The organism is Microbacterium sp. (assembly GCF_040394595.1).
GTDB lineage: Bacteria > Actinomycetota > Actinomycetes > Actinomycetales > Microbacteriaceae > Microbacterium.
Map to the genome: position 1 here is coordinate 225502 of NZ_JBEBSA010000002.1, position 56560 is coordinate 282061.

Sequence of the window (56560 nt, forward strand, 5' to 3'; positions counted from 1 at the left end):
GACCTTGGCCATGTTGCGCTCGTCCGCCGAGGCGAACACGTCGACGGACGCGCCCTCGTTGATCTGGGTCGCGAGCACAGACGATCCGTCGTACGAGACCGGCTTCACGTCGACCGACGGATGCTGCTTCTCGAACTCCTCGGAGAGCTTGTCGAACGCACCGGACAGCGAAGCCGCAGCGAAGACCGTGAGATCGCCGGTGAGCTCGGGGCCGGCGTCGGAGGGCGTCGAGGAGGCGCTCGGGTCGCGGTCGGGGCCGTTCGCGGCGGGGGAGGAGGCGCATCCGGCGAGCAGCACCAGCAGGGCGGCGCCGATCGCCGCGGCACGGAGGGGACGGATCATGGCTGGGGCTCCTTGTCGGTCTCGACGATCACCATCGTCGCTTTCACTACGGCGACACCCGTCGAGCCCACCTCGAGCTTCAGCTCCCGGGCGGCCTCGGACGACATCAGCGACACCACGCGGTGGGGCCCGCACTGCAGCTCCACCTGTGCCATCAGGCCCTCGATCTCGACCTTGGTGACGAGACCGACGAAGCGGTTCCGCGCGCTGCGCTGCACGTCGCCCACCTCGGCGGTCGATCCGCCGAGCGTCTTGGCGTGCGCGGCGAGCGCCGCACCGGGGACGATCTGCCGTCCGGCGTCGTCGTGGTCGAGGGGCAGGATGCCGTCGGCGACCCACCGGCGGATGGTGTCATCGCTGACACCCACCAGCCGGGCGGCTTCGCTGATCCGATAATGCGTCATCTCAGTGACGATAGTTCCGTATCTGCGGAGATACAAGAAGAAGTTTCATGATCCGGAAGTCGAATTCCGAAAATGCTGGATTTCGCGATGGTTCGCTGTTAGTGTCGGGGAGTCTTCCCCGCGACCCCACGAGGACGCGGGAGGGGAGGAAGAGAAACGCACAGCGGATCGATGAGGATCCCGCACCCGGTCAGACCTCGTCGACTCCGCATGGACAGCAAGGAAGCTCTCGACATGAACACCATCGCCTCCGCTGATGCCACGGCCTCTCAGCCCACGCCGGCCGAGTACCTCGCCCGCGCCGTCGCCCTCGCGACGGACAACGTCCGCAACGAAGGCGGACCCTTCGGCGCGATCGTCGTGTCGGCGGACGGACAGGTGTTCGAGGGCGTCAACCGCGTCACCGCCAACCTCGACCCGTCGGCGCACGCCGAGGTCACCGCCATCCGCAACGCCTGCCAGGGGCTGGGCACGTTCGATCTCACGGGCGCCGTGCTCTACACCAGCTGTGAGCCGTGCCCGATGTGTCTCGCCACGTCGCTGTGGGCGCGGATCGAGCGCGTGTACTTCGCCGCCGACCGCAACGACGCGCAGGACGCGGGCTTCGACGACGCGGTCTTCTACCGCTACTTCGAGGGCGATGCCTCCGACAGGGAGGTCATGCCGGTCGCGCAGGAACCGCTGCCCGCCGATGAGCGCGTCGCGCCCTTCACCGAGTGGAACCAGACCTCCACTCGCATCGACTACTGAGCGACGACGCTCAGTCCATCCGAGCAGGAGAGCACATCCCTATGTCTCAGACCGCCGAGCTCCGCGAAGAAGCGGATGCGCCGAAGCCCGAGCCCGCCCCCAAGAACGCGGTCGACCGCTTCTTCGAGATCACCAGACGCGGTTCCACCGTCGGACGCGAGATCCGCGGAGGAATCGTCACGTTCGTCACGATGGCGTACATCGTCATCCTCAACCCCCTCATCCTCGGCGGCACGGAGGACGTCGTCGGCCATGCGCTCCAGGGCGCGCAGATCGGCGCGGCCACCGGTCTCACCGCCGGTGTGATGACGATCCTGTTCGGCGTCTTCGCCCGGCTGCCGTTCGCGATCGCCGCCGGCCTCGGCATCAACTCCTTCCTCGCCGTGTCGGTCGTCGGATCGGTCACCTGGCAGGAGGCCATGGGGCTGGTGGTCATCAACGGCATCATCATCGTGCTGCTGGGAGCCACCGGCGCCCGCACCGCGATCTTCAAGGCGGTGCCGCAGGCGCTCAAGGCCGCGATCACGGTCGGCATCGGCCTGTTCATCGCCTTCATCGGGTTCGTCGACTCGGGCTTCGTCAACCGCACGCCGGCGGGCCCGCCCGTGCAGCTCGGCGACGGCGGGTCGATCGCCTCGGTCCCGACGCTGATCTTCATCATCGGGCTGGTCGTCATCGGCATCCTGGTCGCCCGGAGGGTGCCGGGGGGCATCCTCATCGGCATCGTCGCGACCACGATCGTCGCGATCATCGTGCAGTCGATCATGAAGCTGGGCCCGAGTGTGAAGGACCCGGGCGGTTGGCACATGACGATCCCGGAGCTGCCCTCCACGCTGGTGACGCTCCCCGACTTCGGGCTGGTCGGCCAGTTCGACCTGTTCGGCTCGTTCGGCCGGGTCGGTGCGCTGTCGGCGGTGATGCTGGTCTTCACCCTGGTGTTCTCCAACTTCTTCGACGCGATGGGCACCATGACCGGCCTCGCCAAGAACGCCGGCCTCGCGCACAAGGACGGCACGTTCCCGCGCCTCCGCTCGGCCTTCGTGATCGAGGGTCTCGGAGCGGTCGCCGGCGGTGCGACGTCCACGTCGTCGAACACCGTCTACGTCGACAGCGCCTCCGGCATCGGGGAGGGCGCCCGCACCGGGCTCGCCTCGCTGGTGGTCGGCGTGCTGTTCCTCCTGTCGATGTTCCTGACGCCGCTCACGCTCGTCGTCCCGATCGAGGTCGGATCCGCCGCCCTCGTCGTGGTCGGCGCGATGATGATGGGGCAGATCCGCGAGATCCGGTTCGACAAGTTCTCGGTCGCTCTGCCCGCCTTCCTCACCATCGTCACGATGCCCCTCACCTACTCGATCGCCAACGGCATCGGCGTCGGGTTCGTGTCGTGGGCCCTGATCAACGCCCTCTCCGGCCGCGCGCGCAAGGTGCACTGGCTGATGTGGGTGGTCGCCGTCGGATTCGCGCTGTACTTCGTGCGCGGCCCGATCGAGAGCCTGCTGGCCGGCTAGCAGGACTCAGCCGCACCGCGCCCCGGTCCGCGACGGATCGGGGCGCGGTGTGTCCCCGCCGCCCCCGTCTGCTTCTTCCCCGTCTGCCTCTTCCCCGTCTATTCGTCGCAAAGTGCCGGAATCCGGGGCGGGAAAACGCACTCTGTGACGAACAGGCGAGTGGTTGCGGCGGTGGGGTGGGGTGCGGAGAGGAGAATGTCGGGATGCCCGAGACCACGACGCGACCCGTCTGGCGTGAGCCGGGGATGCTCGCGCTGATCGCGATGATGGCCGCCGGGTTCGCGGGGTACGCCCTGCTGTTCCCGGTCGGTCCGCTCTGGGCCGCCCACGGCGGTGCGGACGCCATCGGCGTGGGCTGGGTGACCGGGGCGTTCATGTTCTGCACCGTTCTCGTGCAGCTGTTCGTGCCGGCCGCGCTACGCCGCTTCGGCTGGACCCCCGTGCTCGTCGCCGGACTCGTGCTGCTCGGCGTCCCCGCGCCGCTGAACATCCTGTCTGACGGGCTTCCCGCGGTGCTCGGGATCGCGGCGGTGCGCGGCGCCGGGTTCGCGGTGATCACGGTGGCCGGCAGCAGCGCCCTCGCCGAGCTGGTCGAGCCCGCACGGCGCGGCCGTGCCATCGGCGTCTTCGGTCTAGGGATCGCCCTGCCGCAGGTGGTGCTCGTGCCCCTCGCGCCCTGGATCGCCGAGCAGGTGGGATTCGCGGCCGTCTTCGCCGCGGCGGCCGTGCCCCTGCTGGGCATCCCGTCCACCGTCGGCCTGGGGCGCCGACTGGACACGCTGCCCGTCCACGCCGATGCGGGGCGGGCCGACCCGCATGGCGGGCTGCGGCGCATCCGCGGGCTCGTGCCCCCGGTGCTGCTGCTCCTGGGCGTGACGATCGCCGGCGGAGCGCTCATCACCTTCGTGCCGCAGGCGTCGTCGAACGCGGCGACCACGATCGTGGGGCTCCTCCTCCTCACGGGGCTCGCCGCCCTCACCCGGTGGCGCATCGGGCACCTCGCCGACCGGATCGGCGCCCGTCGACTGCTCTGGCCTTTCGTGCTGAGCACGGCGATCGGACTCGTGCTCGCGGCGGCCGGGGTGTCCGGCCCGGGGCGGGAATGGCTGCTGCTCGGCGGCATGGCGCTCGCGGGCATCGGATACGGCGCGCTGCAGAACCTCACGCTCGCGGTGTCGTTCGACGCGGTCGCCCGGCGCGATCAGGTGGTCGCGAGCGCGGTGTGGAACATCGGCTTCGACGCGGGGACGGGGATCGGCGCGGTGGTGGTCGGCGCGATCGCGACCGCGCTCGCGCTGCCTCCGGCGTTGCTCATCGCGGCTGCGCTCTCCCTCGTCACGCTGCCCTTCGCGTTCGCGCGCCGCTAGCGTGGGCCCCGGGTGCTCGGGTGCTCCGGCATTCGGTGTGGGAAAGCGTGCTCCGCGACGAAGAGACGGGACCGGGGGGACCCGGCCGCGGGGCGGCGTCAGCCGCGGCCGATGAAGGGCATGCCGGCGGCGGTGACGGTGAGCTGCGGCACGCTGACCTCGAGCGGGAGGCGGGCCAGCCGGACGACGAGCTCCGCGACGTGGGCGACATCCATCGTCGGCTCGATGCGCCGTGATCCGTCGGCCTGCAGCGCGCCGTCGCCCACGAGGGCGTCGACCAGGCCCGTGCGGGCGTTGCCGATGTCGAGCTGCGTGGCGGTGATGCGGTGGGCGCGCCCGTCGAGCTCGATCGACTTCGTGAGGCCCGCGATCGCGTGCTTGGTGGTGGTGTAGGCCACGGAGCGCGGGCGCGGAGTCTGAGCCGAGATCGACCCGTTGTCGATGATGCGGCCGCCCTGCGGGGTCTGAGCCCGCATCATCCGGAACGCGGCCCCTGCGCACAGCACGGCTCCGGTGATGTTCACCGCGGCGGTGGCGTCCCAGTCGGCGGGGTCCAGGTCCCCGACGTCCGCGGCGGGTCCGAAGGTCCCCGCGTTATTGAACAGCACGTCGAGCCGCCCGAACCGCGCCGCGTGCGCGGCGAAGAGCTCCTCCACGCGGATCGCATCGGTCACGTCGGCGGTGACGACCAGAGCATCCGGATGCCCCGCCGCAGCCTCCTCGAGCGGCTGGCGCCGCCGCCCCGCCAGCGTGACGCCGAATCCCGCATCCAGCAGCGCCCGCGCGACCGCGCGTCCGATCCCCGTGCCGGCCCCCGTGACGAGCGCGCGGCCCGCCGCCGCTCCCGCTTCGCGCGTCACGTCGCCCGTGCGCCGCTCGGCGCCGCCGCCGCTTCCGATTGCGTGGTCAGTTTCGGCAGGAATTCGCGCCAAAACCTGCCGAAACTGACCACCCTGCGGGCCGCCACCCTGCGGCTCGCCACCCTGCGGCTCGCCACCCTGCGGGATGCCACGCTGCGGCTCGCCACGCTGCGGCTCGCCACGCTGCGGGATGCCACCCCGCCCAACCGGGGCCTCCCCGGCCGCGGGTGGCGGTTCAGCCGACACGGGCGGCCTCGTCGAAGAGCTGCAGCAGCCGGGCGGCGACGCTCACGGCGATCGCCGCGGGCTGCTTGCCGGTCACCTCGGGGATGCCGATCGGCGTCGCCACCCGGGCCAGCGCCGCGTCGTCGTGCCCCAGCTCGCGCAGCTTCTTCGTGAACCGCGTCCATTTCGACGCCGAGCCGATGAGCCCGATCGAGCCGATGCCCCCGGTGCGCAGCGCCTGGTCCACGACCGCGAGGTCCTCGGCGTGGTCGTGGGTCATCACGAGCACGTGCGCCCCCTCCGGAAGGTCGGCGAGCGCGGCCTCGGGCACCGGCGCCGTCACCACGGACACCCGGGCGACCGCGTCGCCGAGCGGACCGGACCTCCCGGGCTCGCCGATGCGCGACGCGGCGAGCATCTCGGGCCGGGAGTCGACGAGCCGCAGATCGAGCTCGTGCCGGGCGAGCACCCGCGCGAGCTCGAGGCCGACATGGCCGATCCCGAACACGGCGACGGTCGGGACGACCCGCATGGGCTCCAGCAGCATGGTCACCTCTCCTCCGCAGCACTGCACACCGTACTCGGTGACCGCCTTGTCGCTGAGGTTCAGCGTGAGCAGCTCCGGCTCGGCGGCGCCGCGCTCCAGCATCCTCCTGGCCTGCTCGATCGCGGTCGCCTCGAGGTTGCCGCCCCCGATCGTGCCGTGCACCTCGGCGGCGGCGACCACCATCTTCGCGCCGCCGTTGCGCGGGGCATGGCCCCGCACCATCGCCAGGGTCACCACGACCGCCGGCACCCGTCGGATGCGCAGCTGCTGCAGTGCGTCCAGCCAGTCCATGGCCGCGGCTCAGCGCACCGCCGCCAGCTCGCGGTCGGCGCCCTCGGCGGCACCGGCGCCCTGCGCCGCGCGCACTGCCCAGAACACCGCCTCCGGGGTGGCCGGCGAGGCCAGCTCGACCATGTGCCCGGCGGGCCCGAACGCGGCCACGGCCTCGCGGATCGCCTCGCGGGCGCTGAAGGCGAGCATGAAGGGCGGCTCGCCGACGGCCTTCGACCCGTACACGGCACCGTCCTCGCGGGCGTCCTCGAACAGCCGCACGTTGAACGCCTCGGGCATCTCCGAGAAGCTCGGCAGCTTGTAGGTGGAGGCGGACTGGGTCTGCAGCCGCCCGCGGTGCGGCCCGTCGGTGGCGTCCCACCGCAACTCCTCGAGGGTCAGCCAGCCGACGCCCTGCACGTATGCGCCCTCGATCTGCCCGATGTCCAGCATCGGGGAGAGGGAGTCGCCCACGTCGTGCACGATGTCCACCCGGCGCACGCGGTAGGCGCCGGTGAACTCGTCGACCTCGACCTCGGTCGCCGCGCTCCCGTACGCGAAGTACTTGAAGGGCGAGCCCTGCATGATCTCCGGGTTCCAGTGCAGGCCCTCGGTGCGGTAGTAGCCCGCGGCGAAGAGCTGCACGCGCTGCATGTACGCCGCCTCGGCGACCTCCGCGAAGGAGAACCGTCCGGTGCGTCCCAGCGCGGTCACGTATCCGCCGGAGAAGCGCACGTCGAGGGCGTTCGCACCGAGCATCCCCGCGGCGACGGCGGCCAGGCGCTCGCGGATCTGCTCGCACGCGTTCTTGACCGCGCCGCCGTTGAGGTCGGCGCCGGACGACGCCGCGGTGGCGGAGGTGTTCGGCACCTTGTCGGTGCGGGTCGGGGCGAGCCGCACCTGGTGCAGTTCGAGGCCGAGAGCGGTCGCGGCGACCTGCATCATCTTCGTGTGCAGCCCCTGCCCCATCTCGGTGCCGCCGTGGTTGATGAGCACCGAGCCGTCCTTGTAGACGTGCACGAGGGCGCCCGCCTGGTTGAACGCGGCGAAGTTGAAGGAGATGCCGAACTTGATCGGCGTCACCGCCAGGGCCCTCTTCACGTGCGGGCTGCCGGCGTTGAAGGCGGCGATCTCCGCCCGGCGCGCGGCGACGTCGGCCTCCTCGCAGAGCTGTCCCCAGATGGTGGGCATCCGCTGCGCGTCCTTGACGAGCTGCCCGTATGGCGTGCTCTGCCCCGGCTGATAGAAGTTGCGTTCGCGCAGTGAGAGCGAGTCGATGCCGAGTGCGGGGGCGACCCGGCCGAGGATGTCCTCGATGAGGAACACGCCCTGCGGGCCGCCGAATCCGCGGAAGGCGGTGTTCGACGTCTTGTGGGTCTTCGCGATGCGGCCGACGGCGTGCACGTTCGGGATCCAGTAGGCGTTGTCCAGGTGGCAGAGCGCGCGGCCGAGGACGGCCTCGGAGAGGTCGAGGCTCCATCCGCCGTCGGCGGTGAGCACCGTGTCGATCGCCTGCAGCATCCCGTCGTCGTCGAACCCGACCCGCCAGGAGATGTGGAACGGATGCCGCTTGCCGGTCATCGTGATGTCCTGCGTGCGGTTCAGGCGCACCCGCACCGGACGCCCGGTGAGCTTGGCGCCGAGGGCCGCGATCGCGGCGAAGCCGTGCGACTGCATCTCCTTGCCGCCGAAGCCGCCGCCCATCCGCAGCGACTGCACGGTGACCTGGCTCGACGAGATGTCGAGCACATGGGCGACGATCTCCTGCGCCTCCGACGGATGCTGGGTGGAGCACTGGATGAAGTACTGCCCCTCCGAGTCGCGCACGGCGAGCGACGCCTGCGTCTCGAGGTAGAAGTGCTCCTGGCCGCCGAACTCCGAGACGCCCTCGAAGACGTGCGCGGAGGAGGCGAGCGCGGCTGCTGCGTCGCCGCGTCGCACGGTGCGCTCGGCGCCCTGGAAGGAGCCGGCCTCGATCGCCTCGCGCACGGTGATGCACGAGGGGAGCGGCTCGTACTCCACGACGACGCGCTCCGCGCCGAGACGAGCGGCCTCCTGGGTCTCGCCGAGCACCCACACCAGTGCGTGCCCGTAGTACATGGCCTCGTCGGGGAACAGCGGCTCGTCGTGCTTGATGCCCGCGTCGTTGACCCCCGGGACGTCGGCGGCGGTGAGCACCCGGACGACACCGGGAACCTCGTAGGCGCCGGAGACGTCGATCGTCACCTTCGCATGGGCGTTCGTGGACTGGACCGGCCAGGCGGTGAGCACGCCCGCGGTCTCGGCGGCGAGGTCGTCGGTGTACTTCGCGGCACCGGTGACGTGCAACGCGGCGCTCTCGTGCGGCGCGCGGATCCCCACGACGGGATCGGACGGGCGGTCGGCCAGGGAGCTCATGCCGACACCTCCTTGGACTCGATGACGGTGGCGCTGTAGAGCTTCAGCAGCGCGGTGCCCAGCATGAGGGAGCGGTACTCCGAGCTGGCGCGGTGATCGGACATCGGAGTGCCCTCCCCGCGGAGGATCTCGGAGGCCGTGCGGACGGTGGCGATGTTCCACGGCTGTCCGATGAGCGCCTGCTCGGTCGCGGTGGCGCGCAGCGGGGTGGCAGCCACGCCGCCGAGTCCGATCCGGGCCCCGGTCACCACGCCGTCCTCGATGTCGAGGGCGAACCCGACGGCGACGCTGGAGATGTCGTCGAAGCGGCGCTTGGCGATCTTGTGGAAGGCGGTCACCCGCGCCAGTGGCAGCGGGATGCGCACGGCCCGGATCAGCTCGTCGCGGGCGCGCACCGACTGCCGGTAGCCGGTGAAGTACTCCGACAGCGGCACCTCCCGCTCGCCGTCGGCGGAGGCCAGCACGACGCGGGCGTCGAGGGCGAGCAGCGCGGGCGGGGTGTCGCCGATGGGTGATCCGGTGCCGAGGTTGCCGCCGATCGTGCCGCGGTTGCGGATGAGGCGCGAGGCGAACTGTGGGAAGAGCTGGGCGAGCAGCGGCACCCGACCGGCGAGTCGGCGCTCGATCTCAGTGAGCGGGAGCGCGGCGCCGATCTCGATCGCGTCGTCGTGCACGTCGAGGGTGCGCAGCTCGGGGAGCTGCTCGATCGCCACGACGAGGGGAGCCCGCCGCCCGCGGATGTTGACCTCGACGCCCCAGTCGGTCGACCCCGCGACGAGCAGCGCGTCGGGCTCGTCGCGGAGCATCCGCAGCGCCTCGGCGAGGGTGGACGGGCGGATGAAGCGGGCGCCGTCGACCTCGGCCGCCGTGGCGACGGGCTCGGGAGCGGGCTCGGCGAGGCGCTGCTGCAGCGGATCCTCGGCGGCGGGGGAGCCGAGCGTGTAGGCCGCATCGCGGATCGGCCGGTATCCGGTGCAGCGGCAGAGGTTGCCGCTGAGCGCGTGCAGGTCGAAGCCGTTGGGCCCGTGCTCCGCGTCGTGCGCCGGGCAGCCCTCCTCGTGTCCCTCGCCGCCGGATGCCGGTGCGCGGTCCTCCCGGTAGTACTCGCCGGCCATGCTGCAGGCGAATCCGGGTGTGCAGTAGCCGCACTGAGACCCCCCGGCCTCGGCGAGCTTCTCCTGCACGGGGTGCAGCGCCTCGGGCGATCCGAGCCCCTCGGCGGTGACGATCTCCTGTCCGTCGAGGGCGTAGACCGGCACGAGGCAGGCGTTCACGGGGGTCCAGGCGGTGCCCCCGTTCTCGGACGGCGTGGCGAGCAGCATGGCGCATGCGCCGCACTCGCCCTCCGCGCAGCCCTCCTTGCTGCCGGAGAGCCCGCGGTCGCGGAGCCAGTCGAGCGCCGTGGTGTGCGCGGGGGTGCCGGTGAGCGCGCGGCGCTCCCCGTTCACGGTGACGGCGGTGTCAGTCATGCGTCGAACTCCTCTGATCCGGCGGACGGGCTGCGGATCGGATTCCGGCCGCGAGCTCGAGTCATGATCATTCTCGTCGTCGAGGGTGATACCGGTACCGAATTTTCCGAGATTCGGAAACGATCTTCTATTTTGGGAATGTTAGGCGGAATCGGGCCGCCGGTCAAGGGCGAGAGGCCTCCTGTCCCGCACCCAGCTGCTTCACACTCAACCACCCCGGCCACCCGATGAGCCAGACCCCCGTCACCAGCCAGACCCGCCAGAACCATCCGGCGAGCTGCTCGGTGCGCGAGGGGTCGCCGACGAGGAGGATGATCCCGCCCAGCACCACGCTCGCGATCGCCGCGCAGAGCAGCATCCGCAGCCACTGCCCCCACTCGTACCGCAGCTGCGGGATGCCGGACTTCGGCGGCCTCGCCGGCTCGGGGCCCCCGGCGAACCGATGGGCGAACCGGGCGTCGACGCGATGGATGATCTGATGCCCGAACGCGATCGTGAACCCGAGGTACACCGCGCCGAGCCCGTGCGTGAAGTCGGCCGTCGCGCCGTTCACCAGCAGGTCCCAGGAGATGAAGGAGAGCAGGGCCACGTCGAGCAGCGGCACGCAGAGGAGCAGCACGGTGGAGAAGCGCCGCCAGCGCAGCAGATAGCGCGCCGCCAGCCCGCCGCCGAGCACCGCCCAGAATCCGATCTCGCAGATGAGGATGCCGAGGAGCATGGGAGTCATTCCTCCAGCGTCGCGACGTCCGCACCCGGACGGATCCTGCGGGAGGCCGCACCTCCTCCTCCGCTCGGAGGAGGCGCCCCCGGCGCGGCTCGGTCAGGATGGAGGCATGGGCATGCGCTGGTGGCACCGGATCACGGCGCGGCCGGCGACCCGCGACGCCGCGATCGCGGTGCTGTGGCTGCTCGTCGGGCTGGTGCTCTTCGCGATCGGCGGCATCCGCATCTGGGCGCCGGTCGCCGTCGTCGACGACGCGCCGCCAGGGGTCTTCCTCGCCACGCTCCTCGCGATGACCGCGATTGCGACGCAGCGGTCGCGGCATCCGCTGCTCGCCCTGACGGCGGGGACGGCCGTCGCCGTGATCGACGTGCTGTGCGGCGGAAGCCTGGGCGTCGTCGTGGTGATGACGGATCTCGCCTACTCCGCGGTCAACCACGGGAGCAGCCGTGCGGTGCGGATGCTCCTCCGCGGCGCCCTCGGAGCCGCGCTCGTGGTCGCGGTCGTGCTGCTGGTGCTGCGCCCGGACGACCCCGCGATCGTCACGGTGGCCGTGCAGTGGGCGCTCATCCTCTCGATCTCGGGCCTCTGGGGATGGAACGTGCGCAGCGAGCGGCTGCTCACCCGCACCGTCATGACCGTGCAGCACGCGACGGAGACCCGAGAGCTTCGGCATCGCATCGCGCACGAACTGCACGACCTCGTGGCGAACCAGATCGCCGTCGCCGGGCTGCACGTGGAGGCCGCCAAGCTGCAGGCCGACCGGATCGCGGCGCCCGGCGGCTCCGCAGCGCTGCAGAGCAGCCTCGACCAGGCGAAGCGCGGCACCGATCAGGCCCACCGCGAGCTGCGGAACCTCATCGGCGTGCTGACCGCGTCGTGGGACATCGAGGACCCGGCGCCGGCGCGCCCGGACGAGCAGCTCGCCGCGCTCGGCAGGCTCCTGCCCGCCGGGCGCCGCCTCTCCTGGCGCGGCGCCGGACGGGCCGGACTGCTCTCCGCGCTGGAAGCCGAGCCCGAGTCGCGGGCTCGGGTCGTGCTGCGGGTGCTGGAGGAGCTCGTCGCGAACGCGGCGAAGCACGGCGAGGGGGAGGTCGCCGTGTCGGTCGGGCCGGACGCCGGCGGCGCCGATGCCCTCGCCGTCGAGGTGCACAACCGGCGCGGGCGGGGCGACGAGGGCGCTCCCGTCGGAGGGCTGGGGATCGGCGCCGCGCGGTTGCTGCTCGGCGGCGTCGGCGCGACCCTCGAGGCCGCCGCCGAGGGGGCGGAATGGCGGGCCGCGATCCGCCTCCCGCGATCCGGGGGAGGCGGATCGTGATCGGCCCCGTGCGCGTGCTGGTCGCGGACGACCACGAGGCGGTGCGCAGCGGCGTGAGCGCGATCCTCGGCACCGACCCCGGGATCGAGATCGTCGGCGAGGCCGAGAACGGATTCGGCGCGCTCGCCGCCTGCCATCGCCTGGAGCCGGCCGTGGCGCTCGTCGACCTGCGGATGCCCGGCACCGACGGCATCTGGGCGACTGAGCGGATCACGTCGGAGACCACCAGCCGGGTGCTCGTCCTCACCACCTTCGACTCCGACGACCTCATCGCCCGCGCGCTCGCCGCGGGCGCGCACGGGTATCTGCTGAAGACCACGAACGGTGCGGAGCTGATCAGGGCCGTTCACCACGTCGCCGCCGACCGGCACGTGATCGACCCGGCGGTGGCCGGGGGCGTCATCGCGGGCTACACCGCGGCGCGACGCGACGGAGAGCGGAACGAGAAGCGTCCGGGGGCGGCGCTCGATCCCGCCGCGCTCACCGATCGTGAGCGCGAGGTGCTCGCGCTCCTCGCCGAAGGGCTCGGGAACCAGGCGATCGCCGTGCGGCTGCACATCGGTCTGACCACCGTGAAGACCCACGTCGGCGCGCTCTACGCGAAGAGCGGCGCCGTGTCGCGCGTGCAGCTCGCACGGCTGGGGTCCTTCGGCGACGGGCCCCGCACCTGAGGCCCTCGGGCTCCGGGGCTGCGACGCCGCGCGAGGGGTCAGCCCGCGGCGACCGAGCGTCCGATCTCCGCGGCGACCTCGCGCAGCACGGGGATCGCCCTCTCGGCGAAGTCGTCGCCGACGCGGGCCACCGGACCCGACACGGAGACCGCCGTCGGGATCGGCATCCCGGGCACGGCCATCGCGTAGCAACGGACGCCGATCTCCTGCTCCCCGTCGTCGATCGCGTAGCCGCGGCGGCGGCTGGTCTCCAGATCGTCGAGCAGCGCATCGACCGTGCCGAGCGTGTGCGGAGTGGCCACCGGCATGCCGGCGCGGCCCACGATCTCCCGCACCTCGGCGTCGTCCAGCTGCGACAGGATCGCCTTGCCCACGCCGCTCGAGTGCATGTAGGAGCGGCGTCCGACCTCGGTGAACATGCGCATCGCGTGCGGCGACGGGGCCTGGGAGACGTAGATCACACGGTCGCCGTCGATGGTCGCGAGGTTCGCGGTCTCGCCGAGCCGCTCGACGAGCTCCTTGAGCTGGGGCATCGCTATGCGCCCGAACTGGCGGTTCGCCACCTCGCCGAGCCGCACCAGCTGCGGTCCGAGCGCGTATCGGCGGTTCGCGAGCTGCCGGGCGTAGCCCAGCGACACCAGCGTGCGCAGCAGGCGGTGGATGGTGGGGAGCGGCAGATCCGCGGCCGTCGCCAGCTCGCTGAGGGTCGCATCCCCGCCCGCGTCGGCGATCAGCTCCAGCAGACTGAACACGCGCGTGACGGACTTGACGCGCTCCTGTTCGCCAGCGGCCATGGGGCCGTCCCTTCGTCGTCGTAACGGAACATCCGCATCGTGGAATCCAGCGCCAGCGTATCCCATCCGTCCCGCGACCCCCGGAGACCCCGCGATCGGCGACCGCCCGGAGAACGACGCGGTCCTAGACTCGACACCGTGACCACCGAGCCGAACCTGCCCCGCATCCGTCCCGAGATCGCGGCCCTGCCGCCGTACCGCCAGGGCAAGCAGGCCGGCCCCGACGCCTTCAAGCTGTCGAGCAACGAGAACCCGTTCGAGCCGCTGCCCTCCGTGCAGGCGGCGCTGCAGCGCACGACGCCCATCAACCGCTATCCGGATGCCACGGCCGGCGCCCTCCGCGCCCGGCTGGGCGAGAGGTTCGGCGTCGCCCCCGACGCCGTGCACGTGGCGGCCGGATCGGTGTCGATCCTGTACCAGCTGGTGCTCGGCGCCGCCTCCGTCGGCGATGAGGTGATCTACGCGTGGCGCTCGTTCGAGGCCTACCCGGGGCTGCCCCTCGTGGCTGGGGCCACCGGCGTGCAGGTGCCGCTCGCCCCCGGGGCCCGGCATGACCTCGACGCGATGGCCGACGCGGTGACCGACCGTACCCGCGTCATCATCGTCTGCACCCCGAACAACCCCACCGGGCCGATCGTCACGAGCGCGGAGTTCGCGGCCTTCCTCGCACGCGTCCCCCAGGACGTGCTCATCGTGCTCGACGAGGCCTACGCCGAGTTCGTCACCGCCCCCGACGCCGTCGACGGGCTGCGTGAGCGCATCTTCGAGAGCCACCCGAACGTGGTCGTGCTCCGCACCTTCTCCAAGGCCTACGGGCTCGCCGGGCTGCGGATCGGCTATGCGATCGGCCATCCGCGCGTGCTCGACGCCGCCCGCACCACGGGCATCCCTCTGTCGGTGACGAGCGCCGCCGAACGCGCCGCGATCGCGAGCCTCGACGCCGAGGAGGAACTCCTGGAGCGCGTGGCCGTGATCACCGAGCGCCGTGCGCGCCTGGTCGCGGGGCTGCGCGACGCGGGCTGGGACGTGCCCGACGCGCAGGGGAACTTCGTGTGGCTGCCCGCCGGTGAGCGCACCGACGAGGCTGCGGCGGCCTTCGACGCCGCCGACCTGATGGTGCGCCCGTTCTCCGGCGACGGGGTGCGCATCTCCGTCGGCGAAGAGGAGTCGATCGACCGCGTGATCGCCGTCGCCGCCTCGCTGCGCTGAGCGTCACCCCGGAGCGCGTGTCGTCCGGCTGGGTGTCATCCGGCTGAGCAGAGCCGCGGAGCGGTGGAGACGAAACGGTGGTGTGCGTTTCGTCTTGCCGCGCTCCCCCGACGACCGTGTCGTACTCGCCCCACGACCGGTCGCGGCGCTCGGCGAGCCCGGATGTTGCAACTGTATGATTGTTGTAATACAGTGAGACAACAACGACGACCCGAGGAGCCTGATGCGCATCGATGACTCCCGTCCGATCTGGGCGCAGCTCGTCGACGAGTTCCGGCGCCGCATCGCCGCGGGCGAGTGGCGGCCCGGCGCGAAGGTGCCGTCGGTCCGCGAGCTCGCTCTCGAGCTCGGGGTCAATCCCAACACGGTGCAGAAGGCGCTCGGTGAGGTCGACAGGCTCGGCCTCACCACGACCGAGCGCACGGCGGGGAGGTTCGTCACCGCCGATGAGGGAGCGGTGGCCGGAGGGCGCGCCGCGCTCGCGGAGTCGACCGCGGACGGGTTCGTGTCCGCGGCCCGCGGTCTCGGCATGACCCTCTCCGACGCCGCCGATCTGCTCGCGCGTCGCTGGGACGCCCACGAAGACAACATCCGCAACGGAAAGGACGCCTGATGAACGTGCAGACGCCGCTCGCGATCGAGGTCGCCGGCCTCACCAAGTCGTACCGCGGACGCCCCGCGCTCGACGGTCTCGACCTGAGCCTCGCCCCCGGGCAGATCGTCGGCCTGATGGGCGACAACGGCTCGGGCAAGACCACGCTGCTCAAGGTGCTGGCGGGGGTGCTCGCCGAATGGGAGGGCGAGGTGCGGGTCGCCGGCCACGCGCCGGGACCGGCGTCGAAGGCGATGGTGTCGTTCCTCCCCGACGCCTCGTTCCTGCCGGACATGCACAAGCCCGCCGACTCGATCGCCCAGTACGCGCGCTTCTTCCCCGACTTCGACGAGGCGAAGGCGCGGGAGATGATCGACTTCTTCGGGCTCCCCTGGGATCACACCCTCAAGGAGATGTCGAAGGGCATGCGCGAGAAGCTGCAGATCTCGCTGGCGATGTCCCGCCGGGCGCGGGTGTACCTGCTCGACGAGCCGATCTCGGGGGTGGATCCCGCCTCCCGCGACGTCATCCTGCGGGGCATCCTCTCCCACTTCGACGAAGACGCGCTGATGCTCGTCTCGACCCATCTCATCCAGGACGTCGAGTCGATCGTCGACTCGGTGCTGTTCCTCCGCGCCGGCCGGGTGCTGCTCCACGGAGGGGCGGACGAGCTCCGCGAGGAGCACGGCATCAGCCTCGACGCGCTGTTCAGGAAGGTGTACTCCGCATGATCGGCACGCTCTTCGCGCAGGAACTCCGCGCGACATGGAAGAACCTGTCCACCGGCGTCGGGATCGCCCTGCTCGTCATCGTCGTGTCGTTCGCGCTCGCGGCGCTCCGCATCCCGGTCGTCGGCGACATCGGCCTGACGATGGGGCTCATCGTCGCGGCCGTGATCACGCCCGCGGTGCTCGGCATGCTCATCGAGAACTACTGGCGCACGATGTACGGACGCGAGGGGTATTTCACGATGACGATCCCGGTGCGCGGGCGCACGCTGTTCACCGCCAAGGTGCTCTACGGCTTCGTCGCAGCGGTCGTCGCGCTCATGATCACGGTGCTGTGCCTGTTGGGCGGTGCCGTCGCGTTCTCGCTGTCGCAGGGGCAGGAGCCGTTCGGGTTCGTCCGCGGCGCGTTCTCGGCCGTCGAGCCCTGGATGCTCTGGTCCTCCGCGGCGGCCCTCCTGCTCATGGCCGCCTATCTGGTGATCGTCGGGGCGGCGGTGATGTCCATCGGCGCACAGGGGCGCTTCAACCACCTCGGCTTCGGCGCCCCCGTGCTCGGCGCGGTCATCCTCTACTTCGTCATGCAGATCGTCACGCTCGCCGCCATCCTCTTCGTCCCGGTCGGTGTCGTGATGACCGGCCAGGACGCCGGGACCCTCGTTGGACGGGGGATGCTGGACGACTTCGTCGCCGCGCTCACCGCGCCGGGCGGGTCGGACGCCGCACCGCACGTGCTCGGTCTGGGCTTCGTGCTCACCAGCGTCGCCGTCGCCGCGCTGATGGCCTGGTGGGGCGGGCGCGCGGTCGAGCGGCACACGTCGCTGCGATAGCGGTCGGGCGGGGGGAGGGCGGTGCATGCCTCCGAAGGCATGAAACCGTGGACAACCCACGGGAGACCTCGGAATCCGTTGTGCCGACCCTCCAGTCCCCACCGCGGAGGCCGGGGTAGCGTAGAACGGTGACCTTCCCCGAGACCCCCCTCGTGCGCGTCCTGGACGCCGACGGACGGTTCCTCCCGTCCGAAGCCGCCGAGCAGTATCTCCCGCTGATCTCCGCGCTCTCCGATGCGGAGCTCGAGCAGTTCTACCGGGACATGGTCGTCATCAGGGCGATCGACACCCAGGCCACGAACCTGCAGCGGCAGGGGCAGCTCGCCCTCTGGCCGCCGAGCCGCGGCCAGGAGGCGGCGCAGGTCGGCTCGGCCCATGCGTCCCGCCCGCAGGACACGATCTTCCCGTCCTACCGCGAGCACGTCGTGACCCGCATCCGCGGGGTCGATCCGCTCGACATCATTCGCTTGATGCGCGGCGTCTCGCACGGCGGATGGGATCCCACCGATCCCAAGAACGGCAACGTGCGCCTCTACACGCTCGTCCTCGCGTCGCAGACCCTGCACGCCGCCGGCTACGGGATGGGCCTGGTGTTCGACGGCAAGTGCGGCACCGGAGACCCCGAGCGCGACGAGGCTGTGGTCACCTACTACGGCGACGGATCCTCCAGTCAGGGCGACGTGCACGAGGCGATGGTCTTCGCCGCCAGCTACGGCGCCCCCGTGCTGTTCTTCCTGCAGAACAACCACTGGGCGATCTCCGTGCCCGTCGAGACCCAGTCGAAGGTGCCCCTCGTCGGTCGGGCGGCCGGCTACGGCATCCCCGCGGCGCGCGTGGACGGCAACGACGTGCTCGCCAGCTACGCGGTATCGCGCTCACTGCTCGACGAAGCGCGGGCCGGCGGCGGCCCCCGCGCGATCGAGGCGGTCACCTACCGGATGGGCGCACACACCACGAGCGACGACCCCACCAAGTACCGGGCGTCCGCCGAGGAGCAGGAGTGGGCGCAGCGCGATCCGATCGCCCGGATGCGCGCGTTCCTGCAGGGGCGCGGCGCCTCGGACGCCCTCTTCGCGGAGGTCGACGCCGAGGCCGCGGATGCCGCGGAGGATCTGCGGGCACGCACCGTCGCCCTGCCGTCGCCCAACCCCGACAGCATGTTCGCCCATGTCTACAGCGAGCAGCATCCGCTGATGGACGAGCAGCGCGAGTGGCTGCGGAACTACGAGGCATCCTTCGAAGGGGGCGCATGATGACCGTGGAGACCATGCCCTTCTCGAAGGCCCTCAACGCCGGCATGCGCAAGGCGCTGGAGGACGACCCCCGCGTGCTGCTGATGGGCGAGGACATCGGACGCCTCGGCGGCGTGTTCCGTGTGACCGAGCACCTGCAGCGCGACTTCGGGGACCGTCGGGTGATCGACACGCCCCTCGCGGAGTCGGGGATCGTCGGCGCGGCCATCGGCCTGGCGATGGCCGGTTTCCGCCCGGTGTGCGAGATCCAGTTCGAGGGCTTCGTGTTCCCCGCCTTCGACCAGATCACCACGCAGCTCGCGAAGCTCACCAACCGTCACGAGGGCGCGATCTCGATGCCCGTCGTGATCCGCATCCCCTATGGCGGGCACATCGGCGCGGTCGAGCACCATCAAGAGAGCCCGGAGGCGTACTTCACGCACACCGCCGGTCTGCGGGTGGTGTCGCCGTCGACCCCGAACGACGCCTACTGGATGATCCAGGAGGCGATCGCCTCGGACGATCCGGTGATCTTCCTCGAGCCGAAGAGCCGATACTGGCCCAAGGGGGAGGTCGAGCTCGAGGCGTCCGCGGCCCCGCTGCACGCCTCCCGCGTCGTGCGGCGCGGCACCGACGTCACCCTCGTCGGCCACGGCGCCATGGTGACCACGCTGCTGCAGGCGGCCGCGCTCGCCGACGCCGAGGGCACCAGCTGCGAGGTCATCGACCTCCGTTCCCTCTCGCCCGTGGACTACGGGCCCATCCTCGACTCGGTGCGATCCACCGGGCGGATGGTCTACGCACAGGAGGCGCCCGGGTTCACCAGCCTGGGCAGCGAGGTCGCCGCGACCGTCATGGAGCGCGCCTTCTATTCGCTCGAGGCCCCCGTGCTGCGTGTCTCCGGTTTCGACACGCCGTTCCCCGCTGCGAAGCTCGAAGGGGCGTACCTGCCGGATGCCGATCGCATCCTCGAAGCCGTCGACCGGTCGCTCGCGTATTGAGACCCCGGTCCTCGGAGGGAATCGGGGCGGGCCGCAGCCCGTTCCGTCCGCCGTTTGACCGCCGGTGAGTAAGGATTCAGATATGAGCACTCAGACCTTCACCCTGCCCGACGTCGGCGAGGGTCTCACCGAGGCCGAGATCGTCGCCTGGAAGGTCGCACCCGGCGACGCGGTCGCCGTCAACGACGTGATCTGCGAGATCGAGACCGCGAAGTCCCTCGTCGAGCTGCCATCGCCGCATGCCGGCATGGTGGGCGAGCTGCTGGTCGAGGAGGGTCGCACGATCGACGTGGGCACCCCGATCATCACGTTCCTCACCGAGGCGGAGGCCGCCGCCCCCGCGCCCGCCGCACCGGAGGCGCCCGCCGCGGCATCCGGATCGGTGCTCGTGGGATACGGCAACGGAGGAGAGGCCGTCTCGCGCCGCCGCAAGCCCGCCGAGCGCCCGGTGCGCTCCTCGGCCGGCGTGATCGCCAAGCCGCCGATCCGCAAGCTCGCCCGCGACCTCGGGGTCGACCTCACCACGGTCACGCCGACCGGCGCCGACGGGGAGATCGTCCGCGACGACGTGATGAGGGTCGCGTCGCAGGCGAGCGTGTTCCGCAACATCCAGACCCCGGAGTGGGGTGACGTGCGCGAGGAGACCGTCCCGGCGCCCGCCCCGGCGCCGGTGGGCCTCGCCCGGGGCATCCAGCCCGTCGGCGACCCCGCGCGCACCGAGGCGATCCCGGTGAAGGGCGTGCGCAAGGCGAGCGCCAACGCGATGGTGCAGAGCGCCTACTCCGCGCCGCACGTGACGGTGTGGAAGGAGGTCGACGCCACGCGCACGATGGAGCTGGTGCGGAGGCTCAAGGCCTCGCCGGACTTCGCCGACATCAAGGTCTCCCCGCTGCTGATCATGGCCCGTGCGGTGATCTGGGCCGTGCGCAGGACGCCGATGGTGAACGCGGCGTGGATCGACACCGATGGCGGCGCGGAGATCGCGGTGCGGCACTACGTGAACCTCGGGATCGCCGCCGCAACCCCCCGCGGCCTGATCGTGCCGAACATCAAGGACGCCCAGGAGCTCGGGATGAAGGACCTGGCCCGGGCCCTGAACCGCCTGACGGTGACCGCGCGCGAGGGCAGGACGACCCCCGCCGACCAGCAGGGCGGCACGATCACGATCACGAACATCGGCGTGTTCGGGATGGATGCGGGCACCCCGATCATCAACCCCGGCGAGGCGGGCATCGTGGCGATGGGCACGATCGCGCAGAAGCCCTGGGTGGTGGACGGCGAGGTCCGTCCGCGCTGGGTGACCACGGTCGCCGGATCCTTCGACCACCGGGTGATCGACGGCGACGGCATGAGCCGCTTCGTCGCCGACGTCGCCGCGGTGCTGGAGGAGCCCGCCCTCCTCGTGGACTGATCGCCCCGGCGTCCCCGTCCCTCCCGGTCCCGTCTATTCGTCGCAAAGTGCCGGAATCCGGGCCCGGTAAACGCACTCCGTGACGAATAGACGGGCCGGACAGGCTAGACGGGCCGGACGGGCCGGGACGGGCCGGGACGGGCCGGACGGACACGGGAGAGGGCCGGCGCACCACGTGGTGCGCCGGCCCTCTCCCGTCCGGTCAGCGGGAGCGGCCGCCGAGCGGAGCGCGGGTGGCGAACACGCCGCCCTGTGACTCGAACGACACGGCCAGCACGGGCGAGGCCGGCGTCCCGGTGAGGCTGGAGCCGTTGCCGCGGGCCCCGGTCCGCGCACCGAAGCGGATGTCCGTGCGGCCCTGCCGCGCGTTCACCTCGGCGCTGCCGAGCACCTGCGCGCCGTCCCAGAGGAACACGCGCGCCGTGCCCGCCCGCGGGGTCTGCAGCGCCATCTTGACGATGCCGTGTGAGATCGACGACGAGAGCACCTTGAGGTCGTGGCTCGTCGGCTTCGCGCCGCCGAGCGGCACGTCGTCGCCCGCCGACTGCAGGATCGACTGCGGTGACGCCACCGAGCGCGCGGCGGTGTCGGGCAGGGTCGGGTCCTTCGGCTTCGGACCCGCGTCGGCGACGCCGTCGAGGGTGATGATGCCCCAGCGCCACGGGTCGGCCCGCATGCCCGGGAAGGTCGACCAGCCCACGCGGTTCTGCGCGGCCTTGTTCTGCGTGTCGGAGTCGTTGACGATCACGTTGAAGCCGACGTGCTGCGGGTCGAGGTTGTCGGGCAGTACGGCGAACGGGATCTTCACCTCGAGGTCGTAGCCCGTGTACGCGGCCGCCGTCGAGGCCATCTTCACCTTGACCTCCATGCCGGGCGCGGTGACGTTCGCCTCGCCCTGCCAGTTGTCGCGGTCGCGCCCCACGCCGGGGGCTCCGGTCATGGTGTCCATCGAGGGCATGATTCCGCCGATGAAGGTGTGCGCCGTGTTGGGCGCATCCCCGCGCGGGTCGAAGTAGATCTCCACCGAGTCGGTGCGTCGCTGGCGCTTGTTGTCCGTCGCCGGGAGGATCGTGCCGCGGATGTCGTCGGCCACCGAGATGAACAGGTAGAAGTTCGCATCGTCGTGGGTGATCCACGTCTTCGCGCTGATCGACGGGTTGGTGCCGCCCATCGGGGTGCCGTCCCAGACGGTCTCGACGGGGATCGGCTCACCCGGGTACTCCGAGTCGCGGCGGATGCCGTCGAGAGTGGGCGCGACGGCGGCGCGCTGCACCGCGTAGGTGGGGACGAGGTTCATCGTCACGGCGCGCGCCGCGCTTCCCGCCTCGCTCGTCGCGGTGACGGTGACCGGCCAGCTGCCCTTGTTCTCCGCGCGGTTCGCGGTGGGGATCGAGGTGTCGGTGTTGGTCACGTCGAAGGTCACCGTGGTGGTCTTCCCCGCGGCGAGCCCCGAGTAGCGCAGCTGCGCGGGTGCGGCGGCGAAGCCCGCGGGGAGGGTGAGCGAGACCGATCCGGAGCGCGTCTGCGCGGAGAAGTTCTCCACCACGACGTCGAGCTTGCGGGTGCGGCCCTGTCCGAGCGGGAACAGCTCGGGCACGAGCACGTCGAGGTGCTTCATACCCAGCTTCGCCGTCCAGTCGCGGAACGACTGGATCTCCTCGAGCGGGCGGATGGTGGCCTCGACCGCGCCCGCCACGCGCAGCTGCGCGAAGGTGGTGCCGGAGGCGCGGCCCGCGGTGAGGGTCGCCTCGACCCGCACCTGCTCGCCGACCGCCGCGGACGCCGCCGCGGTGACCTGGAAGGTGACCCGGTGCGAGGCGCCCTTCTTCAGCGCGGGGATGGACACGGGGCCGCCGGTCGTCCAGCCCGCGGGCACCTGCAGCCTCACGGCGCCGGCCGGGAGCTTGACGCCGTCGGGAGCCGTGATCGTCACGTCGACCGGCACCTTCTGGCCGGCGACGGCCTCGAAGCGGCCGGGACGCACGTCGATGAGGGTCCCGAAGGGCAGCCCGCCGGCGATCGGCAGTGCGGCGCCTCGGAGGGCCGCGTCGCCGCCGGAGCGGGGGTCGGCGATCGGGGTGCGGGAGTGGATCACCGTGAACCAGGAGTTGGAGATCTTGGCGGGGTCGGTCGGGCTCGCGGCCATCTCCGCCCAGCCCTGCGTGACGTACGCCCAGCGGGCGAGGTCGAGCATCTCCGACCAGCGCTTGCGGTTGCGGTTGCTCCGGGTGCCGTTCCAGCATCCGAAGACGACGTCCGAGGCGACGGTCGGCGTGTAGCCCGCGGCGACGCCGCCCTCGCCGTTCGCGCCGGTGCCGTTCGCGCCCGAGCGCAGGATGCGGCGGGGCTGCCACGGGCGGAAGCCCTCGGCGAGGTGCTCGGGGAAGCGCCTCGGGTCGCCGGCGGCGAGGTAGGCCTCGACCGCGAACATCGCGGCCTGCTGGTGGTTTCCGTGGTTGCCCTCGACGGCCGAGGGGTTCATCGTGACGATGACGTCGGGCCGGGTGGCGCGCACGACGCGCACGATGCGGCCGAGCACGGCCTCTCCGCCCCAGACCTCGTGCGAGAGCGGAGCGCTCGCCGTGTAGTAGAAGTCGAGGCCGTCGAGGTTGAAGACGTGTTCGATCCCCGCGTAGCCGACCGCCTTGCGCTCCTCGGCCTCGCGCATCATGCCGAGGGGCGGGCCCTCCTCGAGGCCGACCGCGTTGCCGCCGCCCTCGCCGCGGGTCACCGTGATGACGCCGGCCTTCATGCCGAAGTACTCGTTCCACTGGCCGAAGACCCCGAGGTTGCCGGCCTCGTCGTCGGGGTGCGCACCGATGAAGAGCACGTTGAGCTTGACCGCGCCGCCGGGGGCTGCGAGCGCCTGCTCGGCGGGGCTCAGGGCCGAGACCTGGAACCCGGTCACGGCCGCGGCGGCGCCGAGGACGCCACCGGCCTTGAACAGCGTCCGGCGAGACAGCGTCTGCTCGGACAGGGTGAGTCGATCGTCCATTCGGGGGACCGTCCTTCCACGCGAGCGGACGTCGACGTCACGTCCCGCGTATTCGATGAAGTGGGGAGCAGGTAATTTCTTTCTGAACAGAAATAAATACCTACAGCAATTCCACAGGTACGGCCTCCGGGCGTCAACGCCGGAAAATATGTCGGATGCCGCACGCAGCGCCGCGCGGGACGGTGCTCACACCCGCGCGGCGTCGCGCGCCAGGATCACGGCCCCGCGCAGCGAGGCGTCGGCTCCGAAGCCCGAGAGCACGATCTCGGGCGGATAGGGGAGCGCGGCCCGCAGGCGGGCTGCGAGGGGCTCGAAGAGCGCCGCCCCCGCCCTGGTCATCCCGCCGCCCACGGCGATGCGCGCCGGGTCGCAGGTGAGCGCCGCGGTGATGAGGTGACGGGCGATCTCGTCGACCGCGCCGGCCCACAGCCGCGCCGCCGCATCGCTCGTCGCGATGGCGGCGACCAGCTCCGGCACGTCGGCCGCCGGCACACGGGCGTCGGCGGCGACCCGCCGGCCCAGCCCGCTCCCTCCGGCGTACTCCTCCAGCGTGGGGGCGTCGGCCGTCCACTCGGAGACCGGCCCGACCACCCCGTAGCCCACCTCGCCCGCGGCGCCGTGCGCACCGCGGAGCACACAGCCCTCGACCACCGGCGCGATCGCGATCCCCGTGCCGAGGTTCACGTAGAGGCCCACCCGGGTGTCGCGGAGCGCGCCCTCCCGGACCTCGGCGAGGGCCGCGGCCTTCACGTCGTTCTCGACCGCGAGCACCGTCGCGCCGAACTCGGCCTCCAGCCTCCCGCCGAGGTCGAGATCCGACCAGCCGACCACGTTGGGGGCCAGATCGACCCGGTCGTCGAACACGATCCCCGGAGTCGACACCCCGACCGCCCGCACCGGACCCGTCTGCGCGACGAGTCGCGCCGCGGCGGCGAAGGTGCGGTCCAGCACGCTGGCCGCGGGCTCCTCCGCGCCGATCCGCAGGCGGTCGTCCCGGCTCTCCCCGTCCTCCACCTCCACGCGGAGCGCGACCTTCGTGCCGCCGAAGTCGATCCCGAGCACGTTCATGCGACCGGCCACCGGCGCCGTCACCCTCGCAGGGCCGCGGTCGCCGCGACCAGCCGCTCGGCGACCGCGTCGAGGTGGTCGCGCCTGGCGTCGCGCCAGGAGCGGAACTCCTGCGCCGTGCCCTGCCGTGCGGCGGCCATGCGGGCGACCTCGCTCGGCGCCGCGCCGCCGGTCGAGGTGCGCACGGCGACGAAGTTGTCCGCGTCGAGCGCCCGCGCGATGTCCTCGGCGCTCAGCACGACCTCGCGGCCGGTGACCTCGTGGGCGACCTCGCGCACCCGTTCGGGCGAGACCTCGCGCACATCGGTGGTGCCCGCGGCGTCGGCCTCGCGCACGATCCGCGACACGACGGAATGCGCCTGCGTGAACGTCAGGCCCCCGTCGCGCACGAGCGTGTCGGCCAGCTCGGTGGCGTTCGCGAACGAGGCCAGGGCACGCTCGCGCATGACGTCGGTGTTCACCTGGATGGTGCCGAGCACGCCGGTGAGCAGGTGCAGCACGTCGGTGAGGGTGTCCACCGCGCGCCAGGCATAGGGCTGCAGGTCGTCCTCGGTGTCGACGATGTCCCCGAACGGGGTGTTGTGCATCATCGTGAGCACGGTCGCCGCGCTCGCCGAGGCGGCGGACAGCAGTGAGCGCGAGTGCTCGATCGAGACCGGGTTGCGCTTCTGCGGCATGATCGACGAGATCTGCACGTAGGGTGCGGCCACCCGGTAGAGACCGAACTCCGCGGTGCACCAGGTGAGGAAGTCGACGCAGCTGCGTCCCGTGTCGATCGCCATCAGCTGGAGGGCGATCGCGGAGTGCGCGATGTAGTCGGTCGCGGCGACGGCGTCGTAGGAGTTCTCCACCAGGCCGCCGAAGCCCAGCAGGCGGGCCATGTTCTCGCGATCGATCGCGAACCCGGTGCCGGTGAGCGCGGCGCCGCCCATCGGCGAGAAGTCCAGGCTCTCGTAGGCCTGCTGCACGCGGCGGATGTCGCGGCCGAGCACGTCCGCGATCGCCAGGAAGCGGTGCCCGAGGACCGACGGCTGCGCGGGCTGGGTGTGCGTGTGCTCCAGCGAGAGCGTGTCGGCGTGCTCGGCGCCGAGGCGCACGAGGGTCTCGTACAGTTCGCCCGCGGCGTCCAGCACCCGGATGAGCTGGCGGCGCATCACCATGCGGTACAGCGTCATGCCCATGTCGTTGCGGCTGCGCGCGGTGTGCAGGCTGCCGGTGACCTCGCCGCCGATCCGCATCATCTCGTGCTCGACGGTGAAGAACAGGTCCTCGAACTCCCCGGTGTACTCGCTCGCCGCGAGGGCGTCGAGGTCGAGCTCATCGATCGATTCCGCGATCTTCGCCGCCTCCGCGTCGCCGAGGATGCCGGCATCGTGCAGCATCACCAGGTGCGCCCGGTGGATCTGGATCATGGACGGCAGCAGCATCCGCTTCGCCTCGTTGTACGCCGGGCGCAGCACGGCCGTGGTGTAGCTCTCGCCGGGGAAGGTGTCGCCGTCGCGCTGGACGATCTCGTCGCGGTTCATTCTCTGTCTTTCTCTGGGTGGGGTCGGGGCGGGCGGCGGTCAGAAGGCCGGCGTCGCGGCTTCCTTGGATTCCATGCGGCGCGTGACGATCAGCACGGCCAGCACGAGCAGGACCTGGATCATGCCGTACACCGAGCCGGTGCCGATGTTGCCCTGGTAGTTCTCGTTGTTCACGGCGATCGACAGCGGGATCCACTCCGGCGTGTAGATCAGGATGCTGGCGACGAACTCGCCGACGCCGTCGACGAACGCGAGCAGCGCGCCGGCCATGATGCCGCGCGAGATGAGCGGGAGCACCACGCGCCGGAACGCGTACCACCAGCTCGCGCCGAGGCTGCGGGCGGCGTCCTCGAGGTTCGGGTCGAGCTGTGAGAACGACGCGAAGGTGGAGCGGAAGATGAGCGGATTGAAGCGCACGAAGTAGGCCAGCGGCAGGATCGCGAACGTGCCGACCAGCACCTGCCCGAAGGCGAACGGCGACGGGCTCGAGAACGCGGTGATGAGGTTGATCGCCACGACCGTCCCGGGCAGTGCCCAGGGGAGCATGATCGCGATGTCGAGCGCCAGCTTGCCCCGGAAGTGCATCCGGCTCATCACGTAGGCGGCGCCGGCGCCGAGGATCATCGCGCCGCCGACCGCGATCACGCTCATCAGCAGCGAGTTTGTGACGGGCCGCCAGAACTCGAAGCCGCTGAACAGCTGCCCCCACCACTCGAGCGTGTACTGCGAGGGCAGCACGCTCATCCGCCATCCGCCCTTCGCGGTGAAGGACAGCACGGCGATCATCAGGATCGGCAGCACGAGGAACACGGTCACCGGCGCGGCGACGACGAACAGGAGCACCTTCAGGGGCGTCGACGTGACGGTCGAGCGCTTGCGTCCGCCGCCCTTGGACTGCGTGCGGTACACCTTGCGCTGCTCATAGGAGCGGATGACCGCGAGGAACACGATCGAGATCACCGCGAGCGATGTCGAGATGATCGACGCCAGCCGCATGTCGCCGTTGGTCTTGGCGATCACGATCTGCTGGGTCATCACATCCGTGTACTGGAACAGCAGCGGGGCGGTATAGGAGGACATCGCCGACATGAACGTGATGAGCGACCCCGCGACGAGTGCCGGGGTGAGCATCGGCAAGACCACCTTCGCCCAGATCCGGCCGGTGCGCGCGCCCATCGACGCGGCCGCCTCCTCGAGCGAGGCGTCGGCGTTCTCGAGCGCCGCCGAGACCGTGAGGAAGAAGTAGGGGTACATCGTCATCGCGTGCACGATGAGCACGCCCGCGACGCCCTGCAGCCAGAACATCTTCTGGTCGGCGCCGAAGAACTCCTGCATCGCGAAGGGGATGCGCCCGCCGACCCCGAACAGCAGCTTGAACGCCCACACGCCCATCAGCGGGGGGAGGGCGATCGGCAGCAGCGCCAGCACCTGGAACACCCGGCGGCCGGGGAACTCCCAGCGGGTGAGCAGGATCGCCACGCCGGTGCCCAGCACCCCGGCGCAGAGCACCGAGAGCAGGGACAGGACGATCGAGCCGCCGATCGCGGAGGTCTGCGTCGGGTTGGCGAAGAAGTCGCCCCAGGCCTTGAAGGAGAAGCCGAGGATCTCGGCCTTGTCCTGCGAGACGCTGCGGCGGGCGGTGGCGATCATCGGCCCGATGACGTAGCCGAGGAGTACGACGAGCAGCACCGTGAGGGTGAGCACCGTCGACCAGCGGCGGCGGAACCAGGAGGGGCGCTTCGAGGGCCCGACCACGCGTTGCGCGTTGGTGAGCGTGACCATCAGTCCTCCGCGGGCACGCAGTACGCGGCGTCCTCGGGCAGCACGACCCGGAGGGTGTCGCCGCGGGCGGGGCGCGCGTGCGCGCCGGTGAGGTCGACCTTGATGCGCCCGAGCGCGGTGTCGAGCTCGCAGGAGAGCGAGTAGCCGATGAAGTCGACGTCGGCGACGGTGCCGGAGACGACGTTCTCGTCCTCGCCGGCGGCCGCGATCCGCACGTTCTCCGCCCGGACGGTCGCGATGAGGCGCGACCCGACGCCGAATCCGACGCCCGGGGCCGCGCTCGCCGTGCGCACCGCGAGCGCGCTGCCGTCGGCGAGGGTGAGCACCGCGCGGGTGCCGTCGTTCTCGCGCACGGTGGCGGCCAGCAGGTTGTTGCGGCCGAGGAACCCGGCCGCGAAGGCGGTGAGGGGACGGCTGTAGACCTCGTCGGGCGTACCGACCTGATGCACGACCGCGGTGTTCATGACGGCGATGCGCGTCGACATCGCCAGCGCCTCGGCCTGGTCGTGCGTGACATACACCGACGTGATCCCGGTCTCGGCGTGCAGGTCGCGCAGCGCGCCCCGCATCTCGAGGCGCAGCTTCGCGTCGAGGTTCGACATCGGCTCGTCGAGCAGCAGGAGCTGCGGACGGAAGACGAGCGCCCGGGCGAGCGCGACACGCTGCTGCTGCCCGCCCGAGAGCTCGTCGACGCGGGCGTTCGCCTGCGCGGTGAGGCCTACCTGGTTCAGGACGTCGCTGATGCGACGCGAGGCCTCGGCCCTCTGCACCCCGCGGACGTCGAGTCCGAATCCGACGTTGCGGCTGACGGACATGTGCGGGAACAGCGCGTAGTTCTGGAAGACCAGACCCACGTCGCGCTTGTTCGCCGGCGCGTACGTCACGTCGCGGTCGTCGAAGTGGATCGTCCCGCTGTCGGGCTCTTCGAACCCGGCGATCATGCGCAGCGTCGTCGACTTGCCGCATCCCGACGGGCCGAGGAGGGTGAAGAACTCCCCGTCCTCGATCGTCAGGTCGACATCGTTCACGACGGTGCCGGAACGGGAGAACGATTTGCGCAGCTGGTGCAGAGTGACCGAGACCATGTGTCAGTTCAGCCCTTGTCCTTGATGTTGTCGGCCCAGTAGGTCATCCACTCGTCCTGGTGCTCCGCGAACACCTTCCAGTCGATCTTCATCTCGTTGAGCGTGAAGTCCTTCATCCAGTCGGGCTGCTTGTCCTTCGGGATGTCCATGGCGGGGATCTGGTAGTAGTCCGTGGCGAGCTTGGCCTGCATCCCGGGCTCCATCAGGAAGTCCATGAACGACTTGGCGGCCGAGGCCTGCTTCGGGTTCTTGATGACGGCGACGCCGTCGACGAGCACCGGGGCGCCCGACTTCGGCATCACGTAGCCCCAGGGGCGGTTGTTCTTCAGCGGCTGGATCAGGGCGTCCTGCATGTTCCAGACGGTGACCTGGCCGGTGCCCTGGTCGAGCTGCGTGTACATGTCGTCCGGGTTGGCGGCGTACGACACCGTGTTGGCGTCGATCTTCTTCAGCAGGTCGTAGCCCGCATCCGGCTTGCCGTCCTCGGCGAACGCCGAGTACACCATCGACGCGTAGATCGTGCGCATCGTGCCGGAGGGCATGACGTCGCGGATGACGATCTTGTCCTTCCACTCCGGCTTCGCGAGGTCGGCCCAGTCCTGCGGGGCGGTCTTCTCGTTCAGCAGGTCCGAGTTGTAGATGATGACCTCGGGGAGCAGCATCTCGGCGATCCACTGGTGTCCGGGGTCCTTGTACTTGTCCGGGACGTCCTTGTCGTTCTTGGGCGTGTACTCGGCGAGGAGGCCCTCGGAGGCGGCCTGCTCGAACTGCTGCTGGGTGCCGCCCCAGAGGAACCCGGCCTGCGGGTTGCCCTTCTCGGCGCGCATCCGGTCGAGGTTGTCCTGGGCGCCGGCGATGACGGTCTTCACCTTGTCCTTGTACTCGGGGAACTTCTTCTCGAACTCGCCGACGACCCAGGCGACCTCGTCCTTGTCGCGGCCGGTGTAGATCGTGAGGCTGTCGCTGGGTGCGTCCGCCTCGGCGGTCTTGGACTCCTTCGGCTTGTCGGCGGTGACGTCGCCGGCGCATCCGGTCAGCAGCAGGGCGCCTGCGGTGGCGAAGCCGGCGAAAGCGAGCAGTGGGCGGGTGTTCTTGTGTGCCTTCATTGTCTTCCTCGTCGAAGTGGTGCGGCGGGTGCCGCGGATCGGGTGTGATTGCGGATGGGGGTGGAACTGTTCATAGACCTCCCGCGAGCAGCTGCTGCCAGCAGCGGTTCAGAGCCGAGTCGAGCACTGCATCGGGATTCGACCGTGCAGCCCTGACCTCGGGGAGGAAGGGGAGCCCGCCGCGCAGCGGATCGAGCATCTCGGCGTGCTCCGCGGCGCGGAACGCGCGGGCGTGGCCGCCGAGCAGGATGACATGCGGATCGAGGATCGCGGTGATGACGGCGATCGCGTGGGAGAAGGACGCGAGCACCTCGGAGCGGAGCCTGCGGGCCGCCGGGTCGCCGGCGTCCGCGAGGGCGAGCAGGCGCTCGACGGCGGGCTCCGCGACCTCGTGCCCCGCCGCCTCGAGCCGCGCGGCGATCGCGATCGTGGAGGTGGCGTCCTCGAAGTCGGTGCGGTCGGTGGCGCTGAGCGGGAACAGGCCGATCTCTCCCGCGGCGCCGTGGTCGCCCTCGATGAGACGCCCGCCCGCGATGACGCCGGCGCCGATGCCGCGCTCGCCGAGGTAGAGGTAGACGGCGTTGCGACTGGCCCGTCGGTCGAGGACGCGGCGCTCGGAGGCCATCATGAGGTTCACGTCGTTGTCGATCGTGACGACGACGCCGAAGCGTTCGCGCAGCATCGCCCGCAGGGGCACCTCGGTCGCCCAGCCGAGGTCGGGCGCCGCGCTGACGCTGCCGGTCTCGGCGTCCACCACTCCGGGGACCGCGACGCCGATGCCCAGCAGGCGCGGCGTGCGCGCGGCGAGCTCGGCCACCCGGTCGACGATCGCCTCGGGGCTCACGGCGCCGGAGGCCGCAGGCGCGGACGACTCGGCGATGACCCCGCCGTGCAGGTTGACGCTGCGGGCGCGCAGGCCCTCCGACGTGCAGGAGACCGAGAGGAGCGCGCCGTAGTCGCGCACCACCTCGAGGCGCACCGGAGGACGGCCGATCGCCTGGGCCTGGGCGCCGACCTCGCGGAGCATGCCGTCGTCGAGCAGGCTGCGCACGAGGCGGGTGATGAGCGAGGAGCTCACGCCGAACTGCTCGACGAGGTCGGTGCGGCTCTTGCGCTGCTCGTGCAGGGCCCCGACGATGCGGGCCCGCTGCATGCGGCGGTCGGCGAGGGCGAGGGTCGCGCGCGGCATCAGCGCACCGCCGCGCCGCGGAGCAGGCCGGTCTCGTAGCGCTCCGAGGAGCGGTGGCCGCCCTTCACCCGGATGAACCACTCGCGGTCCTGGATGCGCATGCCGCGCCCGGAGGCGAGCACCCAGTACGGGCCTTTCACGGTGAGCTGCGTGCGGTGGCAGTCGAGGGCGGCGGACTTCGCGGCGAGGTGGGCCGACACGTCGAACTCCACGTCGATGTCGTCGTCCTCGTGCACGCCGTCGGGGTACTCCGCGGGGTCGGGGTCGACCCACAGCCCCAGCTCTTCGGCGTGGGAGGCGAGCTCGGTGAGCTCGTCCACGATGAGGCGGCGGGGCACCGCGGTCCAGTAGACGAGGGGCACATCCCAGACCGGGGCGTCGAGCGCGGCTTCCGGGTCGGCGGCGAGCTCGACGCCGCGCATCGCCACCCGATGGGTCTGGATGTGGTCGGGGTGCCCGTAGCCCCCGTTCGGGTCGTAGGTGATGACGGCCTCGGGGCGGGTCTCCCTGATGATCGCGGCCATCATCAGGCCGGCCTCGTCGAGGTCGGCCTGCCAGAAGGCGTCGGGCCGGTCGTTCGCGGGGATGCCCATCCGGCCGGAGTCGCGGTAGCGCCCGGGACCGCCGAGGTAACGGTGGTCGGTCACGCCGAGGGCGGCCATGGCGTCGGCGAGCTCGCGGGCCCGTTCGGGGCCGAGGGCGTCGTCCTCGTCGACGTGCAGGTGCTGCAGGGCGGGGACGGCGATCTTCCCCTGCTCGCCCTGGGTCGAGGTGACCACGGTGACGCCGTTGCCCTCGGCGAGGAGGCGTGCGATGGTGCCGCCGGTGGCGCAGCTCTCGTCGTCGGGGTGCGCGTGCGCGAGGAGCACGTGGGATGCGTCCGCCATGGTGATCTCCTCTGATCCGCCAGCCCGGGAATCCGCCCGGATCGAATTAGATTCTGACAGCAAGAATCAAACTGTGACAGACCGGAAAATAAGTCCCCGATCCCCCGCACCTTCCCGTCTATTCGTCGCAAAGTGCCGGAATCCGGGTCCGGTAAACGCACTCCGTGACGAATAGACGGGAAGGAGCCCGGGGGCAGGGGGAGGAGTCAGTAGGTGCCGAAGTAGCGGGCGCCGGGCTTCGGGTCGCCGACGAGCTCCGACACCGTCACGAACACGTAGCCCTTCGCCCGCAGAGCGGCGATCACGCCGGGGACCGCGTCGACCGTGGTGGCGTGGATGTCGTGCATGAGCACGATCGCGCCGGGCTTCGCCTTCGCGGCGGCCTCGACCGTCTTCGCCGCGTCGCGCGTCTTCCAGTCGAGGGTGTCGACGCTCCACAGCGCCTCGGCGTATCCGGCGTCCTTGAGGATCCCGTCGACCATCGCGTTGCGCGCCCCGTAGGGAGGCCGGAACAGGACGGGCTTCACGCCGGTGGCGTTGAGGATCGCGGCTCCGGCCTTCTCCACCTCTTCGCGGACGGCCGTGGGGGTGAGCGAGGTCAGCTGCGGGTGCGACCAGGAGTGGCTGCCCACCTCGTGCCCCTCCTTCACCTCGCGCGCGACGAGCTGCGGGTGCGCCTGCACCTGCGCGCCGAGCACGAAGAACGTCGCGTGCACCTTCTCCCTCTTCAGGATGTCGAGCAGGCGCGGCGTGGTGCCCTTGCCCGGTCCGTCGTCGAACGTCAGGGCGACGCACTTCTGCACATGGCAGTCGACGGGCGGGTTCGGCGCGGGCGGCGGGGGCGGCGGCACCTCGAGTTCCTTGGGGTCGAGGGTCGCCGTGCGGGCGGCCTGCCCGATGGGGGTGAGGAGGGAGGCGGGGTCGGCGTCGACCGCGATGAGCGGCGCCCCGTACGAGCCCGCGGCCACCTGATACGAGTCGAAGCCCACGAGCAGCCGTCCGCGCGCGTCGAAGCCCACGGCGGGCTCCCCTCCCGCGAGGATCTGCTCGGCGCCGTCGACGTCGGGGCTGAGCACGTGCGCGCGCAGCGCCTGGGTCACCGAGCGGATCACCGCCTCCATCCCCGCGGGGGTCACGAAGTCGCGGAGGGTGAGCTGCCTCTTCTGCTTCGTGTCGTACCAGACGGTCTTCTCGGTGTCGGCGGTGCTCGCTCCGGGGCTCATCTCGCTCGACAGCAGGAAGCCGACGAGGGAGGCGCTCGAACCGAGCGTCGACCAGCTGATGCTGATGAAGCCGTGCCCGTCGCCGCCGACCCGTCCGGATGCCCGGTAGTCGGCGACCTGCGCGTCGGAGAAGCCGGCGAGGGTCGCGTTGAGCTCGGGGTGCCCGTCGACCTGGGGGACGACGGCGTGGATGCGGGCGGTCTCGTCGTCGACGGACCGCGTGGTCAGTCCGTGGATGTCGGCGGAGGGGACGGTCTGGAAGGCGGAGAGCGGCAGCGGGTCGAGCGTGGGCTCGGCGGAGGGCGTCGGTCCGGCGCTCTCCTGCGGCTCCGGTGCGCATCCGGCGAGGAGGAGGAGCACGGCTCCCGCGGCCAGGAGGGGGACGCGGAGGCTCTTCATGCGCACCAATATAGGCGGCCGATGGTGACCGTCCGCTGAACGGCGGGGGAGCGGTCCCATGCCGAGCCGGAGCGCGTTGTTGAGAATGATTCTCATAACCACTAGAGTCGTGGACATGAAGAAACTCGCCGCCCTGCTCGCCGTGTCCGCCATCGCCCTCACCGGATGCTCCGCGTCCGCCACGGACGGCGGGGGGACGGGGCGCCTCCAGGTGGTCGCGTCGACCGACGTGTACGGCGACCTCGTGAAGAAGATCGCCGGCGACCGTGTCGAGATCACCAGCATCATCGCCGACTCCGCGAAGGATCCGCACTCCTACGAGGCGAGTGCCCGTGACCGCCTCGCCGTGCAGAAGGCCGATCTCATCATCGAGAACGGCGGCGGGTACGACGCCTTCATGGACACCCTTCGCGAAGGCTCGAAGGCCACCGTCATCACCGCGGCGGAGTTCTCACACGACTACCCGGGCGACGGCCATGCCGACGACGGCGGCTCCTCGGTGGACGAGCACGACCACGGGCACGAGGGCCATGATCACATCGAGGGCTTCAACGAGCACGTCTGGTTCGATGTGCACACCATGTCCCACGTCGCGGAGCAGATCGCCGAGGACCTCGCGTCCCTCGACCCCGCGGGCAAGAGCGACTACCAGAAGGCCTCCGAGAAGCTGATCGGCGAGCTCGACGGGTTCCAGAAGCAGCTCGACGATCTGCACGGCACGCTCGAAGGCACCAAGGTGATCATCACCGAGCCGCTGCCCGGACTCCTCGCGGCCGCCGCGGGCCTCGACGACGTCACCCCCGACGGGTTCGCTTCCGCGGTCGAGGAGGGCAACGACGTCGCCCCCGCCACGCTGCTCGCGACGACGCGCCTCATCGCCTCCGGTGAGGTGAAGGCGGTGCTCACCACCGCGCAGACCGGCGGGTCCGAGACGCAGAAGGTGGAGCAGGCGGCGAAGGACGCGGGCATCCCCGTGGTGAAGTTCAGCGAGCTCCTCGGCCCGGATCAGTCGTACGCTGAGTGGATGCGCGAAGCGATCGACTCCCTCTCCGGGGCACTGCAGAGGTGAGCGGCGACGCACACCTCCTCGACATCAGCGGAGCCGCCCTCCAGCGCGGGGAGCGGGAGCTGTGGTCCGGGCTCGACCTGACGGTCGAGCCCGGCGAGTTCATCGCAGTGCTCGGTCCCTCCGGTTCGGGGAAGACCACCCTGCTGCGCGCGATCCTCGGACTGCAGGGCCTCTCCGCCGGCAGCATCCGGTTCCGCGGCCAGCCGGCCCGGCGGGGCGACCGTCGCATCGGCTACATCCCCCAGCAGCATCCGCTGCCCCCCGACACCTCCATGCGGGCGCGCGACCTGGTGGGGCTCGGCGTGCACGGCACGCGGTTCGGACTCCCGATCCCGCACCGGGGCGACCGCGAGCGGGTCGACGAGCTGCTCGCGGCGGTCGGCGCCTCGTCCTTCGCGGATCGCCGGGTGGGACTGCTGTCGGGGGGAGAGCAGCAGAGGCTGCGGGTCGGCCAGGCGCTCGCCGACGATCCCGCGCTGCTGCTCTGCGACGAGCCGCTGTCCAACCTCGACCTCGCGAACCAGCGTGCGGTGATCGACATCATCGATCGGCAGCGCAGGGAGAAGGACGCCGCCGTGCTGCTGGTCACGCACGACATCAACCCCCTGCTGGGCAAGGTCGACCGCATCCTCTACATCGCCTCGGGCCGTTTCGTGCTGGGGGCGCCGAAGGACGTGCTGCGCAGCGACGTGCTCACCGACCTCTACGGCACGGCGGTGTTCGTGCTGCGGGCCGGCGACCGCCTCGTGGTGGTCGGCGCCCCCGACGCGGAGACCCGGCACGAGCACGCGCACACCGAGGAGGGGGCGGCATGATGCGTCGTCACGTTTCGCGGGCGTTGTCGCGTTTCGCGGATGGTTCGCCGGGTTCGGTCCGGGATTCGGGACATGGTCCGCGGTCCGGGCGTGCGGCCGGGCGTGCGGTTGGGCGGGCGGATGCGCGGCGCGTCGCGCGAGGGGGGCGGTCATGATCGGCGGCCCCGCGCACCTCTTCGACTGGGGGAGCCTGTTCTCCTTCCAGGACTACGGCGAGCTCGTGGCCCTGCTCTCGAACTCGATCATCGCCGGCGCCGTGCTCGGTCTCGTCGGCGGTCTCGTCGGCGTCTTCGTGATGCAGCGCGACCTCGCCTTCGCCGTGCACGGGATCAGCGAGCTCTCCTTCGCGGGAGCCGCCGCGGCTCTGCTGCTCGGCGGCAGCGTCGTGGTCGGCTCGATCGGCGGAGCGCTCGTCGCCGCGGTGCTCATCGGGCTCCTCGGCACCCGCGCCCGGGAGCGCAACTCCATCGTGGGCGTGCTCATGCCTTTCGGCCTCGGCCTCGGCATCCTCTTCCTCTCCCTCTACGACGGACGCAGCGCGAACCGGTTCAGCCTGCTGACCGGACAGATCGTGTCGGTGTCGAGCCCCGACCTCGGATGGCTGATCGGGATCGCCGTCGTCGTGCTCGCCGGGCTGCTGCTGATGTGGAACCCGCTGCGCTTCGACTCCCTCGACCCGCAGTCCGCGGCCGCCCGCGGCGTGCCCACCCGGGCCGTCGGCCTGGTCTTCATGGTGCTGCTCGGGCTCATCGTCGCGGTGAGCGTGCACATCATCGGTGCGCTCCTCGTGATGGCGCTGCTCGTCACCCCCGCCGCCGCGGCGATGCGGGTCGCCGCGGGTCCGGTCGCGGTACCCGTGCTGGCGGCGCTCTTCGGCCTGGTCTCGGCGGTCGGCGGCATCCTGCTCGCGCTCGCGGGCACACTGCCGGTGAGTCCCTACATCACCACGATCTCGTTCCTCATCTACCTCGGATGCTGGGGTGTGCAGACGGTGCGCGGACGCGTGCGACGGTCCCGGGGCGCCCAGTACGCTTGACGCGGGGTGAGGCGTCGGCAGAAAGGTGTGTCCAATGACCGATTCGAACGTGCCCGAGGGGCAGCGTGGGGACTTCTTCGACCAGCTTCTCGAGACGACGCCGCGGGAGCATGCGTCGTTCACCGTGGGGTTCCGCGGCTATGACAAGGGCGAGGTGGATGCGGCGCTGAAGACCCTCCGGGACCAGCTGCAGCGCGTCACCGCCGACCTGGACGGCGTCGAGGGCCGGCACAGTGCCGAGCTGGAGAAGGTGCGCGGCGACAAGGACGCCGAGATCGAGCGTCTGCGCGCCGAGGGCGACGGGGAGCTGGAGCGAGACCGGGCCGCCGACCGTGAGGCCATCGAGCGCCTCGAGGGCGAGCTGGTCGCCGAGCGCGCCCGTGCCGACGAGGCGGCCGACCAGGTCGCCGCCCTCACCAGCGAGCTGGTCGCCACCCCCGGCGAGGGGGACGAGCAGCAGAGCCGTCAGCAGTTCGAGGCCGTGCTCCGCGTGGCGGAGGAACAGGCCAGCGTGCTGATCCGCAACGCCGCGGTGCAGGCGGAGCGACTGCTCGAGGCCGCCCGCGAGGAGGCCGAGACCAAGCGGGCCGACCTCGAGGCGGACGTCGCCCGGATCACGGCGCAGGCGCAGCACGACGCCGATCAGGTGCGCCTGAAGATGGAGACCGAGTACACCGCGCATGAGGCCCGGATCGCGCGGGAGGGGGCGCACGCCGACGAGAAGGTCTCCCAGGCCGAGCAGGAGGCTGCGACCGTTCGCACCGAGGCCGAGAAGGGCGCGGCCGCATTGCGTGCCATGGTCACCCGTGAGACCAGCGACTTGCGCTCGGACGCCGAGCGGGAGGTGCGCGAGATGAACGCGCGCGTGCTGGAGTTCGAGGAGACGCTCACCCGCCGCCAGGACGACGCGCAGCAGGAGTTCCTGCTGCTGCACAACCAGGCGGTCGCGCACGCCGAGCGGATCACGGCCGATGCGAACGAGCAGGTCTCGGCGTCGCTCGAGCACGCGCAGCGGATCTCGTCGAAGGCTGAGGACTTCGAGAAGCTGATGCGCTCGCAGGCGCAGACGATCGAGGCCGATGCGCAGGTGCGGGCACGCGAGACCCTCGACCGGGCCCGGGCCAAGTCGCAGAAGATCGTGGACAGCGTGATGACGCACGCCAACTCCGTGTTGCGCGACGCCGAGGACCGCACGAGGCAGCTGCGCTGGCAGCAGCAGCAACTGAACAGCTTCATGGCCGAGGTGCGTGAGCTGATCCGCCCGGAGGGGGCGCCCGATGCAGGGTCCGCCGACCGTGCGGAACAGGACGCCGTCTCGGTCCCCGAGGGTGTCGAGGACATCGACGACGAGCTCGAGGGGCTCGACGAGGAGTTCGAGGACGACGAGACCGAAGGCGAGGACGGCGAAGCCGCCGACGCGTCGGAGGACGCCGAGGAGGTCGCCGCCGAGCGGTGAGCCGGACGTGACGGGAGGCCCCGGATCCGCGCGGATCCGGGGCCTCCCCTCGTCTCAGGCCTCGGGGTCGCCGTACAGCGCCGCGACGTCCTTCGAGGTGAGCCACCGCTCGTAGGTGGGATCCTGCGGCCAGCCGTCCGGGACGTCCTGCCAGACCTCCTGGCGTCCGTAGGGGAGCACGTCGGAGATCGCGAAGAACAGGCTGAACTGCTCGGCGCCGCGGCTCGTGGTGTGCCAGGTGCGGTAGACGTCGTCGCCATCGCGCAGGAAGACGTTGAAGGCGAAGCCCTCGCCGGGGCCGGCGTCCATGTCGGCGCCGAAGGCCGAGCCCGCCGACGAGTACCAGGTCATCTCGTTGCCGACGCGCTTCTTGTAGGCGAGGATCTCGTCCATCGGCCCGTTGGTGACGACCACGAAGCGGGCGTCCAGCTCGGCGAGTGCGCCGGTTCGCGTCCACTGCGAGGTCAGCCCGGTGCATCCCGAGCACTGCCAGCGGTTCCCGTCGCTCCACATGTGGTGGTAGATCACCAGCTGGCTGCGCCCGTCGAAGACCTCGGCGAGGGTGACGGAGGAGCCGTCCTCGGCGGTGAGGCGGTACTCGGGGAGCTTCACGGCGGGGAGCCGACGGCGCGCGGCGGCGATGGCGTCGAGTTCCTTCGTCGCCGCCTTCTCGCGTACCAGGAGGTCTGCGAGCGCGTCGCGCCAGGTCTGCTCATCGACGACGGGGGGAAGCGCGGTCATGGTCACTCCTAAATGTTCACGGCGTCTACATCTGCTATGTTCACACCATACACATTGGGGGCGGAGGGGACAAGAGGTGGCGTATCACCATGGCGACCTCGCGGTCGCGCTCGTCGACGCGGGGCTCGAGCTCAGCCGCGAGGGGGGCCTCGATGCCCTCACGATCCGCGAGGTGACGCGGCGGGTCGGCGTCTCCCCGAACGCCGCCTACCGGCACTATCCGAACCTCGCCGCCCTCCGCGAGGCGGTCTCCGACGCGATCCTCGCCCGGCTCGCCGGGGCGATGACGAGCGGAGAGGCGGGGGACGGCGCCGCACGGCTGCGCACGGTGGGGCTCATGTACATCGACTTCGCCCTCGCCGAACCGGGCTGGTTCGCCGTCGCGTTCTTCGGCTCCCGTCCGATCACGCCCGAGGCCGCCGCGCAGGCGCCGGCGTTCCGGGCCCTCGCCGCCGCTCTCGACGCGATGGTCGAGGAAGGCGCGCTCGCCCCCTCCGCGCGTGCCGATGCGGCCTGGTCGTGCTGGGCCACCGTGCACGGTTTCGCCGAGCTCGCGCTGCACGGTCCTCTCGCCGCGGTGCCGGCCGAAGAGCAGCGCCGTCTCGCCGCCGCCGCCGTCGACGCGGTGATCGCGGGCGTCCGCGCCTGATCCGCGCCCGCGGAAGGCGGTCGTCTCCCAGCCTCCGCACGCCGCCCCGGCCTAGACTCGAAGGCATGGCTCAGCGGAACACGTGGCAGCGCGAGCGGGTGCGCGATGCGCTCGCCGACGCGCAGGGCTTCGTGAGCGCGCAGAACCTGCACGCTACCCTGCGCGACGAGAACACCGGGATCGGCCTCGCGACGGTCTATCGCGCTCTCGCCGGGCTCGCGGCGTCGGGAGAGGCCGATTCCCTGCAGAGCCCCGAGGGTGAGGCCCTCTACCGCGCCTGCGTGTCGCAGGTGCACCACCACCACCTGATCTGCCGCTCGTGCGGTCGCACCGTCGAGATCGAGGCGAAGGCCGTGGAGCAGTGGGCCCAGCAGGTCGCGTCGCAGAACGGGTTCCAGGGCGCCGAGCACGTCGTCGACATCTTCGGGCTGTGCGCAGCGTGCGCCGCGCAGCAGGATGCCGCCGAGTGACCGTCCACGCCGCGCAGCAGACCAGGCGCATCTCCCCGCTGGCCGGCGTCGGCATCGGTGTCGGCATCCTCGCGGTGCTCGTGCTCATCGATCAGTTCGCGCCGAAGCTCTTCGCCGACGGCCTGCCCACGCGGCTGCAGGACGGGCTCACCCTCAGCCTGAGCGTGCTGATCGAGGCGCTGCCGTGGGTGTTCATCGGGGTCGCGCTGTCGATCGTCGTGCAGGTGTGGCTGCCCGCCGACGCGCTGCAGCGCTGGATGCCGAGCAACGCCTGGGCGCGCCGGGCGGTGCTCTCGCTGCTGGGGATCGTCGTGCCGGTCTGCGAGTGCGGCAACGTGCCCTTCGCACGCGGGCTGATGATGCGCGGCCTGGCCCCCGCCGAGGCCCTCACCTTCCTCATCGCGGCGCCGATCGTGAACCCGATCGTCATCCTCACGACCAACGCCGCGTTCGGGCTCGACGGCGGCATCCTCGTCGCGCGCCTGGCCGGCGGGTTCCTCATCGCCAACCTGATCGGGTGGATCTACAGCCTGCACCCCGACCCGCAGCGGATGCTGACCGAGAAGTTCATCGCCACGTGCGAGCACGTGGCGCATGAGCCGGGCACGCCGATGCGCCGCAGCCTCACCCAGTTCATCATCGAGCTGCGCGCCGTGATGCCCGCACTCGTCATCGGGTCGGCGCTCGCCGGCGCCGTGCAGGTGATCGTGCCCCGCGATCTGCTGGTCGCGATCGGCGCCAACCCGCTGTTGTCGATCCTCGCGATGATGGCGCTCGCGATCACGGTCGCCATCTGCTCGAACGTCGACGCGTTCTTCGCGCTGTCGTTCGCGTCGACGTTCTCGCCCGGGGCGATCGCGGCCTTCCTGCTGGTCGGCCCGCTGGTCGACGTGAAGATGATCGCCCTGCTGCGCACCACGTTCACCTGGCGCACCCTCGCCGGGATCATCGGCGTCGTGCTGCTGAGCTCCTTCGCGATCGGGATGGCGGTGAACGTCCTTGTCTGAGCATCCCGCGCGCTCCCAGGCCCTGCTCACGCGGTGGCTCGGCGTCGGCCTGGCATCCGTGATCGCGGTCGTCACCCTCGGCCTTGCGCTGACCGGGCGGCTCACGATGTACATCAGCCCCGACACCGTGTGGTTCGCCGCAGTCGCCGCAGCCCTGCTCCTGATCGGCGCGGTCTGGACGTGCACGCTCCCGCTCGGCGCGGAGAGCGACCACGGCCACGAACACGGCCATGACCACGGCGGAGGCCGGCGTGGCCGCCGCGTGGCGGCCGCGGTCGGCACGGGCGCGGCGGCGGTGATCGCCTCCGGTTTCGTCGTCGCCGCGATCGCGCTTCCGCCCGCTTCCCTGTCCGCCGAGCTGGCCATGTCGCGCGCGGGCGAGCAGCGCGTGCTCTTCGCCGGTGCGGACGAGGTGCGTCTCGGCGTCGCGGACACCGCCTCGTTCGGGGTCGGCGAATGGTCCAGCGTGTTCGCCACCGCGACGCGCCCCGAGACCTTCGACGGTGCGAGCGTGACGCTCACCGGATTCGTGACGCCGGCGAAGGGTGGCGAGCTCGGGCTGACGCGCATGGTCATCACGCACTGCGTGATCGATGCGCAGCCCGCCTCGGTGCCGGTGTCGGCCTCCGCATCGGAGTTCGCCACGGGGCAATGGATCGAGGTCACGGGGACGGTGCGGGCCGGCAAGGACGGCTCGCTGCGGATCGAGCCGACGTCGATGAAGCGGATCGCCGAGCCGAAGGACCCGTATGAGTACTGACGGCGAGGCACCGCTCACCCGGGCCCAGCTCCGCGCGCTGCGCGAGCAGGCGGCGCAGGAGGAGACGGCACGGCGCGAGCCCTCCTCCCCGGCCGAGGGCCGGACGACCGCTGGTGATCGTGCGGATGCGGCGGAGCGCCCTTCCCCGGATCAGCCGCCCCCTCGGGATCCGGATACCGCGGGACCCGTCGCGACGGCGGGATCCGGATCCGACGCATCCGACGCGGAGACCTCTGTCGGAGCGCCGCCGGCGGTCGTCGGAGCCGGGCTGTTCGCGGACCGGAGCACCGATCCGTTCGACGAGCCCGTTGCTCCGGCGGAGGTCCCGCGCGTGGCGGCGTCCGTGGCAGCGCAGGAGCGGTCGATCCCCGTCCCCACGTCGCCGATCTCCGGCATCGGCGCGGTGCCGCCGGCGCCGGCAGAGGAGCCCACGGCGCGCCCCGTCCCTCCCCGCCGCTTCCGCCTGGCGGTGCTCGGCGTGCTCGGCGTGCTGCTGCTCGTGGGCGTCGGGCTCACCGCGGTCAATCTGCTGCAGGGACCGCGCGTGGTGAACGTCAAGGTCGACCCCGCGCAGGCGATCGAGGCGTCCGGCAGCCGTGTCATCCTCACCACCAGTCAGCCGCTCGCCGCGGTGAAGGCGTCGCAGGTCAAGGTCGAGCCCGCCGTGCCGTTCACGGTCGACGCCTCTGGCCGCAGCGTGGGCATCCGCTTCACCGTCCCCCTCGACGATGCGACGAAGTACTCGGTGACGGTGTCGGGCGCGACGCCCTCCGGCGGCGGCCCGAAGGGCGACCTGACGGCGTCGTTCATCACTCCGAAGGCGCGGATGCTGCTGCTGCAGCGGTCCGCGAAGGAGGACAAGATCTTCAACACCGACCTCTCGGGCAAGGGGCCGACCCTGGTCTTCTCGCACGAGCGGATCAGCGACTTCCGGGCCACGGCGAACGCGATCGTCGTCGCGGTGGACGACGGCAAGAGCTCCCGGCTGATCGTGATGAACCGCGACGGCTCGGGGCAGCGTGATCTGAAGCTCCCCGGCAAGGGCTTCGTGTCGACGCTCCAGGTGTCCGATCGCGGCGGCCTGGTCGGCTACACCTACTCCGATCACGACCTCACCGACACGTCAGGCCGGGCGAGCGTGCTCGTGACCGAGCCGCTCAGCGGCAAGGGCGAGCCGCGCATCGTGAAGGTGGGCGGCAAGGAGGCGAGCGTGGGCGACTGGCGCTTCGTGCCCGACTCGTCGTCGCTGCTGCTCATCGACTTCAACAGCGCCCTCTCCCTCGAAGACCCCACCTCCGACGCCGGGGTCCAGTCGCTGGGCCTCGCGGCCAGCATCCTCGGGATCACCCGGGGCACCTACACGGCCGTGGTGCAGCGCACGGACGGACCGCTGGTCGAGATGGACCTCGCGAACGGCGAGGAGAAGCCGCTCCCGACGACCGACCCCGACTACGGGCCGCCGAACACCGTGCTGCCGCTCACCGACGGCACTCTGCAGCACGTCGTGCAGCGCGACTCCGAGGGCATGCCGACCGGTCAGGCGGTGATCCGCACCGATGCCAAGGGCAAGGCGCAGCCGGTGATCCAGGTGAAGGGCACCGACGCGATCCTGCAGGTGTGCGCCTCACCGAGCGGCCGGTACGCGGCGGTGGTGGTCGCGCCCGACCTGCCCAACAACCCCTACGACGACATGCTGCTGCCGTTGCCGGGCACGCTGCACACGCACCTGATCGAGCTGTCCTCGGACAAGGAGCTGGTCGCGCTGAACGGCTTCGACTCGTCGTGGTGCCAGACGGCGCCGCAGATGTGAGCGGACGGATGCTGCGCCCCGCCACCCGCGACGAGCTCGCCGGGCTCCCGGTGGAGGTGGCGCCGCTGCTTCTGGGCGCGGAACTGCGCACGGTCGTCGATGGCGCGGAGGTGCGGCTGCGCATCACCGAGGTCGAGGCCTATCACGGCAGGGGCACCGGCGATCGGCCAGATCCGGGATCGCATGCGCGCATGGGCCGCACCGCGCGCAACGCCACGATGTGGGGCGAGCCGGGACATCTCTACGTGTATCTGAGCCACGGCATCCACGCCTGCGTGAACGTGGTCTGCGGCCCCGAGGGGCAGGCGGGCGGGGTGCTGCTGCGCGGGGGCGAGGTCGTCGCGGGCGCCGAGACCGCCGCCGCGCGCTCCCGGCGGGCCGGACGAGACCTGGCGCGGGGACCGGGAAGACTCGGCCAGGTCGTGGGCCTCACCCACGCGGCCCACGACGGGATCGACGCGATCACGGGCTCGCCGCACGCCGGCGCGGTCGCCGCTCTGAGGCTCGGCCCGCCTCTCGCGGAGATCGCCTCCGGCCCGCGGGTCGGCGTCGCGGGGGTCGCCGGCACCGATGCGTTCCCCTGGCGCTTCTGGATCCCGGGGGATCCGACCGTCTCGCCGTTCCGGTGGGGCCGGGGCGCCGCGGAGGCCGCGCGAGCGCTGTGAGCCGGGTCCCCGGTGCGGCGCGTGCCTGCGGCGTTCGAGAAGGCATCTGCCGAAGGCTTCGGGGATGCCTTCTCGCACACTCAGCGAGAGGCGGCGGATCCCGTCGGCTTCACCGACCACCGGAAGCGGTCGGCGAAGCGGGCGAACCAGGGGAGGCGGCACAGGATCACGAGCAGGAGATAGCCGGCCACCCCGCCGACCACGTTGGAGACGAGGTCGCTGCTGTCGGCGATGTGCCCGCCCCCGAAGTAGCTCTGCGTCACCAGCTGGGTCAGCTCGATCCCCAGGCTCGTCGCCGTCACCGCCAGCAGCACCTTCCACCACGACGGCTTCGTGAAGAGGAGGGAGAAGAGCATGCCGAGCGGCAGGAAGACCAGCGCGTTGATCGCGAAGTCCATGAACTCGTAGTCCGCGAAAGGGACGAACACGATCCCCTGCATCCAGTCGTCGAAGTCGGTGAACGGGTTGCTCGTGACGAGAGGGTGGAGGTAGATCGGGAAGATCGTGTTGCCCACGATCCCCGCCGCATAGATGCCGAGGGCTGCGGCGACGAGGGCGCGGGGGATCGAGAAGAGCTCCTTCGCCCCGAGTCGCCACAGCAGCAGGGCGGAGACCGCGATGCCGAGAGGGATGACCACCGGCAGTACGGGGATCTCCTGCTGGAAGGATGCACTCACGGCCATCGAGCCTACCGACCGCGGGCGCCGGGTCGCGGTGCGCGGCTCCACCGGCTCCTGTCGGAGAGCGCCCCGGGATCTCAGCCGAGCAGCTGCGCCATCGCGATCCCGATCGCGATCCCGACCGCGAGGCCGATGAGCGCGGCGATGATCACCAGGTTCCCGCCCTGCCGCTTGTACATCGTGACGAAGCTCGTGGTGGTCTGCCAGCGCGGATCGCGGTCGATCGCAGCGAGGGTCTCCGGGGTCACGCGGTCGTCGAGCACCGAGATGTCGGGGCTCGCGGCGTCGAGCAGCACCGCCGCCGGCGCACCCTTCACGATCCCGTAGCGCTCCGGGAACAGCGCGTACACGTCTCGCGGCGCGGAACCGGCCGGGATCACGCGCACGGAGGCGAGGCGCCCGGGCTCCGGGGCCCCGGGGAGCAGGAGCGTCGCGGTGCGGGTGCGCTGACGGGGGTAGAGGCGCCGGATCCGTCCGATCGCCGGCTCTCCCTGGATCGCTCCGCCGGCGATCATCCGCGACCGCTCGACGAGCCGGTCCTCGATCCGTGCGACCATGCTCTGGCTCACGCCGAGGTTCGACAGCGTGATGCCCAGGATGACGAGAGGGGCCACCGGCAGCAGGATGATCCCGCGCGGGAACCATGCGCTCATGACGGTCAGCCCCAGCAGGGCGCCGAGGACGCCCCCCGCCACGATTCCGAAGATGCGCTGTCTGCTCCAGTCCATGCCTCCATCCTGGCAGGACGTCCGGTCAGTGCCGCATGCGGGGTCTTCCGATGCGCAGTCGGGTGAGGAAGTGATCCGTGCTAGACTGACTCTTTGTCTGCGCGCGCTCCTGTGCGCAGTTCGTCCCCCTCTTCTCGGATCGGCCCCGTGTCGTGCGTGGAGAAGGGGGCAGACAAGGGATCTTGGGTGGGGCCGTCCGGCCTCACGGTAATGAAGGAGTCATCATGGCAGCAGTGTGCCAGGTGACCGGTGCTGTTCCCGGCTTCGGTCACAACATCTCGCACTCGCACCGTCGGACGAAGCGCCGCTTCGACCCGAACGTGCAGAAGAAGACCTACTACGTGCCGTCGCTCGGCCGTAAGGTCACCCTGAATGTGTCCGCCAAGGGCATCAAGGTGATCGACGCGCGGGGCATCGAGAGCGTGGTCAAGGACCTCCTTGCGAAGGGTGTGAAGCTCTAATGGCGAAGAAGGCTCAGGACGTCCGTCCGATCATCAAGCTGCGCTCGACGGCGGGCACCGGTTACACCTACGTGACCAAGAAGAACCGTCGTAACACCCCCGACCGCCTCGTGCTCAAGAAGTACGACCCGGTGGTTCGCAAGCACGTCGAATTCCGCGAGGAGCGTTAATCATGGCGAAGAAGAGCAAGATCGCTCGCAACCAGCAGCGCCAGGTCGTCGTCGAGCGCTACGCCGAGCGTCGCGCCGAGCTGAAGAAGGCCCTGGTCGACCCCAACTCCACCGACGAGCAGCGCGAGGCGGCCCGCGTGGGCCTCCAGAAGCTGCCGCGCAACGCGTCGCCGGTGCGCGTCCGTTCGCGCGACGTCATCGACGGCCGTCCGCGCGGTGTCCTCACGAAGTTCGGCATCTCGCGTGTCCGCTTCCGTGACATGGCCCACCGTGGCGAGCTGCCCGGCGTGACCAAGTCGAGCTGGTAAGCAGTCTCTTCAGAAGGGGCGGGGTTCTTCGGAGCCCCGCCCCTTCTGCACGCCCGGGCGTCGCATGCACCGGCGAAAAGTGTGACTGATGTGACTGGAGTGAAGCGACACGCCGCTCAAAACACCCGAAACCCGCGAAATGACGCGGAAATCGGGGTGGTGGTTGATACATTCATTGCGGTCGTTCGACCAACGGAGGAATCTCCGAACCACAACGATGCGACGGATGTCGTCGCTGGAGGATGACATGGCTGACAAGTCCATCACCAAGACCGAGCTCGTCGCGAGCATCGCTTCCGCCACCGGCCAGAGCCAGGCCACCGTCTCGGGTGTCCTCGACGCGCTGTTCTCCTCGGTCTCCGACGCCGTTGCCAAGGGCAGCAAGGTCTCGATCCCGGGCTGGATCTCGTTCGAGCAGGTCGCGACCGCGGCTCGCACGGGCCGCAACCCGCAGACCGGCGCCGAGATCAAGATCCCGGCCGGCAAGCGCGTCAAGGTCACCGCTGGCTCGAAGCTCAAGGCTGCCGTCAAGTAAGACCGCGTCTTCCGCAAGGCCGTCGCCCTCCGGGGCGGCGGCCTTCGTGCGTCCGGCCCCGTGCGTCCGGCCCCGTGCGTCCGGCCCCGTGCGTCCGGCCCCGTGCGTCTGCTCCCGGTCCGTCTATTCGTCACAAAGTGCCGGTATTCGGTTCGAATTCCGGCACTTTGTGACGAATAGACGGGGGCGTGTGCGGGAGCGGGCAGGGCAGGGCCGGGCGAGGGCGCGGACGGTTCCCGCCTAGGCTGGAGGGGTGAAGTACTACCGCGTCGCAGGCATCGCGATCCTGATCGTCGCCGCCGCGGCCGCGCTCATCATCGCCCTGGTGCTCGGCGGCGGCGCCGCCAAGCTGGTGTTCGCCGATCCGGGCGCCGTCGTGCGCTGGTCACTCCCGGCCTCGAAGCTGGTGGTCAACCTCGCCGCCGCGGTCATGCTGGGCTCGTTCGTGCTCGCCCTCTTCGGGCTGAAGGCGGGGACCCGCCCCTTCGAGATCGCCGTCGACACCGCCTCGATCGGCGCCGCGGTCTTCACCGTGGCCTCCGCGGTGGGGGCCTTCTTCACTTTCCTCGCGGCCTTCAACGCCAAGCTCAGCACGGGGCCGCAGTTCGGCGAGCAGCTGGGCCGCTTCCTCGTCGCGCTCCCCCTCGGGCAGGCCTGGCTCATCACCGTGCTCATGGGCGCTGCCGTGACCGTGCTCGCGTTCGCCTGGCGTTCCTGGGTGGCGACGCTCCTGATCGCCGGCCTCGCCGCGGCATCCTTCCTCCCGCTCGCGACCCAGGGCCATTCCGGCGACCTGGCCGGACACAACGTGGCTGTCAACGCGATCCTGCTCCACACCGTCGGCGCCGCGGTGTGGCTCGGCGGGCTGCTGCTGCTCATCATCCTCCGGGGCCGCAAGGACGTCGACCTCGCGGTGCTGGTGCGCCGCTACTCCTCGCTCGCCCTCGCCGCGTACATCGTGGTCGCAGTCTCGGGCATCGCCCGGTCGGTCGTCGCGATCGGCACCTGGGACCGCCTGTGGTCGCCCTACGGCGGCATCGTCATCGTCAAGGCGTTGCTGCTCGGCGGGCTCGGCCTCCTCGCCGCCTGGTACCGGCTGCGCCTGATCCCGAAGCTCGAGGGGGAGCGTCCGCAGCGCTGGTTCTGGATGCTGGTGCTCGCCGAGCTCGCCCTGATGGGCCTCGCCTCGGGTGCGGCAGCCGCCCTGGCGCGCACGCCTCCGCCGGTCGGGGACGCGCCGCCCCCGAACCGCACTCCCGCCGAACTGCTCACCCGCGAGAAGCTGCCCCCCGAGCTGACCGTCGACCGCTGGTTCACGTCCTGGGACATCGACGTGCTCTGGGTGGTCGCCGCGGGCTTCGGCCTGGTGCTCTACCTCCTGGGCGTCCGCCGGCTGCGCCAGCGGGGGGACAGCTGGCCGATCCACCGCACGATCTTCTGGATCCTCGGCCTGTTCCTGCTCGTCTGGGTGACCAGCGGCTCGATCAACGCCTATCAGGAGTACCTGTTCAGCGTGCACATGCTCGGGCACATGATGCTGTCGATGGCGATCCCCCTGCTGCTGGTCGCGGGCGCGCCGATCACGCTCGCGCTCCGCAGCATCCAGAAGCGCGAGGACGGCACCCGCGGCGGCCGGGAGTGGATCATGTGGGCGGTGCACTCGCCCTTCGCCCGCGTGGTGACCAATCCCTTCGTCGCCGCCGGCATCTTCATCGGCTCGCTCTGGGCGTTCTACTTCACCGATCTGGTGCGCTGGTCGATGTACGAGCACCTCGGGCACGAGTGGATGGTGATCCACTTCCTGATCTCGGGCTACCTGTTCGTGATGAGCCTGGTCGGGATCGACCCGGTACCCTACCGGCTGCCCTATCCCGGACGCCTCATCATCCTTATCGGTGTGATGGCGATGCACGCCTTCTTCGGTATCGCGATCATGATGCAGCAGGGGCTGATGGTCGCCGAGTGGTTCGGGTCGATGGGGCGCACCTGGGGGATGACGCCGCTCGAGGACCAGTACGCCGGCGGGGGGATCGCCTGGTCGATCGGCGAGATCCCGACGCTCATCCTCGCGGTGACGGTCGCGATCCAGTGGTCGCGGTCGGACGACCGACTGCAGCGCCGTCGCGACCGGCACGCCGACCGCACCGGCGACGCCGAGCTCGAGGAGTACAACGCGAAGCTCGCGGCGCTCGCGGAACGGGACCGCCGGCGCGGCGACGCCTGATCCCGGACGGAGCGACCGGATGCGGGATTAGTCCGTGTCGCCGGGGGAGCCGACTCTGATCGACGCCGAGCCGTTCGGCAGGATGGTGATCGTGCCGTCGACCTGGAACGGGACGTCCTCGTTGACGTGCTCGATCGAGCCGTCGAAGAGCGATTGGATGTCGACCTCGATGTGCGCGACGGCGTCGGTGGGAGGAATCTGCCAGTGCGCCCCGTCGGGCTGCACCGACACCTTGGGCTGCGTCGTGATCGACCACTTCGGCAGGTTGACGATGCGGTTGCGCACCTCGAGCCCGAAGGGGCAGGCGGTCGGCTGCAGCACCTGCTGCGTCGCGCAGGAGGCGAGGAACTCCTCGACCCTCTTCTGCACGACGCTGCGGAACTTGTCGGTCGGCTGCGCCTGCACGTCGACCGGCGTGTTCGCGAGCGGGGAGTCCGCGAGCACGCCGACGCCCGAGCTCTGCGCGATCGCGGTGTCGACGGTCACCGAGTAGATGCCGGGGGTGAAGACCAGCATGTGCAGCGGGTCGAGGGGCTTCGCGTCCGCGCCGTCCTTCGAGACCTGACGGCGGTCGAGCGCGAAGCCGTTGACCGCGAACTGGTCCGAGCCCCGCACCACCAGCGCCACCTCCGCGAGAGGGCTGGTCGCGAACCGCCAGTTCGGCGTGACGCCCGCCCAGCCGTCCTGCACCACCTCGAAGGTGCTCGACCCGGCATGACGCCCGGCCACATAGTCGACCGTGACGTGCGCGACACCGTTCTCGACGGTCTCGGAGCGCACCTCCACGTCGGTGAGCGGCGCCATCGCGTCATGGCGCAGCAGCGCCTCCGAGGCGGTCGGCTCCAGCCCGGCCGCCTTCAGCGCCGCGCTGTCGACGGCCACGCCGGGCACCTGCAGGGCGTCCGCGGCGCGGCCGCTCGCGAGCAGCTCGAGGTAGCGCTCGACGAAGGCGGACGGCCCGTAGAACTGCTTGTACAGCGTGAGGCCGCCGGCGCCGAGCGCGGCGACGAGCAGCACGCCGATGAGCGCCAGCAGCGTCAGGTCCGCTCCGAGGCGCGCACGCCGCGGAGCCCCTGCCTCCGGCTGCTCCATGGCGCCAAGTCTAGAAGGGCGGCCCTGTGACGACGCCCAGCGCGCGGGCCCGCCGTAGCATGGTGGGCGTGTCCCTTCCCGCCCTCTCCGACGAGCAGCTCGAGCTGTTCCGGCTGATCGAGGACACCTCGGAGCACGTCTTCGTCACCGGGCGCGCCGGTACGGGCAAGTCGACGCTCCTGCGGCACTTCGCCTGGAACACGAAGAAGCAGATCGCGATCTGCGCGCCCACCGGCGTCGCCGCGTTGAACGTCGAGGGCCAGACGATCCATTCGCTGTTCCGGCTCCCGATCGGGCTCATCGCCGACACCGAGATCGACCAGTCGGATGCGACCCGTCGCATACTCAACGCGATCGAGACCCTCGTGATCGACGAGATCTCGATGGTGAACGCCGACCTCATGGACGCGATCGACCGGTCGCTGCGGCAGGCACGCGGGCGGCGGGCCGAGCCGTTCGGCGGGGCCCAGATCGTGATGTTCGGCGACCCCTACCAGCTGGCTCCCGTGCCGCCGCGCGGCGACGAGCTGCGCTACGTGCAGGATCACTACCGCTCCTTCTGGTTCTTCGACGCCAAGGTCTGGACCGGCGGTGTGGCCGACGAGGGCGGGATGCTCGACCTCGGAGCCCACGGCGCGCGGCTGCACGTGCGCGAGCTGGTGCAGATCCACCGGCAGTCGGACGACGGGTTCAAGTCGATGCTCAACGCCGTGCGGTACGGCCGCGTGACGGCCGAGATCGCCGGGGCGCTCAACGGTCAGGGGGCGCGCACGCCTCCCGACCCCGAGCCGGGTGAAGCGCCGATCATCACGCTCGCGACCCGCAACGACATCGTGAACGGCATCAACGCCCGGCATCTCACCGCCCTCGGCGGGCGGGAGCAGACCGCCCACGCCGAGATCAACGGCGACTTCGGGCGCGGCGAGTCGAACTACCCCGCCGAGCTCGAGCTGAGGCTCAAGGTGGGTGCGCAGGTGATGTTCCTCCGCAACGACGTCGCGATGCAGGGCGAGCCCCCGCGGTGGGTGAACGGCTCGATCGGAACGGTCACCCGCATCCTCGGCGGCTCGGTGCGGGTCGAGATCGACGGCGAAGAGGTCGACGTGGAGCCGGCGGTGTGGGAGCGGCTCCGTTACGCGTACAACCCGGGGACGAAGACGCTCAGTCGCGAGGTCGTCGCCGAGTTCACGCAGTTCCCGCTGCGGCTGGCCTGGGCGGTCACGATCCACAAATCGCAGGGCAAGACCTACGACCGGGCGATCGTCGACCTCGGATCGGGGGCGTTCGCGCCCGGGCAGACCTACGTGGCGCTCAGCCGCCTCACCTCCCTCGACGGCCTTTATCTCTCCCGCCCGCTGCGCCCCAGCGACATCCGCGTCGACCCCGACGTCACGCGGTTCATGAGGGAGGCCTGGGAGGCGCGGCAGGCGGCACAGGCGCCGAACCTCTGAGATCGCTGTGGGGGTTCTCCGAGCGGGCACGTCTAAACTCAGGTGACACCTCCCCGGGAGATCCATCCATGCAGCTTCGTTCGTCGCGCCGCGGGCGCGCCATCGCCGGCATCGCCGCCGTGCTCGCCCTGGTCCTGACCGGATGCACCTCGTCGCAGACCTTCAGCTACGAGCCGCCCAAGCAGGTCGACGGCAAACTGCCCGACGACCTCACCGCGCAGATGAAGACCGCCGTCGACGAGGCCATGGCCGCCACCGGCTCCTCCGGCGCGATCGTCGGGGTGTGGGTGCCGTGGAGCGGGTCCTGGGTCACCGGGATCGGCACGCAGGGCGGCGGGGACGACACCAAGGTCACCGCGGACATGTCGTTCCGGATCGGCGACGTCACGCGCATGATGACCTGCGATGTGCTCTACGCGCTCGCCGACGCGGGCGAGGTGAAGCTCGACGCCCCCGTGCCCGACTACGTGTCCGGCGTCGCGTCGCTCAAGGACGTCACGCTCGTCGACCTGTGCAACGGCACCGCGGGGATCGGCTCCTCCGAGGCGGCCGCGAAGCCGCTGTGGCTGATGACCCCCGACCGCCAGTGGGCGCCGCTGCAGCTCGCCAGCTTCGGCCTGGGCAAGCCGCTCACGGCTCCCGGCGTGGCCTACGACGGCTCCGACGCCGGCTACCTCATGCTCGGACTCGCCCTGGAGCGCATCACCGGTCTCTCGGCATCCGAGCTGATCTCCAAGTACGTCACGACGCCCCTGGAACTGCACGGCACCTCGCTTCCCGCCCCCGCCGCCGCGAAGCCCGAGCCCGCTCCGGCCCTGAAGGGCACCTACGCCCCGCAGGTCGAAGGCGGTTTCGACTGCAAGGCGCCGGTCGACATCACCAAGATGTCGTCCAGCACGGGGTTCACCGACTCGGGCGCTGTGTCGACCATCGCCGACCTCGGCCGCTACGTGCAGGCGGACGCGCGGCAGGCGCTGCGCGACAAGGACGCCAAACCCGGGCGCTTCGACGCTCCGCTCCCGGCCAGCGCGAACGCCGACTCCTGGTTCCAGGCCACCGGCGGCGCCTTCAAGGTCGGCTCGATGATCGGCCAGCACGGCTGGACCCCCGGATACATCACGGCCGCCTACTCCGACCCGGCGACCGGCTTCACGGTCGCGGTCACGATGAACAACTCCTCGGCGGGGAGCAGCCCGGCCGCCTATCTCGCCTGGGAGCTCGCGGCGATCGCCTCGAAGGCACCGGCCGCGAAGGGTGAGACGGCTCCGGAGTTCGGCCTGCCGTTCACCGCTGAGCAGTACCGCGACGCGATCAACTCCGCCCCGCTCTGCAAGCCGGCCGGGTGACCGGAGGCGCTCGCGGACCGGCGATCGCGCTGGTCGGCGTCGGTCTGATCTGCCAGGAGGTCGGCGCCTCGATCGCGGTGCGCCTGTTCCCGCAGCTGGGGCCGCTGGGCATGGTGATGCTGCGCCTGGTGTTCTCGGCGCTCATCCTCGTGATCGTCGCCCGCCCGCGACTGCGCGGTCACTCGGCGGCCGCGTGGCGGTCGGCGCTGATGCTCGGCGGCGTGCTGGCCCTGATGAACGGCGCGTTCTACCTCGCACTGCGCGAGCTGCCGCTGGGCGTGACGGTGACGATCGAGGTGCTCGGCCCGATCGCGCTCGCCGTGGCGACCGCGCGCTCGCGCGTCGCCTGGCTCTGGGCGGGGCTCGCGGTCGCCGGCATCCTCGCCCTCGGCGGGGGCGGCTGGGACCGGCTGACGGTGAGCGGCGTGCTGTTCGCCCTCATCGCCGCCGCGAGCTGGGCCGGGTACATCCTCTCGTCGGCCCGGGTGGGGCGCGAGTTCGCGAGGCTCGACGGTCTCGCGCTCGCCATGGCCTTCGGCGCGCTGCTGTCCCTGCCGTTCGGCGTGGTCGACGCGGGCGCCGCGCTTCTGCGTCCTGAGCTCGTGGCGCTCGGGGCGGCGGTCGCCGTGCTGTCGTCGACGATCCCCTACGCGCTCGAGCTGATCGCTCTGCGCCGGCTGTCCACCGCGGTGTTCGGGATCCTGATGAGCCTGGGGCCGGCGATCGCCAGCCTCGCGGGCTTCCTGCTGCTGGGGCAGCACCTGTCGCTGCTGGAGGTGCTCGGCATCGCGCTGGTGATCGTCGCGAGCGCCGGGGCGGTGTGGGCCGGACGGGAGCGCCCGTCGGCCGAACCGGTCGCCTGAGCGCGTCTCAGAGCCGCGTGATGACGAGCCAGGCGAAGACCATGCCCAGCAGTGCGCAGATCACCCAGGCCGTGGAGGCGGAGGCGTACCAGGTCTGACGCAGCTCCAGGCCGAGGCGCCGCGGATCGTCACGGGGGAGGGTGCGCAGGGCCCTGCCGGTGATCCAGAGGGTCGGCAGCATCAGGGCGAACACGAGGACGAATGCGCCGAGCTGCAGCGCCGCCCACCAGGAGCGCCCGCCGCTGCTGACGGCGTCGAGACCGGAGAGCAGCGCCAGCGGGATCCGGCTCGGCCCGCAGACCGCCACGAGCCCGAGGCCCCCGAGGATCAGCACGACGATGCGCAGGGCGCGGTCGCCCGGCCCCACCGCGACGCGCGGGGGCGCGGGCAGCCGTTCGGACCCCCACCGCGCGGGCGTGCCGCGGGGATGCTGCCGGGAGTTCCAGAACATGCGGATCGTCGCCCGCAGTGCGAGCGGCCACAGGAGCACCGCGACGACGACGGCGATCAGCCACCCGAGGAGCTCGTTCGCCGTGATGGGCAGCCCGAGGCGCTCGAACAGGAAGATGAGCCCGATCCAGGCGGCGAGGAGGGCCGGCACTCCGACGACCACGGCGCCGACGGCGATCGCGATCCGCGCGGCGCGCGACGGCCCGACCGGGGCGGCGGAGTCGGGCGGTGTCATGACTGCGACGATACCGGCAGCCTCGGACGGCCCCGGCGGGGTGCAGGGTAGAGTCATCCCGGCACTGCGAGAGGGGCGGGGATGGCGATCGTCGACAACGGCATCTACGTGGACGGCGTCCGCACCGAGAATCCGCGGAGCCTGGACGAGACCTTCGAGTCGATGCGCGACCGCGGCGGGATGGGGTGGATCGGCCTCTACCGCCCGGGAGAGGACGAACTGCGTGCGGTGGCCGACGAGTTCGGCCTGCACGAGCTGTCGGTGGAGGATGCGCTGCGCGGCCATCAGCGCCCCAAGATCGAGCGGTACGGGAACGTGCTCTTCGTGGTGCTGCGGCCGGCGAGGTACCTCGACGAGGAGGAGGAGGTCGAGTTCGGGGAGGTGCACGTCTTCGTCGGCCCCGACTTCGTGGTGACGATCCGGCACGCGGAGGCCCCCGACCTGTCGCGGGTGCGGCACCGGATGGAGGCGGACCCGCTGCTCCTCGCCCGCGGCCCCGAGGCCGTGCTCTACGCGATCCTCGACGAGGTGGTGGACGAGTACACGCCGGTGATGGCGGGTCTCGAGAACGACATCGACGAGATCGAGGCCCAGCTGTTCCTCGAGGATCAGGACGCCACCCAGCGCATCTACGAGCTGGCGCGCGAGGTCATCGACGTGCAGAGGGCGACGCAGCCCCTCAGCGCGATGGTCGAGGCGCTGCTCAACGGCGGCGAGAAGTACGGCGTGGACGAGGAGCTGCAGCGCTATCTGCGGGACGTGCACGACCACACGCTCCGGATCTCCGACCGGGTGAGCACCTTCCGCAGCGTGCTCGACAACGCTCTCACCGTGGAGTCGACGATCGTCGCCCGCCGGCAGAACGAGGAGATGCGCCGGATGACCGAGGCCAGCATCCATCAGGGCGAGCAGATGAAGAAGATCTCGAGCTGGGCCGCCATCCTCTTCGCGCCGTCGATCATCGGCGGGATCTACGGCATGAACTTCGACGAGATGCCCGAACTGCACTGGGTGTTCGGATATCCGATGGCACTGGGGCTGATGCTCGGACTCGGCGTGGTGCTGTACGTGGTGTTCAAGCGCAAGAACTGGCTGTAGCCGTGGCGGTGTTCCTGATCGTCGGGTTCCTGGCGATCGCGCTCTGGTCCCTGGTCTCGCACCGCCTCACCCGCTGGGGCATGGCGGGGTCGATCGGCCTGGCCGTGCTCGGCGCCGTGTCCGTGGTCACCGACGTCGACGGCTTCGGCACCGCGATCAACGCCCCGTCGTCGCTGCGGGTCGTCGGGCTCGTGCTCGCGGTGCTGCTCTTCGTCGACGCGACGGACGTGCGCGGCGACATGTTCGGCGGCGAGGGGCGGGCGCTCGCGCGTCTGGTCTTCCTCGCCCTGCCCCTCTCGCTCGTGCTCGCAGTGCTCGTCGGGGCGTGGCTGCTGCCGGGCACGGGCATCCTCGCCCTGCTCGTGATGGCCTGCGTGATCATGCCGATCGACTTCTCCCCAGCCGGGAGGGTGCTGCGCTCGCACTGGGTGCCCGCGCGCGTGCGCCGGATCCTCAACGTGGAGAGCGGCTACGGCGACGGGTTCGTGTCCCCGCTGTTCAGCATGGCGCTCGCGCTCGCGGTCTTCGCCGACACGCT

The 56560-nt window shown here is 71.0% G+C and carries 54 protein-coding genes (2 of these 54 running past the window's edge); 32 read left to right on the forward strand and 22 right to left on the reverse strand.

The annotated features are described in order from the left end of the window. Positions 1–342, reverse strand: the 5' end (the start) of a protein-coding gene (gene modA, locus ABWO84_RS03830) for a molybdate ABC transporter substrate-binding protein (RefSeq protein WP_353112699.1). The gene continues 474 nt to the left of window position 1, outside the view; only the first 342 of its 816 coding nucleotides appear in the window; it begins with the start codon at positions 340–342; the stop codon falls past the left edge of the window. Continuing rightward, positions 339–746 (reverse strand): TOBE domain-containing protein, encoded by a 408-nt coding sequence (locus ABWO84_RS03835; protein WP_353112700.1) that lies wholly within the window; start codon positions 744–746, stop codon positions 339–341. The genes modA and ABWO84_RS03835 overlap by 4 nt, the downstream gene beginning before the upstream one ends. Positions 747–980: 234 nt before the next feature. On the opposite strand from ABWO84_RS03835, the gene ABWO84_RS03840 reads away from it, so the two are divergent. The 3 genes from ABWO84_RS03840 to ABWO84_RS03850 all read left to right on the forward strand — a co-directional run bounded on the left by ABWO84_RS03840 (position 981) and on the right by ABWO84_RS03850 (position 4371). Further along, positions 981–1496 (forward strand): nucleoside deaminase, encoded by a 516-nt coding sequence (locus tag ABWO84_RS03840; protein ID WP_353113205.1) that lies wholly within the window; start codon positions 981–983, stop codon positions 1494–1496. A gap of 41 nt (positions 1497–1537) precedes the next feature. Continuing rightward, complete coding sequence (locus ABWO84_RS03845) at positions 1538–3004, forward strand: NCS2 family permease (RefSeq protein WP_353112701.1); 1467 nt, start codon at positions 1538–1540, stop codon at positions 3002–3004. Positions 3005–3207: 203 nt separating this feature from the next. Further along, on the forward strand, positions 3208–4371 hold the full coding sequence (locus ABWO84_RS03850; RefSeq protein ID WP_353112702.1) for an MFS transporter: 1164 nt from the start codon (positions 3208–3210) through the stop codon (positions 4369–4371). A gap of 98 nt (positions 4372–4469) precedes the next feature. On the opposite strand, the gene ABWO84_RS03855 is transcribed toward ABWO84_RS03850, so the two are convergent. From ABWO84_RS03855 to ABWO84_RS03875, 5 genes are all read right to left on the reverse strand, one after another. Next, positions 4470–5231, reverse strand: coding sequence for an SDR family oxidoreductase (locus tag ABWO84_RS03855; RefSeq protein WP_353112704.1), 762 nt, complete (start codon positions 5229–5231; stop codon positions 4470–4472). Positions 5232–5466: 235 nt separating this feature from the next. After that, complete coding sequence (xdhC, locus tag ABWO84_RS03860) at positions 5467–6294, reverse strand: xanthine dehydrogenase accessory protein XdhC (RefSeq protein ID WP_353112706.1); 828 nt, start codon at positions 6292–6294, stop codon at positions 5467–5469. 9 nt (positions 6295–6303) lie between these two features. Next, positions 6304–8670 (reverse strand): xanthine dehydrogenase molybdopterin binding subunit, encoded by a 2367-nt coding sequence (gene xdhB, locus ABWO84_RS03865; RefSeq protein WP_353112708.1) that lies wholly within the window; start codon positions 8668–8670, stop codon positions 6304–6306. Continuing rightward, positions 8667–10139: a xanthine dehydrogenase small subunit gene (locus ABWO84_RS03870; protein ID WP_353112710.1), complete on the reverse strand. Its 1473-nt coding sequence runs from the start codon at positions 10137–10139 to the stop codon at positions 8667–8669. Before ABWO84_RS03870 ends, xdhB begins: the two co-directional genes overlap by 4 nt. A 163-nt stretch (positions 10140–10302) precedes the next feature. Then, entirely contained in the window at positions 10303–10866 is a 564-nt protein-coding gene (locus tag ABWO84_RS03875) for a hypothetical protein (protein WP_353112712.1), read from the reverse strand. Positions 10867–10972: 106 nt separating this feature from the next. On the opposite strand from ABWO84_RS03875, the gene ABWO84_RS03880 reads away from it, so the two are divergent. Together ABWO84_RS03880 and ABWO84_RS03885 are read left to right on the forward strand one after the other, a co-directional pair. After that, positions 10973–12178, forward strand: coding sequence for a sensor histidine kinase (locus tag ABWO84_RS03880; protein ID WP_353112714.1), 1206 nt, complete (start codon positions 10973–10975; stop codon positions 12176–12178). Then, a complete protein-coding gene (locus tag ABWO84_RS03885; protein WP_353112716.1) occupies positions 12175–12849 on the forward strand; it encodes a response regulator in 675 nt (224 codons plus the stop codon). The genes ABWO84_RS03880 and ABWO84_RS03885 overlap by 4 nt, the downstream gene beginning before the upstream one ends. Positions 12850–12887: 38 nt before the next feature. On the opposite strand, the gene ABWO84_RS03890 is transcribed toward ABWO84_RS03885, so the two are convergent. Then, on the reverse strand, positions 12888–13643 hold the full coding sequence (locus tag ABWO84_RS03890; protein WP_353112718.1) for an IclR family transcriptional regulator: 756 nt from the start codon (positions 13641–13643) through the stop codon (positions 12888–12890). A 138-nt stretch (positions 13644–13781) separates the two neighbouring features. Here ABWO84_RS03890 and ABWO84_RS03895 point away from each other — a divergent pair, with 138 nt between their 5' ends. The 7 genes from ABWO84_RS03895 (at position 13782) to ABWO84_RS03925 (ending at position 20643) form a co-directional block, all read left to right on the forward strand. Further along, complete coding sequence (locus ABWO84_RS03895; RefSeq protein WP_353112720.1) at positions 13782–14852, forward strand: histidinol-phosphate transaminase; 1071 nt, start codon at positions 13782–13784, stop codon at positions 14850–14852. A gap of 223 nt (positions 14853–15075) precedes the next feature. Beyond that, positions 15076–15465, forward strand: a complete 390-nt coding sequence (locus ABWO84_RS03900) for a GntR family transcriptional regulator (protein ID WP_353112722.1) — start codon at positions 15076–15078, stop codon at positions 15463–15465. Continuing rightward, positions 15465–16175 carry an ABC transporter ATP-binding protein gene (locus ABWO84_RS03905; RefSeq protein ID WP_353112724.1) on the forward strand — a complete coding sequence of 237 codons (711 nt, stop codon included), beginning with the start codon at positions 15465–15467 and terminating at the stop codon, positions 16173–16175. Before ABWO84_RS03900 ends, ABWO84_RS03905 begins: the two co-directional genes overlap by 1 nt. After that, positions 16172–16999: a hypothetical protein gene (locus ABWO84_RS03910; protein ID WP_353112726.1), complete on the forward strand. Its 828-nt coding sequence runs from the start codon at positions 16172–16174 to the stop codon at positions 16997–16999. Before ABWO84_RS03905 ends, ABWO84_RS03910 begins: the two co-directional genes overlap by 4 nt. Positions 17000–17127: 128 nt before the next feature. Further along, positions 17128–18252, forward strand: coding sequence for a thiamine pyrophosphate-dependent dehydrogenase E1 component subunit alpha (locus ABWO84_RS03915; protein ID WP_353112728.1), 1125 nt, complete (start codon positions 17128–17130; stop codon positions 18250–18252). Further along, entirely contained in the window at positions 18252–19232 is a 981-nt protein-coding gene (locus ABWO84_RS03920) for an alpha-ketoacid dehydrogenase subunit beta (protein WP_353112730.1), read from the forward strand. The genes ABWO84_RS03915 and ABWO84_RS03920 overlap by 1 nt, the downstream gene beginning before the upstream one ends. An 82-nt stretch (positions 19233–19314) precedes the next feature. After that, the gene (locus ABWO84_RS03925; protein ID WP_353112732.1) at positions 19315–20643 is read left to right on the forward strand and encodes a dihydrolipoamide acetyltransferase family protein; all 1329 of its coding nucleotides are present in this window, start codon (positions 19315–19317) and stop codon (positions 20641–20643) included. A 202-nt stretch (positions 20644–20845) separates the two neighbouring features. Here the strand turns inward: ABWO84_RS03925 and ABWO84_RS03930 are convergent, their stop codons facing one another. From ABWO84_RS03930 to ABWO84_RS03970, 9 genes are all read right to left on the reverse strand, one after another. After that, complete coding sequence (locus tag ABWO84_RS03930; protein WP_353112734.1) at positions 20846–23638, reverse strand: PIG-L family deacetylase; 2793 nt, start codon at positions 23636–23638, stop codon at positions 20846–20848. 186 nt (positions 23639–23824) lie between these two features. Then, positions 23825–24718, reverse strand: a complete 894-nt coding sequence (locus ABWO84_RS03935; RefSeq protein WP_353112736.1) for an ROK family protein — start codon at positions 24716–24718, stop codon at positions 23825–23827. 8 nt (positions 24719–24726) lie between these two features. After that, entirely contained in the window at positions 24727–26232 is a 1506-nt protein-coding gene (gene argH / locus ABWO84_RS03940; RefSeq protein WP_353112738.1) for an argininosuccinate lyase, read from the reverse strand. A gap of 39 nt (positions 26233–26271) precedes the next feature. Next, positions 26272–28014 (reverse strand): ABC transporter permease, encoded by a 1743-nt coding sequence (locus ABWO84_RS03945; RefSeq protein ID WP_353112740.1) that lies wholly within the window; start codon positions 28012–28014, stop codon positions 26272–26274. Then, positions 28014–29099 carry an ABC transporter ATP-binding protein gene (locus tag ABWO84_RS03950; protein WP_353112742.1) on the reverse strand — a complete coding sequence of 362 codons (1086 nt, stop codon included), beginning with the start codon at positions 29097–29099 and terminating at the stop codon, positions 28014–28016. Before ABWO84_RS03950 ends, ABWO84_RS03945 begins: the two co-directional genes overlap by 1 nt. 8 nt (positions 29100–29107) lie before the next feature. Beyond that, the gene (locus ABWO84_RS03955) at positions 29108–30205 is read right to left on the reverse strand and encodes an extracellular solute-binding protein (protein ID WP_353112744.1); all 1098 of its coding nucleotides are present in this window, start codon (positions 30203–30205) and stop codon (positions 29108–29110) included. Positions 30206–30275: 70 nt separating this feature from the next. Then, positions 30276–31394, reverse strand: coding sequence for an ROK family transcriptional regulator (locus tag ABWO84_RS03960; RefSeq protein WP_353112746.1), 1119 nt, complete (start codon positions 31392–31394; stop codon positions 30276–30278). Beyond that, the gene (gene mshB, locus ABWO84_RS03965; protein WP_353112748.1) at positions 31394–32281 is read right to left on the reverse strand and encodes an N-acetyl-1-D-myo-inositol-2-amino-2-deoxy-alpha-D-glucopyranoside deacetylase; all 888 of its coding nucleotides are present in this window, start codon (positions 32279–32281) and stop codon (positions 31394–31396) included. Before mshB ends, ABWO84_RS03960 begins: the two co-directional genes overlap by 1 nt. A 206-nt stretch (positions 32282–32487) precedes the next feature. Further along, on the reverse strand, positions 32488–33903 hold the full coding sequence (locus ABWO84_RS03970; protein WP_353112750.1) for a polysaccharide deacetylase family protein: 1416 nt from the start codon (positions 33901–33903) through the stop codon (positions 32488–32490). Positions 33904–34018: 115 nt separating this feature from the next. Here ABWO84_RS03970 and ABWO84_RS03975 point away from each other — a divergent pair, with 115 nt between their 5' ends. The 4 genes from ABWO84_RS03975 (at position 34019) to ABWO84_RS03990 (ending at position 38279) form a co-directional block, all read left to right on the forward strand. Further along, positions 34019–34972 carry a metal ABC transporter solute-binding protein, Zn/Mn family gene (locus ABWO84_RS03975; RefSeq protein ID WP_353112752.1) on the forward strand — a complete coding sequence of 318 codons (954 nt, stop codon included), beginning with the start codon at positions 34019–34021 and terminating at the stop codon, positions 34970–34972. Further along, positions 34969–35787 (forward strand): metal ABC transporter ATP-binding protein, encoded by an 819-nt coding sequence (locus ABWO84_RS03980; RefSeq protein WP_353112754.1) that lies wholly within the window; start codon positions 34969–34971, stop codon positions 35785–35787. Before ABWO84_RS03975 ends, ABWO84_RS03980 begins: the two co-directional genes overlap by 4 nt. A 151-nt stretch (positions 35788–35938) precedes the next feature. Then, a complete protein-coding gene (locus ABWO84_RS03985; RefSeq protein ID WP_353112756.1) occupies positions 35939–36823 on the forward strand; it encodes a metal ABC transporter permease in 885 nt (294 codons plus the stop codon). Between the two features lie 34 nt (positions 36824–36857). Then, positions 36858–38279: a DivIVA domain-containing protein gene (locus ABWO84_RS03990; RefSeq protein WP_353112758.1), complete on the forward strand. Its 1422-nt coding sequence runs from the start codon at positions 36858–36860 to the stop codon at positions 38277–38279. A 54-nt stretch (positions 38280–38333) separates the two neighbouring features. Here ABWO84_RS03990 and ABWO84_RS03995 read toward each other — a convergent pair whose 3' ends face one another. Next, positions 38334–39020: a DUF899 family protein gene (locus ABWO84_RS03995; protein WP_353112760.1), complete on the reverse strand. Its 687-nt coding sequence runs from the start codon at positions 39018–39020 to the stop codon at positions 38334–38336. Between the two features lie 76 nt (positions 39021–39096). Between ABWO84_RS03995 and ABWO84_RS04000 the strand changes: the two genes are divergently transcribed. From ABWO84_RS04000 to ABWO84_RS04025, 6 genes are all read left to right on the forward strand, one after another. Beyond that, positions 39097–39669 carry a TetR/AcrR family transcriptional regulator gene (locus tag ABWO84_RS04000; RefSeq protein ID WP_353112762.1) on the forward strand — a complete coding sequence of 191 codons (573 nt, stop codon included), beginning with the start codon at positions 39097–39099 and terminating at the stop codon, positions 39667–39669. Between the two features lie 65 nt (positions 39670–39734). After that, positions 39735–40139, forward strand: coding sequence for a Fur family transcriptional regulator (locus tag ABWO84_RS04005; protein ID WP_353112764.1), 405 nt, complete (start codon positions 39735–39737; stop codon positions 40137–40139). After that, on the forward strand, positions 40136–41146 hold the full coding sequence (locus ABWO84_RS04010; protein WP_353112766.1) for a permease: 1011 nt from the start codon (positions 40136–40138) through the stop codon (positions 41144–41146). Before ABWO84_RS04005 ends, ABWO84_RS04010 begins: the two co-directional genes overlap by 4 nt. Further along, the gene (locus ABWO84_RS04015) at positions 41139–41906 is read left to right on the forward strand and encodes a TIGR03943 family putative permease subunit (protein ID WP_353112768.1); all 768 of its coding nucleotides are present in this window, start codon (positions 41139–41141) and stop codon (positions 41904–41906) included. The genes ABWO84_RS04010 and ABWO84_RS04015 overlap by 8 nt, the downstream gene beginning before the upstream one ends. Next, a complete protein-coding gene (locus tag ABWO84_RS04020) occupies positions 41896–43716 on the forward strand; it encodes an Ig-like domain-containing domain (protein WP_353112770.1) in 1821 nt (606 codons plus the stop codon). Before ABWO84_RS04015 ends, ABWO84_RS04020 begins: the two co-directional genes overlap by 11 nt. Before the next feature lie 8 nt (positions 43717–43724). After that, positions 43725–44381, forward strand: coding sequence for a DNA-3-methyladenine glycosylase (locus ABWO84_RS04025; protein WP_353113207.1), 657 nt, complete (start codon positions 43725–43727; stop codon positions 44379–44381). An 80-nt stretch (positions 44382–44461) separates the two neighbouring features. Here ABWO84_RS04025 and ABWO84_RS04030 read toward each other — a convergent pair whose 3' ends face one another. Both ABWO84_RS04030 and ABWO84_RS04035 read right to left on the reverse strand, forming a co-directional pair. Then, the gene (locus ABWO84_RS04030; RefSeq protein ID WP_353112772.1) at positions 44462–45058 is read right to left on the reverse strand and encodes a VanZ family protein; all 597 of its coding nucleotides are present in this window, start codon (positions 45056–45058) and stop codon (positions 44462–44464) included. Positions 45059–45138: 80 nt separating this feature from the next. Beyond that, the gene (locus ABWO84_RS04035; protein WP_353112774.1) at positions 45139–45789 is read right to left on the reverse strand and encodes a hypothetical protein; all 651 of its coding nucleotides are present in this window, start codon (positions 45787–45789) and stop codon (positions 45139–45141) included. Positions 45790–46013: 224 nt separating this feature from the next. On the opposite strand from ABWO84_RS04035, the gene rpmB reads away from it, so the two are divergent. The 5 genes from rpmB (at position 46014) to ABWO84_RS04060 (ending at position 49487) form a co-directional block, all read left to right on the forward strand. After that, positions 46014–46250 carry a 50S ribosomal protein L28 gene (gene rpmB, locus ABWO84_RS04040; protein ID WP_188755758.1) on the forward strand — a complete coding sequence of 79 codons (237 nt, stop codon included), beginning with the start codon at positions 46014–46016 and terminating at the stop codon, positions 46248–46250. Beyond that, a complete protein-coding gene (gene rpmG / locus ABWO84_RS04045; RefSeq protein ID WP_046014935.1) occupies positions 46250–46420 on the forward strand; it encodes a 50S ribosomal protein L33 in 171 nt (56 codons plus the stop codon). Before rpmB ends, rpmG begins: the two co-directional genes overlap by 1 nt. Positions 46421–46422: 2 nt before the next feature. Continuing rightward, positions 46423–46728: a 30S ribosomal protein S14 gene (gene rpsN, locus ABWO84_RS04050; RefSeq protein ID WP_353112777.1), complete on the forward strand. Its 306-nt coding sequence runs from the start codon at positions 46423–46425 to the stop codon at positions 46726–46728. A 247-nt stretch (positions 46729–46975) separates the two neighbouring features. After that, positions 46976–47263, forward strand: a complete 288-nt coding sequence (locus ABWO84_RS04055) for an HU family DNA-binding protein (protein WP_050724056.1) — start codon at positions 46976–46978, stop codon at positions 47261–47263. Between the two features lie 253 nt (positions 47264–47516). After that, a complete protein-coding gene (locus ABWO84_RS04060; protein WP_353112780.1) occupies positions 47517–49487 on the forward strand; it encodes a bifunctional copper resistance protein CopD/cytochrome c oxidase assembly protein in 1971 nt (656 codons plus the stop codon). A 27-nt stretch (positions 49488–49514) separates the two neighbouring features. Here the strand turns inward: ABWO84_RS04060 and ABWO84_RS04065 are convergent, their stop codons facing one another. Then, the gene (locus ABWO84_RS04065; protein ID WP_353112782.1) at positions 49515–50579 is read right to left on the reverse strand and encodes a hypothetical protein; all 1065 of its coding nucleotides are present in this window, start codon (positions 50577–50579) and stop codon (positions 49515–49517) included. A gap of 59 nt (positions 50580–50638) precedes the next feature. Here ABWO84_RS04065 and ABWO84_RS04070 point away from each other — a divergent pair, with 59 nt between their 5' ends. The 3 genes from ABWO84_RS04070 (at position 50639) to ABWO84_RS04080 (ending at position 54239) form a co-directional block, all read left to right on the forward strand. After that, entirely contained in the window at positions 50639–52030 is a 1392-nt protein-coding gene (locus tag ABWO84_RS04070; RefSeq protein ID WP_502915386.1) for an ATP-dependent DNA helicase, read from the forward strand. A 68-nt stretch (positions 52031–52098) separates the two neighbouring features. Then, positions 52099–53376: a serine hydrolase domain-containing protein gene (locus ABWO84_RS04075; protein WP_353112786.1), complete on the forward strand. Its 1278-nt coding sequence runs from the start codon at positions 52099–52101 to the stop codon at positions 53374–53376. Beyond that, a complete protein-coding gene (locus ABWO84_RS04080; RefSeq protein ID WP_353112788.1) occupies positions 53373–54239 on the forward strand; it encodes an EamA family transporter in 867 nt (288 codons plus the stop codon). Before ABWO84_RS04075 ends, ABWO84_RS04080 begins: the two co-directional genes overlap by 4 nt. Before the next feature lie 7 nt (positions 54240–54246). Here ABWO84_RS04080 and ABWO84_RS04085 read toward each other — a convergent pair whose 3' ends face one another. After that, on the reverse strand, positions 54247–54924 hold the full coding sequence (locus ABWO84_RS04085) for a hypothetical protein (protein ID WP_353112790.1): 678 nt from the start codon (positions 54922–54924) through the stop codon (positions 54247–54249). Between the two features lie 81 nt (positions 54925–55005). Here ABWO84_RS04085 and corA point away from each other — a divergent pair, with 81 nt between their 5' ends. Both corA and ABWO84_RS04095 read left to right on the forward strand, forming a co-directional pair. Next, the gene (gene corA, locus ABWO84_RS04090) at positions 55006–56022 is read left to right on the forward strand and encodes a magnesium/cobalt transporter CorA (protein ID WP_353112792.1); all 1017 of its coding nucleotides are present in this window, start codon (positions 55006–55008) and stop codon (positions 56020–56022) included. Positions 56023–56024: 2 nt separating this feature from the next. Beyond that, positions 56025–56560: the start of a cation:proton antiporter gene (locus ABWO84_RS04095; protein WP_353112794.1), read on the forward strand. It continues 772 nt past the right edge of the window; the window shows 536 of its 1308 coding nt (coding positions 1–536); it begins with the start codon at positions 56025–56027; the stop codon falls past the right edge of the window.

Bases quoted from the DNA above. Each gene is read 5' to 3' on its own strand.
- ABWO84_RS03835 (WP_353112700.1), bottom strand. From the start codon at position 746: ATGACGCATTATCGGATCAGCGAAGCCGCCCGGCTGGTGGGTGTCAGC.
- ABWO84_RS03840 (WP_353113205.1), top strand. From the start codon at position 981: ATGAACACCATCGCCTCCGCTGATGCCACGGCCTCTCAGCCCACGCCG.
- ABWO84_RS03845 (WP_353112701.1), top strand. From the start codon at position 1,538: ATGTCTCAGACCGCCGAGCTCCGCGAAGAAGCGGATGCGCCGAAGCCC.
- ABWO84_RS03850 (WP_353112702.1), top strand. From the start codon at position 3,208: ATGCCCGAGACCACGACGCGACCCGTCTGGCGTGAGCCGGGGATGCTC.
- xdhC (WP_353112706.1), bottom strand. From the start codon at position 6,294: ATGGACTGGCTGGACGCACTGCAGCAGCTGCGCATCCGACGGGTGCCG.
- xdhB (WP_353112708.1), bottom strand. From the start codon at position 8,670: ATGAGCTCCCTGGCCGACCGCCCGTCCGATCCCGTCGTGGGGATCCGC.
- ABWO84_RS03870 (WP_353112710.1), bottom strand. From the start codon at position 10,139: ATGACTGACACCGCCGTCACCGTGAACGGGGAGCGCCGCGCGCTCACC.
- ABWO84_RS03875 (WP_353112712.1), bottom strand. From the start codon at position 10,866: ATGACTCCCATGCTCCTCGGCATCCTCATCTGCGAGATCGGATTCTGG.
- ABWO84_RS03880 (WP_353112714.1), top strand. From the start codon at position 10,973: ATGGGCATGCGCTGGTGGCACCGGATCACGGCGCGGCCGGCGACCCGC.
- ABWO84_RS03890 (WP_353112718.1), bottom strand. From the start codon at position 13,643: ATGGCCGCTGGCGAACAGGAGCGCGTCAAGTCCGTCACGCGCGTGTTC.
- ABWO84_RS03900 (WP_353112722.1), top strand. From the start codon at position 15,076: ATGCGCATCGATGACTCCCGTCCGATCTGGGCGCAGCTCGTCGACGAG.
- ABWO84_RS03905 (WP_353112724.1), top strand. From the start codon at position 15,465: ATGAACGTGCAGACGCCGCTCGCGATCGAGGTCGCCGGCCTCACCAAG.
- ABWO84_RS03910 (WP_353112726.1), top strand. From the start codon at position 16,172: ATGATCGGCACGCTCTTCGCGCAGGAACTCCGCGCGACATGGAAGAAC.
- ABWO84_RS03920 (WP_353112730.1), top strand. From the start codon at position 18,252: ATGACCGTGGAGACCATGCCCTTCTCGAAGGCCCTCAACGCCGGCATG.
- ABWO84_RS03925 (WP_353112732.1), top strand. From the start codon at position 19,315: ATGAGCACTCAGACCTTCACCCTGCCCGACGTCGGCGAGGGTCTCACC.
- ABWO84_RS03930 (WP_353112734.1), bottom strand. From the start codon at position 23,638: ATGGACGATCGACTCACCCTGTCCGAGCAGACGCTGTCTCGCCGGACG.
- argH (WP_353112738.1), bottom strand. From the start codon at position 26,232: ATGAACCGCGACGAGATCGTCCAGCGCGACGGCGACACCTTCCCCGGC.
- ABWO84_RS03945 (WP_353112740.1), bottom strand. From the start codon at position 28,014: ATGGTCACGCTCACCAACGCGCAACGCGTGGTCGGGCCCTCGAAGCGC.
- ABWO84_RS03950 (WP_353112742.1), bottom strand. From the start codon at position 29,099: ATGGTCTCGGTCACTCTGCACCAGCTGCGCAAATCGTTCTCCCGTTCC.
- ABWO84_RS03955 (WP_353112744.1), bottom strand. From the start codon at position 30,205: ATGAAGGCACACAAGAACACCCGCCCACTGCTCGCTTTCGCCGGCTTC.
- ABWO84_RS03960 (WP_353112746.1), bottom strand. From the start codon at position 31,394: ATGCCGCGCGCGACCCTCGCCCTCGCCGACCGCCGCATGCAGCGGGCC.
- mshB (WP_353112748.1), bottom strand. From the start codon at position 32,281: ATGGCGGACGCATCCCACGTGCTCCTCGCGCACGCGCACCCCGACGAC.
- ABWO84_RS03970 (WP_353112750.1), bottom strand. From the start codon at position 33,903: ATGAAGAGCCTCCGCGTCCCCCTCCTGGCCGCGGGAGCCGTGCTCCTC.
- ABWO84_RS03975 (WP_353112752.1), top strand. From the start codon at position 34,019: ATGAAGAAACTCGCCGCCCTGCTCGCCGTGTCCGCCATCGCCCTCACC.
- ABWO84_RS03985 (WP_353112756.1), top strand. From the start codon at position 35,939: ATGATCGGCGGCCCCGCGCACCTCTTCGACTGGGGGAGCCTGTTCTCC.
- ABWO84_RS03990 (WP_353112758.1), top strand. From the start codon at position 36,858: ATGACCGATTCGAACGTGCCCGAGGGGCAGCGTGGGGACTTCTTCGAC.
- ABWO84_RS03995 (WP_353112760.1), bottom strand. From the start codon at position 39,020: ATGACCGCGCTTCCCCCCGTCGTCGATGAGCAGACCTGGCGCGACGCG.
- ABWO84_RS04005 (WP_353112764.1), top strand. From the start codon at position 39,735: ATGGCTCAGCGGAACACGTGGCAGCGCGAGCGGGTGCGCGATGCGCTC.
- ABWO84_RS04020 (WP_353112770.1), top strand. From the start codon at position 41,896: ATGAGTACTGACGGCGAGGCACCGCTCACCCGGGCCCAGCTCCGCGCG.
- ABWO84_RS04025 (WP_353113207.1), top strand. From the start codon at position 43,725: ATGCTGCGCCCCGCCACCCGCGACGAGCTCGCCGGGCTCCCGGTGGAG.
- ABWO84_RS04035 (WP_353112774.1), bottom strand. From the start codon at position 45,789: ATGGACTGGAGCAGACAGCGCATCTTCGGAATCGTGGCGGGGGGCGTC.
- rpmB (WP_188755758.1), top strand. From the start codon at position 46,014: ATGGCAGCAGTGTGCCAGGTGACCGGTGCTGTTCCCGGCTTCGGTCAC.
- rpmG (WP_046014935.1), top strand. From the start codon at position 46,250: ATGGCGAAGAAGGCTCAGGACGTCCGTCCGATCATCAAGCTGCGCTCG.
- rpsN (WP_353112777.1), top strand. From the start codon at position 46,423: ATGGCGAAGAAGAGCAAGATCGCTCGCAACCAGCAGCGCCAGGTCGTC.
- ABWO84_RS04055 (WP_050724056.1), top strand. From the start codon at position 46,976: ATGGCTGACAAGTCCATCACCAAGACCGAGCTCGTCGCGAGCATCGCT.
- ABWO84_RS04065 (WP_353112782.1), bottom strand. From the start codon at position 50,579: ATGGAGCAGCCGGAGGCAGGGGCTCCGCGGCGTGCGCGCCTCGGAGCG.
- ABWO84_RS04070 (WP_502915386.1), top strand. From the start codon at position 50,639: ATGGTGGGCGTGTCCCTTCCCGCCCTCTCCGACGAGCAGCTCGAGCTG.
- ABWO84_RS04075 (WP_353112786.1), top strand. From the start codon at position 52,099: ATGCAGCTTCGTTCGTCGCGCCGCGGGCGCGCCATCGCCGGCATCGCC.
- ABWO84_RS04085 (WP_353112790.1), bottom strand. From the start codon at position 54,924: ATGACACCGCCCGACTCCGCCGCCCCGGTCGGGCCGTCGCGCGCCGCG.
- corA (WP_353112792.1), top strand. From the start codon at position 55,006: ATGGCGATCGTCGACAACGGCATCTACGTGGACGGCGTCCGCACCGAG.